The 56342-nt window shown below is 73.9% G+C and carries 51 protein-coding genes (1 of these 51 running past the window's edge); 29 read left to right on the top strand and 22 right to left on the bottom strand.

What is annotated here, in order from left to right:
- The 3 genes in view from ACFC1R_RS25200 to ACFC1R_RS25190 are tightly spaced (at most 8 nt apart) and all read left to right on the top strand, a layout consistent with a single transcriptional unit that may run on beyond the window.
- Positions 1-259, top strand: the end of a protein-coding gene (locus tag ACFC1R_RS25200) for an ABC transporter permease (RefSeq protein WP_375942207.1). Its footprint begins 464 nt before the window's first position; only the last 259 of its 723 coding nucleotides appear in the window; its start codon lies off the left edge, out of view; the stop codon is at positions 257-259.
- 8 nt (positions 260-267) lie between these two features.
- Complete coding sequence (locus tag ACFC1R_RS25195; protein ID WP_375942205.1) at positions 268-1521, top strand: sensor histidine kinase; 1254 nt, start codon at positions 268-270, stop codon at positions 1519-1521.
- A complete protein-coding gene (locus tag ACFC1R_RS25190; protein WP_375942203.1) occupies positions 1518-2123 on the top strand; it encodes a response regulator in 606 nt (201 codons plus the stop codon). The genes ACFC1R_RS25195 and ACFC1R_RS25190 overlap by 4 nt, the downstream gene beginning before the upstream one ends.
- A gap of 68 nt (positions 2124-2191) precedes the next feature.
- Here the strand turns inward: ACFC1R_RS25190 and ACFC1R_RS25185 are convergent, their stop codons facing one another.
- Positions 2192-3052 carry a transglutaminase family protein gene (locus ACFC1R_RS25185; protein ID WP_375942201.1) on the bottom strand — a complete coding sequence of 287 codons (861 nt, stop codon included), beginning with the start codon at positions 3050-3052 and terminating at the stop codon, positions 2192-2194.
- 47 nt (positions 3053-3099) lie between these two features.
- Positions 3100-4035, bottom strand: a complete 936-nt coding sequence (locus ACFC1R_RS25180; RefSeq protein WP_375942199.1) for a GNAT family N-acetyltransferase — start codon at positions 4033-4035, stop codon at positions 3100-3102.
- Between the two features lie 210 nt (positions 4036-4245).
- Here ACFC1R_RS25180 and fdxA point away from each other — a divergent pair, with 210 nt between their 5' ends.
- A complete protein-coding gene (gene fdxA, locus ACFC1R_RS25175; RefSeq protein WP_045298581.1) occupies positions 4246-4569 on the top strand; it encodes a ferredoxin in 324 nt (107 codons plus the stop codon).
- 11 nt (positions 4570-4580) lie between these two features.
- Complete coding sequence (dapC, locus tag ACFC1R_RS25170; RefSeq protein WP_375942196.1) at positions 4581-5726, top strand: succinyldiaminopimelate transaminase; 1146 nt, start codon at positions 4581-4583, stop codon at positions 5724-5726.
- Positions 5727-5822: 96 nt separating this feature from the next.
- Here the strand turns inward: dapC and ACFC1R_RS25165 are convergent, their stop codons facing one another.
- Together ACFC1R_RS25165 and ACFC1R_RS25160 are read right to left on the bottom strand one after the other, a co-directional pair.
- Positions 5823-6584, bottom strand: coding sequence for a hypothetical protein (locus ACFC1R_RS25165; protein ID WP_375942194.1), 762 nt, complete (start codon positions 6582-6584; stop codon positions 5823-5825).
- A 312-nt stretch (positions 6585-6896) separates the two neighbouring features.
- Positions 6897-7862, bottom strand: a complete 966-nt coding sequence (locus ACFC1R_RS25160) for a hypothetical protein (RefSeq protein ID WP_375942235.1) — start codon at positions 7860-7862, stop codon at positions 6897-6899.
- A gap of 209 nt (positions 7863-8071) precedes the next feature.
- Here ACFC1R_RS25160 and dapE point away from each other — a divergent pair, with 209 nt between their 5' ends.
- Positions 8072-9142: a succinyl-diaminopimelate desuccinylase gene (dapE, locus tag ACFC1R_RS25155; protein ID WP_375942192.1), complete on the top strand. Its 1071-nt coding sequence runs from the start codon at positions 8072-8074 to the stop codon at positions 9140-9142.
- Positions 9143-9246: 104 nt separating this feature from the next.
- Positions 9247-10056 carry a TIGR00730 family Rossman fold protein gene (locus ACFC1R_RS25150; RefSeq protein ID WP_375942190.1) on the top strand — a complete coding sequence of 270 codons (810 nt, stop codon included), beginning with the start codon at positions 9247-9249 and terminating at the stop codon, positions 10054-10056.
- A gap of 75 nt (positions 10057-10131) precedes the next feature.
- Here ACFC1R_RS25150 and folP read toward each other — a convergent pair whose 3' ends face one another.
- The gene (gene folP, locus ACFC1R_RS25145; RefSeq protein WP_375942233.1) at positions 10132-10944 is read right to left on the bottom strand and encodes a dihydropteroate synthase; all 813 of its coding nucleotides are present in this window, start codon (positions 10942-10944) and stop codon (positions 10132-10134) included.
- A gap of 110 nt (positions 10945-11054) precedes the next feature.
- Between folP and ACFC1R_RS25140 the strand changes: the two genes are divergently transcribed.
- Positions 11055-11591, top strand: coding sequence for a DivIVA domain-containing protein (locus ACFC1R_RS25140; RefSeq protein WP_375942188.1), 537 nt, complete (start codon positions 11055-11057; stop codon positions 11589-11591).
- Positions 11588-12163, top strand: a complete 576-nt coding sequence (locus ACFC1R_RS25135) for a DNA-3-methyladenine glycosylase I (RefSeq protein ID WP_375942186.1) — start codon at positions 11588-11590, stop codon at positions 12161-12163. Before ACFC1R_RS25140 ends, ACFC1R_RS25135 begins: the two co-directional genes overlap by 4 nt.
- Before the next feature lie 48 nt (positions 12164-12211).
- On the opposite strand, the gene ACFC1R_RS25130 is transcribed toward ACFC1R_RS25135, so the two are convergent.
- Positions 12212-13012, bottom strand: a complete 801-nt coding sequence (locus ACFC1R_RS25130; protein ID WP_375942184.1) for an enoyl-CoA hydratase/isomerase family protein — start codon at positions 13010-13012, stop codon at positions 12212-12214.
- A gap of 292 nt (positions 13013-13304) precedes the next feature.
- On the opposite strand from ACFC1R_RS25130, the gene ACFC1R_RS25125 reads away from it, so the two are divergent.
- A complete protein-coding gene (locus ACFC1R_RS25125) occupies positions 13305-13472 on the top strand; it encodes a DUF3117 domain-containing protein (RefSeq protein ID WP_014137929.1) in 168 nt (55 codons plus the stop codon).
- Between the two features lie 117 nt (positions 13473-13589).
- Here the strand turns inward: ACFC1R_RS25125 and ACFC1R_RS25120 are convergent, their stop codons facing one another.
- Positions 13590-14222 carry an O-methyltransferase gene (locus ACFC1R_RS25120; protein WP_045298592.1) on the bottom strand — a complete coding sequence of 211 codons (633 nt, stop codon included), beginning with the start codon at positions 14220-14222 and terminating at the stop codon, positions 13590-13592.
- A gap of 355 nt (positions 14223-14577) precedes the next feature.
- Between ACFC1R_RS25120 and sigE the strand changes: the two genes are divergently transcribed.
- The 4 genes from sigE to ACFC1R_RS25100 all read left to right on the top strand — a co-directional run bounded on the left by sigE (position 14578) and on the right by ACFC1R_RS25100 (position 17708).
- A complete protein-coding gene (sigE, locus tag ACFC1R_RS25115; RefSeq protein WP_375942230.1) occupies positions 14578-15240 on the top strand; it encodes an RNA polymerase sigma factor SigE in 663 nt (220 codons plus the stop codon).
- A complete protein-coding gene (locus ACFC1R_RS25110) occupies positions 15237-16223 on the top strand; it encodes a zf-HC2 domain-containing protein (protein ID WP_375942182.1) in 987 nt (328 codons plus the stop codon). The genes sigE and ACFC1R_RS25110 overlap by 4 nt, the downstream gene beginning before the upstream one ends.
- Positions 16224-16411: 188 nt before the next feature.
- Positions 16412-16840 (top strand): sec-independent translocase, encoded by a 429-nt coding sequence (locus ACFC1R_RS25105; RefSeq protein ID WP_375942180.1) that lies wholly within the window; start codon positions 16412-16414, stop codon positions 16838-16840.
- Positions 16841-17033: 193 nt separating this feature from the next.
- Positions 17034-17708, top strand: coding sequence for a hypothetical protein (locus ACFC1R_RS25100; RefSeq protein ID WP_375942178.1), 675 nt, complete (start codon positions 17034-17036; stop codon positions 17706-17708).
- A 109-nt stretch (positions 17709-17817) separates the two neighbouring features.
- Here ACFC1R_RS25100 and ACFC1R_RS25095 read toward each other — a convergent pair whose 3' ends face one another.
- The 4 genes from ACFC1R_RS25095 to ACFC1R_RS25080 form a co-directional block, all read right to left on the bottom strand.
- A complete protein-coding gene (locus tag ACFC1R_RS25095; RefSeq protein WP_375942176.1) occupies positions 17818-18978 on the bottom strand; it encodes an Mrp/NBP35 family ATP-binding protein in 1161 nt (386 codons plus the stop codon).
- A 56-nt stretch (positions 18979-19034) separates the two neighbouring features.
- Positions 19035-19694 carry a DUF1003 domain-containing protein gene (locus ACFC1R_RS25090; protein ID WP_375942174.1) on the bottom strand — a complete coding sequence of 220 codons (660 nt, stop codon included), beginning with the start codon at positions 19692-19694 and terminating at the stop codon, positions 19035-19037.
- Entirely contained in the window at positions 19660-20958 is a 1299-nt protein-coding gene (locus ACFC1R_RS25085; RefSeq protein WP_375942172.1) for a magnesium transporter MgtE N-terminal domain-containing protein, read from the bottom strand. The genes ACFC1R_RS25090 and ACFC1R_RS25085 overlap by 35 nt, the downstream gene beginning before the upstream one ends.
- A gap of 244 nt (positions 20959-21202) precedes the next feature.
- A complete protein-coding gene (locus ACFC1R_RS25080; protein WP_375942170.1) occupies positions 21203-21739 on the bottom strand; it encodes a hypothetical protein in 537 nt (178 codons plus the stop codon).
- A gap of 124 nt (positions 21740-21863) precedes the next feature.
- Here ACFC1R_RS25080 and ACFC1R_RS25075 point away from each other — a divergent pair, with 124 nt between their 5' ends.
- A complete protein-coding gene (locus tag ACFC1R_RS25075) occupies positions 21864-22805 on the top strand; it encodes a DMT family transporter (RefSeq protein WP_375942168.1) in 942 nt (313 codons plus the stop codon).
- A gap of 37 nt (positions 22806-22842) precedes the next feature.
- On the opposite strand, the gene corA is transcribed toward ACFC1R_RS25075, so the two are convergent.
- Positions 22843-23967, bottom strand: coding sequence for a magnesium/cobalt transporter CorA (corA, locus tag ACFC1R_RS25070; RefSeq protein ID WP_375942166.1), 1125 nt, complete (start codon positions 23965-23967; stop codon positions 22843-22845).
- 406 nt (positions 23968-24373) lie between these two features.
- Here corA and ACFC1R_RS25065 point away from each other — a divergent pair, with 406 nt between their 5' ends.
- Entirely contained in the window at positions 24374-25024 is a 651-nt protein-coding gene (locus ACFC1R_RS25065; RefSeq protein WP_375942164.1) for a suppressor of fused domain protein, read from the top strand.
- A gap of 33 nt (positions 25025-25057) precedes the next feature.
- On the opposite strand, the gene ACFC1R_RS25060 is transcribed toward ACFC1R_RS25065, so the two are convergent.
- The 5 genes from ACFC1R_RS25060 to ACFC1R_RS25040 all read right to left on the bottom strand — a co-directional run bounded on the left by ACFC1R_RS25060 (position 25058) and on the right by ACFC1R_RS25040 (position 30412).
- Positions 25058-25906, bottom strand: a complete 849-nt coding sequence (locus ACFC1R_RS25060; RefSeq protein WP_375942228.1) for a PHP domain-containing protein — start codon at positions 25904-25906, stop codon at positions 25058-25060.
- Between the two features lie 188 nt (positions 25907-26094).
- The gene (locus ACFC1R_RS25055) at positions 26095-26733 is read right to left on the bottom strand and encodes a DUF6758 family protein (RefSeq protein WP_375942162.1); all 639 of its coding nucleotides are present in this window, start codon (positions 26731-26733) and stop codon (positions 26095-26097) included.
- Between the two features lie 279 nt (positions 26734-27012).
- Positions 27013-27159 (bottom strand): hypothetical protein, encoded by a 147-nt coding sequence (locus ACFC1R_RS25050; protein ID WP_197084458.1) that lies wholly within the window; start codon positions 27157-27159, stop codon positions 27013-27015.
- 410 nt (positions 27160-27569) lie between these two features.
- A complete protein-coding gene (locus ACFC1R_RS25045; protein WP_375942160.1) occupies positions 27570-28439 on the bottom strand; it encodes an alpha/beta fold hydrolase in 870 nt (289 codons plus the stop codon).
- Positions 28440-28753: 314 nt separating this feature from the next.
- Entirely contained in the window at positions 28754-30412 is a 1659-nt protein-coding gene (locus ACFC1R_RS25040) for a DEAD/DEAH box helicase (RefSeq protein WP_375942158.1), read from the bottom strand.
- Positions 30413-31171: 759 nt separating this feature from the next.
- On the opposite strand from ACFC1R_RS25040, the gene ACFC1R_RS25035 reads away from it, so the two are divergent.
- Positions 31172-31900: a ferritin-like fold-containing protein gene (locus tag ACFC1R_RS25035; RefSeq protein WP_375942156.1), complete on the top strand. Its 729-nt coding sequence runs from the start codon at positions 31172-31174 to the stop codon at positions 31898-31900.
- A 75-nt stretch (positions 31901-31975) separates the two neighbouring features.
- Here ACFC1R_RS25035 and ACFC1R_RS25030 read toward each other — a convergent pair whose 3' ends face one another.
- The 3 genes from ACFC1R_RS25030 to ACFC1R_RS25020 form a co-directional block, all read right to left on the bottom strand.
- On the bottom strand, positions 31976-32251 hold the full coding sequence (locus ACFC1R_RS25030; RefSeq protein WP_375942154.1) for a hypothetical protein: 276 nt from the start codon (positions 32249-32251) through the stop codon (positions 31976-31978).
- Between the two features lie 171 nt (positions 32252-32422).
- The gene (locus ACFC1R_RS25025; protein ID WP_375942227.1) at positions 32423-32650 is read right to left on the bottom strand and encodes a DUF3107 domain-containing protein; all 228 of its coding nucleotides are present in this window, start codon (positions 32648-32650) and stop codon (positions 32423-32425) included.
- Positions 32651-32790: 140 nt separating this feature from the next.
- A complete protein-coding gene (locus tag ACFC1R_RS25020) occupies positions 32791-33447 on the bottom strand; it encodes a TetR/AcrR family transcriptional regulator (RefSeq protein ID WP_045298616.1) in 657 nt (218 codons plus the stop codon).
- 255 nt (positions 33448-33702) lie between these two features.
- On the opposite strand from ACFC1R_RS25020, the gene ACFC1R_RS25015 reads away from it, so the two are divergent.
- The 5 genes from ACFC1R_RS25015 (at position 33703) to moeZ (ending at position 40394) form a co-directional block, all read left to right on the top strand.
- Positions 33703-34611 (top strand): alpha/beta fold hydrolase, encoded by a 909-nt coding sequence (locus ACFC1R_RS25015; RefSeq protein ID WP_375942152.1) that lies wholly within the window; start codon positions 33703-33705, stop codon positions 34609-34611.
- 412 nt (positions 34612-35023) lie between these two features.
- Positions 35024-36661, top strand: a complete 1638-nt coding sequence (locus ACFC1R_RS25010) for a glycosyltransferase (RefSeq protein WP_375942150.1) — start codon at positions 35024-35026, stop codon at positions 36659-36661.
- On the top strand, positions 36661-37863 hold the full coding sequence (locus tag ACFC1R_RS25005) for a hypothetical protein (RefSeq protein ID WP_375942149.1): 1203 nt from the start codon (positions 36661-36663) through the stop codon (positions 37861-37863). The genes ACFC1R_RS25010 and ACFC1R_RS25005 overlap by 1 nt, the downstream gene beginning before the upstream one ends.
- Positions 37864-38033: 170 nt before the next feature.
- Positions 38034-38996 (top strand): NAD-dependent epimerase/dehydratase family protein, encoded by a 963-nt coding sequence (locus tag ACFC1R_RS25000; protein WP_375942147.1) that lies wholly within the window; start codon positions 38034-38036, stop codon positions 38994-38996.
- 219 nt (positions 38997-39215) lie between these two features.
- The gene (gene moeZ / locus ACFC1R_RS24995) at positions 39216-40394 is read left to right on the top strand and encodes an adenylyltransferase/sulfurtransferase MoeZ (protein WP_375942145.1); all 1179 of its coding nucleotides are present in this window, start codon (positions 39216-39218) and stop codon (positions 40392-40394) included.
- 183 nt (positions 40395-40577) lie between these two features.
- On the opposite strand, the gene ACFC1R_RS24990 is transcribed toward moeZ, so the two are convergent.
- Positions 40578-43214 carry a flippase-like domain-containing protein gene (locus ACFC1R_RS24990; RefSeq protein ID WP_375942143.1) on the bottom strand — a complete coding sequence of 879 codons (2637 nt, stop codon included), beginning with the start codon at positions 43212-43214 and terminating at the stop codon, positions 40578-40580.
- A gap of 143 nt (positions 43215-43357) precedes the next feature.
- On the opposite strand from ACFC1R_RS24990, the gene ACFC1R_RS24985 reads away from it, so the two are divergent.
- The 4 genes from ACFC1R_RS24985 (at position 43358) to ACFC1R_RS24970 (ending at position 52290) form a co-directional block, all read left to right on the top strand.
- A complete protein-coding gene (locus ACFC1R_RS24985; RefSeq protein WP_375942141.1) occupies positions 43358-43684 on the top strand; it encodes an MGMT family protein in 327 nt (108 codons plus the stop codon).
- A gap of 265 nt (positions 43685-43949) precedes the next feature.
- On the top strand, positions 43950-47444 hold the full coding sequence (locus ACFC1R_RS24980; RefSeq protein WP_375942140.1) for an ATP-dependent helicase: 3495 nt from the start codon (positions 43950-43952) through the stop codon (positions 47442-47444).
- A gap of 261 nt (positions 47445-47705) precedes the next feature.
- Positions 47706-50906, top strand: a complete 3201-nt coding sequence (locus ACFC1R_RS24975) for a UvrD-helicase domain-containing protein (protein WP_375942138.1) — start codon at positions 47706-47708, stop codon at positions 50904-50906.
- A gap of 190 nt (positions 50907-51096) precedes the next feature.
- Positions 51097-52290: a PP2C family protein-serine/threonine phosphatase gene (locus tag ACFC1R_RS24970; protein ID WP_375942136.1), complete on the top strand. Its 1194-nt coding sequence runs from the start codon at positions 51097-51099 to the stop codon at positions 52288-52290.
- An 89-nt stretch (positions 52291-52379) separates the two neighbouring features.
- On the opposite strand, the gene ACFC1R_RS24965 is transcribed toward ACFC1R_RS24970, so the two are convergent.
- A complete protein-coding gene (locus ACFC1R_RS24965; RefSeq protein WP_375942134.1) occupies positions 52380-53402 on the bottom strand; it encodes an endonuclease/exonuclease/phosphatase family protein in 1023 nt (340 codons plus the stop codon).
- Positions 53403-53463: 61 nt separating this feature from the next.
- On the opposite strand from ACFC1R_RS24965, the gene ACFC1R_RS24960 reads away from it, so the two are divergent.
- The 3 genes from ACFC1R_RS24960 to ACFC1R_RS24950 all read left to right on the top strand — a co-directional run.
- On the top strand, positions 53464-54069 hold the full coding sequence (locus ACFC1R_RS24960; RefSeq protein ID WP_375942132.1) for a PadR family transcriptional regulator: 606 nt from the start codon (positions 53464-53466) through the stop codon (positions 54067-54069).
- Between the two features lie 32 nt (positions 54070-54101).
- Positions 54102-54887, top strand: coding sequence for an ABC transporter ATP-binding protein (locus ACFC1R_RS24955; RefSeq protein ID WP_375942130.1), 786 nt, complete (start codon positions 54102-54104; stop codon positions 54885-54887).
- Positions 54884-56342: FtsX-like permease family protein (locus ACFC1R_RS24950; protein WP_375942128.1), on the top strand; the 1459-nt coding region annotated here is incomplete at its 3' end. The genes ACFC1R_RS24955 and ACFC1R_RS24950, both read left to right, overlap by 4 nt.

The raw sequence follows: 56342 nt of genomic DNA, 5'->3' as shown, positions 1-56342 counted from the left end.
GGCGCCGGACTCGGTGCAGCCGATCGTCATGATCACCTACATGCTGATGGCGGTCTTCGGCGGCACCTGGTTCCCGGTGAGCGGTTCGCTGGAGAACCTCGCCCGGTTCGACCCGGTGTACCTGTACAACCGGCTGGCCGGCTTCACCCAGCCGGGACACTCGCTCGACGTCACCGCCGTGGGCGGGCTGGCCGGCTTCCTGGTGGTCTTCGTCGCCGCCGCGGCCTACCTGTACCGCCAGGACACCAAGCAGGCATGATGTCCGCCATGTCCAAGATCCCGCCGCCCTCCCGCCCCGTCGAATCCGCGGAGGAGGGGCAGCGGGACTCGTACGGCAACGTCCCCGGCGCCCGGGTGGAGAACCGGCGCCAGCTGGTGGTCAAGCTGGCCTGGATGTCGCTGTGGATGATCTACCTGATCTACCCGGTCAAGGACCTGGTGAGCGGTCGGCACGGCACGGCGGCCGTGGTGGCCGGGGCGCTCGCCCTGGTGGCGTTCCTGGCCGCGTACGTCAGCCTGGTCGCCGTGCGTTCGACCCGCCCGGAGTCCTGGCGCGGCAGCTACCCGATCGTCGGGACCATGGTGCTGCTGGCCGTGGGCACCTCGTTCGGGCTCGGCCAGCCCTGGCTCACGCTGTTCACCTACTGCTCGGTCTGCGTGGCCACCGTGGTGCCGCCGAGGCTGGGACTCCCCGGGGTCGCCGGGACCACCGCACTGGCGCTGGCCGTCGCCCTGCTGGTGCGCGCGGACGCCGACACCCTGGCCTCGATCATCCTGCCGTGCTTCCTCGGCGGTCTGGCGATGACCGGCCTGCAGCGGCTGATCTCGACCATGCGGGAGCTGCGCGAGGCCCGGGCCACCGTGGCCCACCTGGCCGCCGCCGAGGAGCGGCTGCGCCTCGCCCGCGACCTGCACGACCTGCTCGGCCACTCGCTCTCGCTGATCACGCTGAAGAGCGAACTGGCCGGGCGCTTCATGGACTCCGACAAGCCGGAGGCGGCCCGGGCGCAGGTCGCCGACATCGAGAAGGTCGCCCGTCAGTCGCTGATCGACGTCCGGGAGGCCGTCGGCGGCTACCGCAGGCCCACCCTGCCGGTCGAACTGGCCGCCGCCCGTACCGCCCTGACCACCGCCCAGGTCACCCTGGAGGCCGCCCCCTCGGTCGCCGGGGAGCACCCCGGTCTCGGCACCGAGGAGGCCGGGGCCCTCGCCTGGGCCCTGCGCGAGGCCGTCACCAACATCATCAGGCACGGCACCGAGGCCACCACCTGCACCGTCACCATGGACGAGACCTGGGAGGGCGACGGCGACCGGTACGCCGTCCTGGAGATCACCGACAACGGGCGCGGTCCCGGCAAGTCGGCGCCGGGCAACGGCCTCTCCGGCCTCCAGGAACGCCTGGCCCAGGTCGGCGGCCGGCTGGAGAGCGGCCCGGGCCCGCGCGGAAAGGGCTTCCGGCTGCGGGCACTTGTACCGGTCCGCGCGGTCACCGGCCCCGCGGCCGATAGTGTGCACGAGTGATCAGAGTTCTGCTGGCCGAAGACCAGGGAATGGTCCGGGAGGCGCTTGCCGCGCTGCTCGGCCTCGAAGGGGACATCGACGTCGTCGCGCAGGTCGCGCGCGGGGACGAGGTCGTGGCCGCGGCCGAGGCGCACGACGTCGAGGTGGCCGTGCTGGACATCGAGATGCCCGGGATGACCGGGATCGACGCGGCGGCCGAGCTGCGACGGCACCGGCCCGGGACGAAGGTCGTGATCGCGACCACCTTCGGGCGGCCCGGTTACCTGCGGCGCGCCATGGAGGCCGGCGCGGACGCCTTCCTGGTGAAGGACGCGCCCGCGTCCGAACTGGCCGAGGCGATCCGGCGGGTGCTGCGCGGTGAGCGGGTGATCGACCCCGCGCTGGCGGCCGCCGCGCTGGCCGAGGGCGCCAACCCGCTGACCGCCCGCGAGCGGGACGTCCTCGCGGCGGCGGCCGACGGCGCGGTCAACGCGGACATCGCCAGGCGGCTGCACCTCTCGGAGGGCACCGTACGGAACTACCTGTCGATGGCGATCCAGAAGACCTCCGCGCGCAACCGCGCGGAGGCGGTCCGGGTGGCCAAGGACAAGGGCTGGCTCTAGCTCGCCCCCGCCGGGGCGACGGGTGATCCGTCCCCGGCGGCTCCCGCCTGCCCGGCGCGGGCGCGGGGTCAGTTGAGGCGGTGGCGGGCGGCCCGGGCCTCGTGGCGGACTCGGCCGGCGGACTCGGGGTCGAAGGCGTCCAGGATCTCGGCGTAGGCGTCCATCTCGGCCGCACCGGCCAGGAAGTGCCCGGTGCGGACCAGGAGTTCGGCCCGTTCCAGGCGCAGGCTGGCCGGGTGGCGGGGCAGCAGCAGGGCGAGTTCGGTGGCCCAGAGCTGGGTGCGGGCGTGCTCGGGGCGGTCGGAGGCCCAGCTGCGGATGTTGCCGAGTACCCGCAGCACGGTGTCCAACGGCTGTGCGGGGGTGAGGAGTTCCGGCGAGAAGGCGTGGCCGGTGGCCGCGACCAGCTGTTCGACGTCGTCCAGGTCGAGCAGCCGCCCGCCGTGGAAGGGGTCGGCCAGCACGTACTCGTCGCCCCCCTCCGGGCCGCCCACCGCGACGATGAAGTGGCCCGGCAGGGCCACCCCGCGGACGGTCAGCCCGGCGCGGGCGGCGACCGCGCACCAGACCAGCGAGAGCATGATCGGCAGCCCGCGCCGCCGTCGCAGGACGTCCGGCAGCAGTGAGGACTCCAGCCGCCGGTAGTCCGAGGGGCGGCCGTGGAAGCGCTCCCGTCCGCCGAGTACGGCGGCGAGCAGCGCGGCGGTCTCCTCCGGGGTGGCCGGGGCCCGCTCGGCCACCGCGCGCCGGACGGCCGCCGCGTGCCGGTCGAGCGCGACGTGGCAGGCCGTCAGCAGCTCGTCCAGGGTGGCGGGCTCGTCCGGGTCGGCCAGGGTGTGCTCGGCGGCGGCCAGCAGGCAGAGCAGCACCGGATCGGGGTGCTCTGCCCTGGCCTCGGCTCGGAAGCGTGATCTGCTCTGCTCGGTCAACAGAAGCCTTCGTCGGTCCGGGAGCGGTGCTGCCGCAGGGGTCGGTCCTACCGCTGGGGAAGCTGGGCGTAGTGGTAAGTGTGACTCGTCCGGAAGCCGAGCCGGTCGTAGAGGGCGATCGCGCCGGTGTTCTCCGCCTCCACCTGGAGGTACGCACCGCTCGCGCCCTCCTCGGCGGCCCGTGCGGCGAGCACCGCCATCACATCGGTGGCCAGTCCGGTGCGGCGCGCGTACGGGGTGACCTCGATCGCGCCGAAGCAGGCCCACGGCCCGTCGACCACGCAGCGGCCGATCGCCAGCGGGGCGTCGGGCCCGGGGGCGGTGGCGAACCAGACCGAGGGGCCGCCGTGCAGCACCAGGGCGGCCGCCCGCTCCAGCGCGGCGTCGTCGCCGACCCTGCGGTACTGCGCGAGCCACTCGGGCCCGGCGGTCCTGGAGAGCCGCACCCGGTCGTGGCCGCTGCCCAGCCGGGTGAGCGGAGCCAGCGGTGCGGTGCGGACCAGGGTGGGGGCGTAGCGGGCGCCGAGCCGGTCGAGTTCGGCGGTGAGGTCCTTCGGCGACCCCGGGTCGACCACCTCGACGTACGCGGGCAGGCCGCGTTCCCGGTACCAGTCGCGGACGGCGGTCAGCGCCTCGGGCAGCGGACGCCCGGGGTCGCCCAGCGCCTGGACCGAGTTGGCCCGCCGGGTGAACCCGGCCGAGGCCCGCAGCGTCCACTCGCCGAGCGCCTCCTGCTCCACCGCGGGCCAGCCCCGCGCGGCGATCCGCTGGAGTTCGACCGGATCGGCCTGGGGTGCCCGGGACGACAGGCGGGCCGGGAAGAGCGGTACGGCCTTGCCCGCGACCAGCAGTTTCTCAGGGAACGAGACCGGTTGGCCGGTACGTGGGACGACCGTCAGCCCGTGGTCGTCCCAGGATACGAGCACGCCGATCACATCGCGGAACACCGGACGGCCGTCCACGAACTCCGAAAGGCGCCGCACGGAGACCCGTCGTCCCACGTCAGAGCGGTCTATCCGGACCTCGGGACGGGACCCGATCGGATCTTGACCTGTCATCTGAGGCACCTCCTGTGCATTTGCGGGCTCTGACCCGCGATACTAGGGCGGGCATCGACGACGCCGCGCTCACCCGCGCACGCGAGCAAGAGCAAACAGTTTGGGGCGCCAGCCCTTCCGAGGAGGAACGAAAGCGTGACCTACGTCATCGCGCAGCCTTGTGTCGACGTCAAGGACAAGGCGTGCATCGAGGAGTGCCCGGTCGACTGCATTTACGAGGGCTCGCGCTCTCTGTACATCCACCCGGATGAGTGCGTCGACTGCGGTGCTTGTGAGCCGGTCTGCCCGGTCGAGGCGATCTTCTACGAGGACGACACTCCGGAGGAGTGGAAGGACTACTACAAGGCGAACGTCGAGTTCTTCGACGACCTCGGTTCGCCCGGTGGCGCCTCGAAGCTCGGTCTGATCGAGAAGGACCACCCGTTCATCGCGGCCCTCCCGCCGCAGGGCGAAGAGTGAGCAGCTGAGCTGTGAGCACGACTGACACTCCGCACGCGCCGCTCCCGGGTCACCCGGGGGCGGCGCGCCGCGTCTCCGACCTCCTGCCCGTCTTCCCCTGGGACAAGCTGGAGCCGTACAAGCGCACGGCCCTGGAACACCCCGGCGGGATCTGCGACTTCTCCGTCGGCACCCCGGTGGACCCGGTGCCCGAGGTGATCCGGAAGGCGCTGGCCGCCCACACCGACACCCCCGGCTACCCGACCGTCTGGGGCCCGCTGGAGCTGCGCCGGGCGATCGCCGGCTGGCTGCACCGCCGGGTCGGCGCCGAGATCGGGCCCGAGGCGGTCCTGCCGACCATCGGTTCCAAGGAACTGGTCGCCTGGCTGCCGACCCAGCTCGGCCTCGGCCCCGGCGACCAGGTGGCGTACCCGCGCCTCGCCTACCCGACCTACGAGGTCGGCGCCCGGCTGTGCGGCGCCGAGCCGGTCGAGTACGACGACGTGACCGAGCTCGACCCCGCGCGGGTCCGGCTGCTCTGGCTGAACTCGCCCTCCAACCCGACCGGCCGGGTGCTCTCGGTCGCCGAGCTCCGCCGCGCGGTGGAGTGGGCGCGCGCGCACCGGGTGCTGCTGGTCAGCGACGAGTGCTACCTGGAACTCGGCTGGGAGGCCGACCCGGCCTCGGTGCTGGGTCAGGAGGTGTGCGGGGGCGACCACGAGGGTCTGCTGGTGGTGCACTCGCTCTCCAAGCGCTCCAACCTGGCCGGGTACCGGGCCTCGTTCGTGGCCGGCGACCCGGTGGTGATCCGGGAGCTGCTGGAGATCCGCAAGCACGGCGGCATGATCGTGCCCGCGCCCGTGCAGGCGGCCACCGTCGCGGCCCTCGGGGACGACGTCCACGTGGCCGAGCAGAAGGCCCGCTACGCCGCCCGCCGCACCGCGCTGCGGACCGCCCTGGAGGCGTACGGCTTCCGGATCGAGCACTCCGAGGCGAGCCTGTACCTGTGGGCCACCCAGGGCCGGCCCTGCTGGGAGACCGTGGCCGAACTGGCCGAGCTGGGCATCCTGGTGGCACCGGGCGACTTCTACGGGCCGTCCGGCGACCGGTTCGTCCGGGTGGCCTTCACGGCCACCGACGAGCGGGTGCGGGCGGCCGTGGAGCGGCTCACCCGCTGAGACGGCGCAGGGGCGCGGGGAACCGCGCGACCGGCCCTCCACGGGGGTGCCGGGTCGCGCGCGGTTCCCCGCGCCCCTGAACGGTTCGCGGCCGGGTCAGCGGCCGAGACCGCCGAGCAGGTGGGTGACCTGGCCGGTGGGCAGGCCGAGCGAGTCCAGCGGGCTGTTGCCGAGGCCGGGCATGCCGCCGCCGAGACGGTGGTCGCCGCCGTGGTGGCCGGTCAGCTGGCCGAGCGTGTCGGCGAGCGGCAGCGACTTGGTGACGCCGCCGGGGACGGCGTCGGTCACGGCGTCGGTGTTCGGCACGCCGCCGGTGGGCAGCGCGCTGGCCACCGTGGTGCCACCGGGCACGGAGTGGGTGAGGTTCTCCAGTCCGGCGGTGGCGGAGGCGCTGCGGGTGCCGGGCAGGCTGTGGGTGCCGGGCAGCGTGGGCAGGGCCTTGGTGGCCTCCGGGGCGAGCCGCTCGGTCAGCGCCGGGGTGGCCTTGGCGGCCACGGTGGTGAGCGCGCCGGTGACGGCGGCGGCCTTGCTCGCCGGTCCGGCGAGCTTGCCGAGGGACTGGTCGGTGTCCGGCAGGGCGGTGGCGACCGTCTTGCCGGTGGCGTCGGCGGTGGCCGGGACGCCCGCCTGCACGGCGGCCGCGCCGGTGGTGCCGAGCGCCTCGCCGAACTCGTGGGTCGCTCCCTGCACCGTGGTGGCCGAGCTCGGGGTGTCCAGCTGGGTCAGCCCGGCCCCCAGGTCGGTCGACGAGGGCACCAGGTCGGCGGCGGAGGCGGACCCCGCCCCGAGCAGAGGTGCCGCACCGGCCGCGACGAGCAGTGCGGCCTGGGCGATCCGGCGCGTGAGGGGGAGAGACATGGTGCTCCTTAAGAGGTGAGTTCGTACCGTCCGGCGAACGCGACGACGTGAATACCGCTGGAGGAGCGAGAAGGTTTCGGGCCGTACGGGTCAAGCGTTTCCAAAGATCTGACGATCAGCTTTGGGGCAAACCGGACGGATCGGCCATCCGGCGGACGCCTGCGGAAACGTCACGCCCCTTGCCCCGCAAGGGCCCGCCGACCGCCTTCCGGGGCCCGCCCGCACCCGGTGTGCCGGGCGTCGGGCGTCCACCGGGCTTGACCGGAATCACCCGTCCGGCGGTAACCCGGCCATCTGTGCGTCAACCGGGCGTCAGCCCTTGCCCGGGGCGCCCAGGGTGACCAGCACCCGGTCCGTCGAAGGGGCGGTGGCACTCGCCTTCCAGCCGTCCGAGGGCCGGTCCACCCGCCAGACCTTGCCGTCGTACGCCACCGCGCCGATGCCCAGCTGCTGCGCCTCGGCCACCGACCACTGCGCCACCGCCCAGCCGCTCTGCCGCACCGCGTCCGGCCCGGAGTCGGTGCTCGCGGCCGGCTGCGGGGTGAGCGCGATCACCGTGCGCGGGTCCTTCTCGGCCTTGGCGGCGGGTGCCGAGGTGACGGTCTTGCCGAACTCCCGGCGGACCCGCGCGCCGACGTCCAGCGGCTGTCCCGAGGGGGTGGCCGAAGCGGCCGGCGAGGGGACGGTCAGGTCGTCCACCACGCAGGTGAGCGCGGCCGGCTCGCGGCCGGTCAGCACCGAGGAGACCAGCGTGGCGTTGTTCTCGTGCTTGGCGTACGCCTGCGGGTAGCCGCTGCGCTGCACCTGCTGGGCCGCGTCGGTGAGCGGCATCCGGGCGTAGCCGGGGACCTTCACCAGACCGTCGAGGAACTTGTTGGTGGCGTACACCGGGTCCATGATCTGGTCCACCGTGCCCCAGCCCTGGGACGGCCGCTGCTGGAACAGGCCGACCGAATCCCGGTCGCCACCGGAGATGTTGTGCAGCTTGGACTCCTGCATCGCCGTCGCCAGCGCGATGGTGACGGCCCGTTCGGGCAGGCCGCGGGAGATCGCCACCGAGGCGATGGTGGCGGCGTTGGCCGCCTGCGAGAGGTCGAGCGTGCCCTTCCCGGCCTGGGTGGTGACGGTGCAGCCCTCCGGCGGCGAGATCAGCCGGTCCCGGTTGAGGTAGACCACCACGCCCGCCAGCACGGCCAGCGCCAACAGACCGATCAGCACCCGACGTACCGGCCGTCGTCGGCGGCCGCCCGCCTCGCCGTCCTGCCCGTCCGCCGCCATGTCGGTCACCGCTTCCCCTTTCGCCCCGCACCCGTACCGTCGTCCCTGCGCTCGCACACCGTACCCACTCGGACGGCTGTGCGGGGACGCCGGTTGCGCAGGCCCCGCCGGAGGGACCCGCAGACCCGGCCCCCGGGGCACCCGGCAGCCCGGCCGGTACCGCGCCCGGCCATCGTCCGGCCGGACGCGCACGGCTACGCTAGGCGTCCATGAGCAGCCCACACACGCCTCTGGACCTGACACTCGACGGCGGCGCACTGACCGCCCGGCTCGTCGACTTCCCCTCCGTCAGCGGCGACGAACAGGCGCTCGCCGACGCGGTCGAGAGCGCACTGCGGGCCTACCCCCACCTCACCGTCGACCGGCACGGCAACAACGTCGTCGCCCGCACGAACCTGGGCCGGGCCGAACGGGTGCTGCTGGCGGGCCACTTGGACACCGTCCCGATCGCCGACAACCTGCCGTCGTACGTCGAGGGCGACCTGCTCTACGGCTGCGGCACCTCGGACATGAAGTCCGGCATCGCCGTCCAGCTGCGCCTGGCCGCCTCGCTCACCGAGGCGAACCACGACCTCACCTACGTCTTCTACGACTGCGAGGAGATCGAGGCCTCCCGCAACGGCCTCGGCCACCTGGCCAAGGAGCACCCCGAGTGGCTGAAGGCCGACTTCGCGGTGCTGATGGAGCCCAGCGGCGGCATGGTCGAGGGCGGCTGCCAGGGCACCCTGCGCGCCCAGGTCAGGCTCACCGGCACCCGGGCGCACTCCGCCCGCAGCTGGCTCGGCGACAACGCCATCCACCACGCCGCCGAGGTGCTCGGCCGGCTCGCCGGGTACCAGGCGCAGCGGGTGGAGATCGACGGCCTGGAGTACCGCGAGGGCCTCAACGCGGTGCGCATCGACGGCGGTGTGGCCGGCAACGTCATCCCCGACGAGTGCGTGGTGACCGTCAACTTCCGCTACGCGCCCAACCGCAGCCGGGAGGAGGCCGAGGCGCACGTCCACGAGGTCTTCGCCGGGTTCGAGGTCACCGTCACCGACCACGCCCCCGGTGCGCTCCCCGGTCTCTCCCAGCCCGCCGCGCAGGCGTTCCTGGCGGCGACCGGCGGCCAGGCCCGGGCCAAGTTCGGCTGGACCGACGTGGCCCGGTTCAGCGCACTCGGTGTACCCGCGGTCAACTACGGCCCCGGCGACCCGAATCTGGCCCACAAGCGCGAGGAGCACTGCTCGCTCAGCGCGATCGCCGAGTGCGAGGCCCGGCTGCGGGCCTGGCTCACCTGAGTCCGGCACCCGGGTCCGGCACCGCCGTCCCGTAGGCCCCGAAGGCATCCTGCGTTCTCCCGCCGTTCCCCGAAAAGGCGGAGCGGCGGGCGTAGGGTTTCGCCATGACAGGCACTGGCGAGGAAAAGCACTACGGCCACGGCCCCGAGCGGGCCGACGCACCCGAGCGGAAGAAGGCCTGGCCGGAGAAGCAGAAGGGCCCGGTGCTGCTGCGCCGCGACCAGGTCGGCACCAGTACGACGGACCAGCGGCTGCTGGACACCACCGGGCCGACCGACTGGCTGCACACCGATCCGTGGCGGGTCTGGCGGATCACCTCCGAGTTCGTCGAGGGCTTCGGCGCGCTGGCCGAACTCCCGGCCGCGATCAGCGTCTTCGGTTCGGCCCGCACCTCCGTCGACTCCCCCGAGTACGCGGAGGGCGTGGCGATCGGCCGTGCGCTGGCGCAGGCCGGGTACGCGGTGATCACCGGCGGCGGGCCCGGTGCGATGGAGGCCGCCAACCGGGGAGCCTCCGACGCGGGTGGCCTGAGCGTCGGCCTCGGCATCGAGCTGCCCTTCGAGCAGGGGCTCAACGAATTCGTCGACCTCGGGCTGAACTTCCGGTACTTCTTCGTCCGCAAGACGATGTTCGTCAAGTACGCCCAGGGGTTCGTGGTGCTGCCCGGCGGACTCGGCACGCTGGACGAGCTCTTCGAGGCCCTGACGCTGGTGCAGACCAAGAAGGTGACCCGGTTCCCGGTGATCCTCTTCGGCAGCGCCTACTGGGGCGGTCTGGTCGACTGGCTGAAGAACACCCTGGTCGCCGAGAAGAAGGCCTCCCCGCACGACCTGGAGCTGTTCCGCGTCACCGACGACGTGGACGAGGTGCTGGCGATCCTCGCCGAGAGCCGCCGCCCCAACGGCGACATCTGACCGTCCGGCCGGGCCGGGCCCGTCCGGGGGCGGGCAGGGCTCCGCACCCCGGGCGGTGCTTGTCCGGGGGGTGCGCTACGCCAGGCCGCGGCGGGCGACCGCCGGGGGACGGGTGCCCCGGATCGAGGCGACCATGTCCAGCACCTGCCGGGTCTGGGCGACCTGGTGGACCCGGTAGACCCGGGCGCCCAGCCAGGCCGAGACCGCGGTGGTCGCCAGGGTGCCCAGCAGCCGCTGGTCGACCGGCAGGTCCAGGGTCTCGCCGACGAAGTCCTTGTTGGAGAGCGAGACCAGCACCGGGAAGCCGGTCGCGGTCATCTCCGGCAGGCGGCGGGTGGCCTCCAGCGAGTGCCGGGTGTTCTTGCCGAAGTCGTGGCCGGGGTCGATGATCAGCCCGTCCTTGCGCACACCCAGCTCCAGGGCCCGCTCGGCCAGGCCGACGGTGACCCGCAGGATGTCCGCCATCACGTCCTCGTACCCGGTCCGGTGCGGCCTGGTGCGCGGCTCGACCCCGCCGGCGTGGGTGCAGACCAGGCCGACGCCGTACCTGGCGGCGACCTCGGCCAGCTTCGGATCGGCCCCGCCCCAGGCGTCGTTGAGCAGGTCGGCGCCGACCTCGCAGACCGCCTCGCCGACCTCGTGCCGCCAGGTGTCGACACTGATCACCGCCTCGGGGTGGCGCTTGCGCAGCTCCGCCACGAACGGGACGGTGCGGCGCAGTTCCTCCTCGACCGTGACCTCCTCGCCGGGGCCCGCCTTGACCCCGCCGATGTCCAGGATCGCCGCGCCCTCGGCCATCGCCCGGTCGGCGGCGGCGAAGGCGGCCTCGTCGCCGAAGGTGGCGCCGCGGTCGAAGAAGGAGTCCGGGGTGCGGTTGACGATCGCCATGATCACCAGCTCGTCCTCGCCGAACTCAACGGGGCCAAGGCGCAGTACCACCGGTGTCTCCTCCACAGCTCGCCCGGGTGCAATGATGGGCCCCGGCCTACTCCGGGACCATGATCCCACCTGTTTCCAAGGCCGGCTCGGAGACTGGAGGACAGCTCGTGTTCTGGGTGATCGTGGCGGCGATGGCCGTGGTGGTCGGCGGCGCTGCCCTGGTGGCGCTCGGCGGTGGCGGCAGTCTGCCGGAGGCGGTGCACGACCGGATCGCCGCCCGGCTGCCGCAGGACCGTCCGCTCAGCCGCCACGACGTGGACGAGATCCGGCTCCCGATGGCCCTGCGCGGCTACCGGATGGACGAGGTGGACGACGTGCTCGACCGCCTCGGCGCCGAACTCGCCCACCGGGACTCCCGGATCGCCGAACTGGAGGCCGCGGCAGCCGTGGCGTCCGCGGTGACGGCCACGACCCCGGAGGGCGAGGAACCGCTGCCCGGTCTCGAGGACTTCGCCAGGACGGTCGGCGCGGCCGGTGCCGCCGCGAAGGACGCCGCTGCGCAGGACGCCGCTGCGCAGGACGCCGACGTGCAGGACGCGGTCACGCAGGACACCGCCGCGCAGGACATCGTCACCGACGGGAAGGGCGAGAAGTGACCGGCGCCGTACCCGGCCCCGACGGCCTGTTGCGCTGCGGCTGGGGCCTGTCCGCCGAGGACTACGTCGAGTACCACGACACCGAGTGGGGCCGCCCGGTGCACGGCGACGACGCCCTGTTCGAACGGATCTCGCTGGAGGCGTTCCAGTCCGGGCTGTCCTGGATCACCATCCTGCGCCGCCGGGAGGGCTTCCGGGCGGCCTTCGCCGGGTTCCGCGCCGCCGAGGTGGCCGGGTTCGGCCCGGCCGACGTCGAGCGGCTGCTCCAGGACCAGGGCATCATCCGCAACCGCGCCAAGATCGAGGCGACCCTGGTCAACGCCCGTGCCGCACTGGCGCTCGGGGCGGGCGGGCTGGACGCGCTGGTCTGGCGCCACGCCGGTGACCCGGACCGGCCGGCCCCCCGCACGCTGGACGAGGTGCCGGCCGTCACGCCCGAGTCCACGGCGCTGGCCAAGGAGCTCAAGAAGAACGGCTTCCGCTTCGTGGGCCCGACCACCGCCTACGCCCTGATGCAGGCGTGCGGCCTGGTCAACGACCACCTGGCCGACTGCCACGCCCGCACCCGGTAGCCCCGCGCGGGGCGCTCGGCGGGTGTTCGGCGGGTGTTCGGCGGCCGCTCAGCGGCCGAGGTAGACCGGCTTCTCCTTGGCGAGGAAGGCGTCCACCGCGATCCGGTGGTCCGCGCTGGCCCCGGCCAGGGTCTGCAACTCGTCCTCCTTGTCGAGCAGTTCGCTCAGCGAGTGCGAAGCGCCGTACGCCAGCGACTCCTTGATCGCGCCGTACGCGACCGTCGGTCCCTCGGCCAGCCGCTTGGCGAACTCCCGCGCGGTGTCGGCGAGTTCCGCGGCCGGTACGACCTGGGTGGCCAGGCCGAGCCGGAGCGCCTCCTCGGCCTTCACCGTCCGCGGCAGCATCAGCAGCTCGGTGGCCCTGGCGTGCCCGACCAGCCGGGGCAGCGTCCAGGAGGCGCCCGAGTCCGCGGTGAGCGCGACCCCGGCGAAGGAGGTGTTGAACCCGGCGGTGTCGGCGACGATCCGGAAGTCGCAGGCGAAGGCCAGCGACGCGCCCGCGCCCGCCGCCACTCCGCCGACCGCCGCGACGGTCGGCTTGCGCATCCCGGCCAGCGCCCGGACCAGCGGGTTGTAGTGCTCGGCGACGGTGCGCAGGGCACCCTCGCCGGTCTCCTCCTGGTGCTTGAGCAGGCCCAGGTGCTCCTTGAGGTCCTGGCCGACGCAGAACGCCTTCCCGCCGGCGCCGGCGAGCAGGACCGCCCGTACCGCGCCGTCCTCGGCCGCGGCGGCCACGGTGTCGCGCAGCGCCGCCTTGGTGGGCACGTCCAGGGCGTTCATCGCGTCCGGGCGGTTGATGGTGATGACGGCGAGGCCGCCGTCGAGCTCGTACAGCACGGAGTCGGACATCGGCGAGGGCTCCCCGGGTCTCAGGTGGTGGGACGGTGTCAGCATGCCCGAGGGGGCGGCCCGCCGGGGAGTGTGAGGTGCGGCACCTTTTCGCGCCGGGTGGAGTACTGCCCTGATGAGGCTTCCGGCAGTCGGCGCACGGTTCGGACGGGTGCGGCCGGGCCTGCGGAGGCAGTGATGTTGGTCATCGGGTCGCCGTATGCGGGATAATGGCTTCCGATCAATGCGTTCGATACCGGTGGTGGACGGACTGCCGGTGCGTAGCTGAGCGGTTGCAGGAAGGGGAACGAGCATGGCGGCCATGAAGCCGCGGACGGGTGACGGCCCGCTCGAGGTCACCAAAGAGGGGCGAGGCATCATCATGCGAGTTCCGCTCGAAGGCGGCGGACGCCTCGTGGTGGAGCTCACGCCCGATGAGGCCGATGCCCTGGGCGAGGCCCTGAAGAAGGCCTGCGGCTGACGCAGCGGGTGCTCCCCTCATCTCCCGGAGATGATGCGCACAGAGCCCGGGTCCCGGACACACCGGACCCGGGTTCTGCGCTGTACGGGGGGACTTGGGACGGGCTCCGGGCGGGCGTCAGCGTTTGACGGCGCACAGCAGGCCGTCGCTCACCGGCAGCAGGGCGGGCAGCAGCCGGTCGCTCTCCCGGATGTCGCGGACCAGTTCGCGCACCGCGTCGGTCTGCGGGTCGCCGTGGTCGGGTTCGGCCAGCCGGCCCTCCTGGAACACACCCTCGAAGCAGACCATGCCGCCGGGTCTGAGCAGGCGCAGCGACTCCGCCAGGTACTCCTGCGACTCGGCCGGGTCGCCGTCGCAGAACACCAGGTCGTACTGGCCGTCGGCGAGCCGGGGCAGCACCTCCAGGGCCCGTCCGGGTATGAAGCGCGAGCGGTTGGAGGCGAAGCCCGCCGCGTGGTAGGCCTCCCGGGCGAGCTGCTGGCGGACCGGTTCGGCGTCCACCGTGGTGAGCACGCCGTCGCTGCGCATCCCGCGCAGCAGGTAGAGACCGGAGACGCCGGTGCCGGTGCCGATCTCGGCGACCGCCTTGGCGTCCAGCGCGGCCGCGAGCAGCCGCAGACAGGCGCCGCCGCTCGGTCCGATCGCGCGGATGCCGGTCCTGGCGGACTGGGCCCGGGCGTAGGTGAGCACCGCGTCCTCGCCGATGTAGGTATCGGCCAGAGCCGCGTGAGCGGGCCCGAACTCGCTGATGGCTGCCTCTTTCAGAGCGCCGGCTGTCGGCCTGGTGGCGGCCGGATGTCGATATTTCCTGCCACAGATTACTGGCCGCCCGGGAACCGCGTTCGATGACCGGCCGTTGATCCCTGAGGAACGGGCGGTCGGCCCGGGTACCGACCCGATCGAGCACTTTTATCCAGATCTGACGGGTGAGGTGGATATGGTGGTGGCCCTGCTGGGCAGAAGAGCCGACCGAGGAGGTGTGGCCGAGGGCGACGTCCCTGTGCGGCGGCACCTCCGCGGCACCACGTCGGCCCGTACGCCGAAGCCCGTGATGAACCAGTCTGCGCACTCCCCCCTGGACAAGTCGACGGCAGCCGACTCCGCGATGGCCGAGGCCCCCGCCGCGCTCGCGACCTTCGCCGAGGGCCCTGACGCGCAGACCTGGACGCCGCCCAGCTGGGAGGAGATCGTCGAGGCGCACAGCGCCCGGGTCTACCGGCTGGCCTACCGCCTGACGGGCAATCAGCACGACGCCGAGGACCTCACCCAGGAGGTCTTCGTCCGGGTCTTCCGCTCGCTCTCCACCTACAGCCCCGGCACCTTCGAGGGCTGGCTGCACCGGATCACCACCAACCTGTTCCTGGACATGGTGCGCCGCCGTCAGCGGATCCGCTTCGACGCACTCGGCGAGGACGCGGCCGAGCGCCTGGCCAGCCGTGAGCCGAGCCCGGCCCAGCACTTCAGCGACACCCACTTCGACGCGGACGTCCAGCAGGCGCTGGACACCCTGGCGCCCGAGTTCCGCGCCGCCGTGGTCCTCTGCGACATCGAGGGCCTCTCGTACGAGGAGATCGCGGCCACCCTCGGGGTGAAGCTGGGCACCGTGCGCAGCCGGATCCACCGCGGCCGTTCGCACCTGCGGGCCGCGCTGAAGCACCGTGCCCCCGGTTCCGCCCCCGGGCGCATCCGGCGCGGCGGCACGGCGGAGCCGGTCGCGGTCGGTGTCGAGTCGGGCCCGTCCGGCGGGAGTGAACGGGGGCGCTTGTGAGTGGCGCCAACCTTCCGGGCTCCGGCCGCTCCCCGGGAGCGGGGCCGGACGTCGCGGGCAGGCTGCGGCGCGGGGCCGGCTGGGCCCAGCGAGGCCGCCGCGGCGAGCCGGAGCGCCGTACCCCGGACGGCCCCGAGCTGCGGGCGGTCGCGGTCCGCACCGGCGAGCCGGCGGCCGAGGAACACCACCTGGGGGACCGGCTGACCGCCTTCCTGGACGGCGAGCTCGGCCATGACGCCCGCGAGCGGGTCCAGGCCCATCTGGCGACCTGCCCCGAGTGCCTGGCCGAGGTGGACGAGGGCCGCGCGGTCAAGCAGCTGCTGACCCGGACGGTCACCCCGGCGCCCTCCACGATGCTGATGTCCCGTCTGCTGGCGGTCGCCGCGCTGCCGGACGACGAGCCGGGCCCCGGTGCCGGGCCCGGGCCGCGTTCAGGTTCGGGTTCTGGTTCCGCCGAGGTCGCGACCGGGACGATAGGCGGCAGTCGGCTGACCGGCGGTTCGTTCGGGCGCGGGGCCGGTGCCTCGTTCGGCGGTGGGGCGCTGGGCGCCGACACCCCGCTGCCCGGAGTGGACCCGCGGGCCGGCCGCTCGGGCTTCCTGCGCCGTTCCCCGGCCGGCCCGGACAGGCCGGCGCAGCTGCCCGCACCCGCGCCGCTGGCGGCCCTGACGGGGCCGGTGGCGGCCCGTCCGGTGCGGGGGCGCAGGTTCGTCTTCGCGGCGGCCGCCGGGGCGTTCTCGGTGGCCGCGGTCACCCTCAGCGGAGTGGGCGGCCTCTCCGGCGGCGACGGCCGGCAGCACGGCAACACCGTCACCCCGGCCCGGGGCACGGGCGGCCAGCTGGTGCCGATGACGGTCCAGCAACCGGTGGACTTCCCGGTCTTCCCGGACCGGGCCCCCTTCGGGGCCGGGGCGGTCCCGCAGGCCCCGTACGGAGTCGGGACGCAGGTCGCTCCGTCACCTCGCCAGCACGAACTCCGTTAGCCCCTCGGACCCGGACCGCGCCCGTGCGGTCGGGGCTCCCGGCGGACTCTCGGCGGGTCGGCCATCGGCAGGTCTTCGCCACCGCTTCATCCTGCGGTGGGACACGGACCGGGCCGGTGGCCATTACGCTGTACTGACCGTTGTCCGCAGAGCTCATCGGGTTCGACCACCAGGAGCTGGGAGCTTACGTGTTCACAGACATAGGCCTACCTGAGGTCCTGACGCTGATCGTCATGGGCATCGTGATCTTCGGGCCGGACAAGCTCCCCAAGCTGATCCAGGACGTCACCGGCTTCATCCGCAAGGTGCGGACCTTCGCGGACGGTGCCAAGGAGGACATCCGCAACGAGCTGGGCCCGGAGTTCAAGGACTTCGAGTTCGAGGACCTGCACCCGAAGACCTTCGTCCGCAAGCAGCTGCTCGGCGGGAACGAGGACCCGCTGGGCCTGAAGGAGATCCGGGACGGCCTGGACATCAAGTCCGTGCTGAACGACGAACCGGCACCCGCCATGACCAGCGCAAAGGCGGATCTGACCAAGAGTGCCGCCCCGGCCGCCGGCGCCGGCGCCCCGCTGTCGGAGGGCGAGCGTCCCCCGTTCGACATCGACGCGACCTGACGGGTCGCCAGCACGCCCCGCCCGGCAGCGCAGCTGGGCGGGGCTTCGTCGTGTCCCCGGCTATGGTGTCGAGTGCCTCCGCTGTGCTGTGGCTCACGGCCCTTCCGGGCCCGAGTCGCCGGGCGGAGGTGCCGCCGTAGGCCACCATGGAGCGCGCTACGGCACGGAACGGTGCAGCGAGGAGGCCCCGGGGATGGATGCGACGAGTCAAGCGGTGGGAACGGCCGAGGCCGTGGTCGGTGCACAGGCCGGCCCGGTGGTCCCGGCCGACCCGCTGGCGCCGTACCTGGCGGCCGACTTCCCCTGGTACGGCCTGGACGACGGCTGGACCGGCCGCCGCTGGCTGATGCAGGCCGGCAGCGGCGGTGTACGGGCGGGTCAGCGCGGCGCCATCGACTACGGCACGCTCGGCCACGGCGAGGAACCGGCCCGGGCGTACGAGTCGAGGGAAATCCGGCGGTTCGCCGTGGTGGTCACGGTGGCCCGCCGGGACGTCCGCCGCAGTGCCGACAACACCGGCATGCTGGAGGCCACCTCCGCCTCCTCCGCAGCCTGGCTGGCCGGCTCGGGCCTGCTCGCCAACAGCTGGCCGGGCCAGCTGGACCGGGCGCTGCGCCAGGACTGGCTGGACCAGCAGAGCGCGCTGGCCTGGGACCTGGCGGACGACCTGGAGGGCTCCGGCTGGAGCTCGCTAACCCTGCCGGTGAACGGTCTGCCGCAGCCCTTCCGCTACCGCGAGTCCGAGTACGGCTGGGTGCTGGCCGGGGAGGCCCCGGGCGTCCTGCTCGGCGCGTACGGACGCGGGGTGAGCGCCTACGGGCTGGGCTTCTCCGCCGTCCCCGACCTGACGGCGTACACCCGGAGCTGACGGAGTACGGAGAACCGCTGCGCTCTTCGACGGCGGAGGGCGCCCACCGAAACGGTGGGCGCCCCCGGAGTGCGCGAGGTCTGGCGGGTGCGAGGTCGGCGGTGCGGGCTCAGAACTTGTTCTTGGGCGTGAGCCCCAGCGAGAGGCCGGAGAGGCCGCGCTGGCGGCCGCCCAGCTTGCCCGCGACGGCGCGCAGCGCGGCGCCGGCGGGGGAGTCGGGAGCGGCGAGCACGACCGGGCGGCCGTCGTCGCCGCCCTCGCGCAGCCGGACGTCGATCGGGATCGAGCCGAGCACCGGGACGGTCGCGCCGACCGAGCGGGTGAGCGCGTCGGCGACGGTCTGACCGCCGCCGGTGCCGAAGACGTCGATCATCTCGTCGCAGTGCGGGCAGGGCATGCCCGACATGTTCTCGATCACGCCGACGATCTTCTGGTGGGTCTGCAGCGCGATCGTCCCGGCCCGCTCGGCCACCTCGGCGGCGGCCATCTGCGGGGTGGTGACGATCAGGATCTCGGCGTTCGGGACCAGCTGGGCGACCGAGATGGCGATGTCACCGGTGCCGGGCGGCAGGTCGAGCAGCAGCACGTCCAGGTCGCCCCAGTACACGTCGGCGAGGAACTGCTGGAGCGCGCGGTGCAGCATCGGGCCGCGCCAGACCACCGGGGCGTTGCCCGGGGTGAACATGCCGATCGAGATGACCTTCACGCCGTTCGCCGACGGCGGCATGATCATGTCCTGGACCTGGGTCGGGCGGCCCTCGACGCCCAGCATCCGGGGCACGCTGTGGCCGTAGATGTCGGCGTCCACCACGGCGACCTTCAGCCCGTCGGCGGCCATCGCGGCGGCCAGGTTGACGGTGACCGAGGACTTGCCGACGCCGCCCTTGCCGGAGGCGACCGCGTACACCCGGGTCAGCGTGCCCGGCTTGGCGAACGGGATCTCCCGCTCGGGGGCACCGCCGCGCAGCAGCTGGGAGAGCTCCTTGCGCTGCTCGTCGCTCATCACGTCGAGCTCGACCTCGACACCGGAGACACCCGGCACCTTGGTGACCGCGTCGGTCACCCGGTTGACGATGGTCTCGCGCATCGGGCAGCCGGAGACGGTCAGGTAGACCGCGACCCGGACGACGCCGCCCTCGGCGATCTCGATCGATTTCACCATGCCGATCTCGGTGATCGGGCGGTTGATCTCCGGGTCGTGGACGGTCGCCAGGGCCTTGCGTACGGATTCCTCCGTCACGCCGGGGGCAACCTCTGTCTCGTTGGCCATGCCTTGATGGTACGGCGAACGTCGAAGTAGTTGACGCCCCAGTAGCGTGCTGCCGATCACAACAGCTCGGAGGACTCCCGCTGACCGTCCAGTTCCTTGAGCAGCGACTGGAGTTCGGAGCGGATGAAGTCGCGGGTGGCGACCTCGCCGAGGCCCTGTCGGAGCGCGGCGACCTCACGGGTCAGGTACTCGGTGTCGGCGATGTTCCGGTCGCTGCGGGCCCGGTCCTGCTCCATGTTGACCCGGTCCCGGTCGTCCTGGCGGTTCTGCGCCAGCAGGATCAGCGGCGCCGCGTAGGAGGCCTGGAGCGAGAGCACCAGGGTCAGGAAGATGAACGGGTACTCGTCGAAGCGGACGTTCGGCGGCAGCATGGTGTTCCAGACGACCCAGGCGATGATCACCACCGTCATCCAGACGATGAACCGCCCGGTGCCCAGGAACCGCGCGATCCGCTCGGAGAGCTTGCCGAAGGCCTCCGGGTCGTAGCTGGGCAGCGTGATCAGACCGGGCCGGCCGGTGCGCGGCTGGTCCAGCCGGGTGCGGGCGGCGCCGCTGCCCGTGCTCTCGGGCCTGGACGAGCGCTGGCTGCCCTCCCTGACGCGCAGTTCGCGCAGCTGGCGCAGCTCCCGCAACTCGCCCTGGAGTCGCTGGCTGGGACCGTCGTCCCGCCTGCCCTTGCGGTCAGCGTCCACCGGCGGCCTCGCTCTCGTGCTCATGGTCCACGGTCTCGCCGCCGTGCAGGGCCGCCTCGCGCCAGTCGTCCGGCAGCAGGTGGTCCAGCACGTCGTCGACGGTGACCGCGCCCAGCAGGTGGTCGGCCTCGTCGACCACCGGGGCGGCCACCAGGTTGTAGGCGGCGAGGTAACTGGTGATCAGCGGCAGCGGGGTGTCCGGCGGCAGCGGGTCGAGGTCGTCGTCCACGATCGAGCCGACCAGGACGTACGGGGGCTCGCGCAGCAGCCGCTGGAAGTGCACCGTACCCAGGTACTTGCCGGTCGGGGTCTCGGTCGGCGGGCGGCAGACGTACACCTGGGCGGCCAGGGCGGGCTTGTTGTCCGAGATCCGGACCCGGGCCAGTGCCTCGGCCACCGTGGCGTCCGGCTCCAGGACGATCGGCTCGGTGGTCATCAGACCGCCGGCGGTGTCCTCCTCGTAGGAGAGCAGCCGGCGCACCGAGGCGGCGTCCTCCGGCTCCATCAGGCGCAGCAGCCGCTCGGCGTCCTCCTCGGGGAGGTCGGAGAGCAGGTCGGCCGCGTCGTCCGGGTCCATCGCCTCCAGGACGTCGGCGGCGCGCTCCTCCTTGAGCTTGCCGATGATCTCGACCTGGTCGTCCTCGGGCAGCTCCTCCAGGACGTCGGCCAGCCGGTCGTCGTCCAGCGCGGCGGCCACCTCGGCGCGGCGCTTGGCGGAGAGGTGGTGCATCACGTTGGCCAGGTCGGCCGGACGCAGCTGCTCGAAGGTGGCCAGCAGGTTGGCCGCGCCCTGCCCCTCCTCGGCGAGCGAGAAGCCGGTCACCGCCGACCAGTCCAGGGTGAGCGTCTCGCCCTTGGCCTTGCGCAGCCGGGTCATCTTGCCGGTCTGCACGAAGACCTTGCTGATCTCCCACTCGCGCACCCGGCTCTGCACCATCGCGACGTCGAGCACGGTGACCGGCTCGTGGGTCTTGGTCCGGGTCACCGTACGGTCCAGCAGTTCGGCGAGGACCAGGGTCTCGGACGGGCGCTGCTCGAACCGCCGCATGTTGATCACGCCGGTGGTCAGCACCTGGCCGGACTCCAGGCTGGTCACCCTCGTCATCGGCAGGAAGATCCGGCGCCGGCCGATCACCTCGACCACCAGCCCCAGCACCCGGGGCGGACGACCGCCGATCCGCAGCGACACCACCACGTCACGGACCCGGCCGACCTGGTCACCGTTCGGGTCGAAGACCGCGACCCCGGAAAGGTGCGAGATGAAGACCCGGCTGCCTGGCCCTGCCATGGACTCCCTCTCTTTTCGGCTGCGCTCCGCACGCACGTAGCGCGCTGCTCCGCGCATAGGCTACCGGTGCCGCCAGCCCGTGGCCCGCCGACCGGCATCGGCTCCCGGCGCCCGCCCGCAGGGCCGTTCGGGGGTGCCGGGAACCGTGTGCGGAACCCGGCGCCTGCGTCGTGTACGAGCCACCCGCCCGCCGGGCAGCCCCCGCCCCCGGCGGGCGGGCCGCCTCCCGGTGCGCCCGGGCGGCTCAGCCCTTGCGGCGCTTGAGCAGCAGCTTCGGCAGTCCGGCAGGGATCGGCTTGCGGGTGGTCGCGGACGACGGCATCGGGGCCGCGGAGTGCGAGCCCTCCGGCATCGCTCCCGGCTGCTCGGTGAGCGGCCCGGACGGCTCCAGCCGGAGCACCCGGCACTCGCGGGCCCAGCGCTCGCCGATCGCGTCGGTGTCGGGCGCGTTCAGCCGCTTGCCCTTGAGCTCCTCGACCGCGCCCGTCCAGGCCTCGCTCCCCGGCGCCAGCTCGCCGACCCGGGCCGTCCAGCCGACCAGCCGCCCCCACTTGTCCTTGCTGCGCACCGTCACGGCGGCGGTGGACCGGTCGGTGAGGCCGTGCAACGGCTGCTCGGCGCCGTCGCCGACCACCACCACCGCACCGTCGTGCCAGGCGTGCCAGAGTGCCCGGCTGTGCGGCTGCCCCTCGGCCTGCACCCAGAGCAGGCCGGACTTCTTCGCGGCCTCCTCCAGCAGCGCACGGTCGAGGAAGGCGTCGGCGGTGGTCGTAGGCTCCATGCCGGACAGCGTACGACCTGGGTGTCCGAGGGGTGTCTCACCGGTCAGAACGACAGTTACGTCAGTCAGGTGGAGGCCTTACCGTGGGGACCGATTCGTCCGCCTCCGTTCGCCGAGGAGAGCTGTGCCCGCCGCCAGGCCCGACACCGCCGTGTCCACCGCCGCCCCGAGCCCCGGCGCCGCCGCTCCGCACCCGCTGCCCAAGCTGGACCTGGTCCTGCTCGCGGTCTCCATCGGAGGGATCTCGCTCTCCGCCCCGCTGATCAGCGCCACCGCCGCGCCCGCGCTGGCGATCGCCCTCTGGCGCAACGCCATGTCGGTCGGCGTGCTCGGCCCGTACGCGCTGCTGCGGCACCGTGCCGAGCTGCGCGGGATCGGCCGACGGCCGCTGCTGCTGGCGATGGCGGCGGGTGCGCTGCTCGCGGCGCACTTCGCGCTCTGGATGCCCAGCCTGCGGATGACCTCGGTGGCCTCGTCGACCGCACTGGTCACCACCACCCCGCTCTGGACGATCCTGCTGCTGCGGCTGGCCGGCCGCCGGGCGCCGAGGCTGGTCTGGCTCGGCATGGCGGTGGCGTTCGCCGGGGTGCTGGTGCTGACCGGCGTGGACCTGTCGCTCTCGCCGCGGGCCCTGCTCGGCGATGCGCTGGCGCTCGGCGCCGGGCTGGCCGCCGCAGGGTACGTGCTGCTGGGCGCCGAGGTACGGCGGACCGTCAGCACCACGGCGTACACGCTGGTCTGCTACGCGACCACCTCGGTCGTCCTGCTCGGCGTCTGCCTGGCGGCGGGTGTCCCGCTCGCCGGCTGGCCGGCCGGGGTGTGGTGGCAGATCGCCCTGCTGATGGTGGCCGCACAGCTGCTCGGCCACTCGTTGAGCAACCGGGTGGTCCGCTCCTTGGGCCCGTCGGTCACCTCGACGGCGATCCTGCTGGAGACCCCGGGCGCGGCCCTGATCGCGGCCCTGTGGCTGGGCCAGTGGCCGCCGGCGGCCGCGTACCCGGCCGTGGCCCTGATCCTGCTCGGCCTGGTCCTGGTGGCCCGTGGCGGCCGCGGCGCCCCCGCGTGAGCCGTGGCCGTGGCGCCCGGGGCGGGTGCTGCGGGTGCTACAGCCAGCCGTTGCGGCGGAAACCCCGGTACATGCCGATACAGATGAGCACGATGCCGCCGAGCACCACCGGGTACCCGTACGGGCTCTTCAGCTCGGGCATGTAGTCGAAGTTCATGCCGTAGACGCCGGTGATCATGGTGGGCACGGCGAAGATCGCCGCCCAGGCGGTGATCTTGCGCATGTCCTCGTTCTGCGCCACCGAGACCTGCGCCAGGTTGGCCTGGAGCAGCGAGTTGAGCAGTTCGTCGAAGCCGTGCACCTGCTCGGTGACCCGGGCCAGGTGGTCGGCGACGTCCCGGAAGTACTTCTGGATGTTCGGGTCCACCAGGCGCTGCACCGGCTCGGAGAGCTGCTGCATCGGCCGCAGCAGCGGCGTCACCGCGCGCTTGAACTCCAGCACCTCGCGCTTGAGCTGGTACACCCGGCCGACGTCGCCGCCCCGGCCGCCCTTGTTGGCGAAGACCTCGTACTCGATCTCGTCGACGTCGTTCTGCAGCCGGTCGGCGACCAGCAGGTAGTTGTCCACCACCTGGTCCGCGATCGCGTGCAGCACGGCGGACGGCCCCCGCCCGAGCAGTCCCGCGCCGTCCTGGTCGGCCTCCAGCCGGTGGCGCAGGTCCGTCAGCGAGCTGTGCCCGCCGTGCCGGACGGTGATCACGAAGTCCGGGCCGACGAAGACCATCAGCTCGCCGGTCTCGACCACCTCGCTGGTCGGCGTCAGCTGGTCGTGCTCGACGTAGCGGATGGTCTTGAAGACGGCGAACAGCACGTCGTCGTAGCGCTCGACCTTGGGCCGTTGGTGGGCGTGGACCGCGTCCTCGACGGCCAGCGGGTGCAGCCCGAAGCGCTGCGCGATGCCCTCGAACTCGGCCTCGGTCGGCTCGTGCAGCCCGATCCAGCTGAACGATCCTGCGTCCGTCTCCCTGGCCTGCCTGACCCGTTGCACGGCCTCGCGCGGGCTGCAGCTCTCGCCGTGCCGCTTGCCGTCCCGGTAGACCGCGCAGTCCACCACGGCCGAGGTGACGTCCCCGACGTGCAGGGCGTCGAACCCGTCGGCGTCGGCGTCGACGCGGCGTCGGTGCGGGCGGACGGCGGCGCGCAGGTTGTTGATCATCGACATGGCAGGCTCCTCGGGCAGGAACCGTCGCACGGCAGGCGCTGGGACGCTGGGTGGGACGGCGGAAGAAACACCAGGTGATTCCGGGCCTGCGGCCGGTCCAGCTGCCTTGCTGGGGCACGGTGAGGACTGCGCGGGCTCCGGGGAAGGTGCTCGCCGGACCGGAGGTGACGGCGCCTCAACTGCCGGATCGGGAAGGGATCAACGGCACGTACGGTGAAGGCGACGCGGCGGCCGGGCAGAGCTGCCGGTACTGCATGGTCGGCTGGTATCCACCGCAACCACCTCCTTCATGCCGCTGCCCCGGAGAGAGGATCCCCAGTGGCCAGCTGCCCACACTAACAGTTGACGGCCGGCCAACGACGGGGGGTCGGAGGAGGGCCCGGCGGCCGGGCGTTAGGGTCTGGCCATGGCGCACGACTTCCCGCTCTTCGGCGACCCCACCGACCCTTCGGGCAGCGGCTCCGACGAGCTCTCCCGCGAGGCGGTGCTGGCGGCCGTCGAGGCCCGTCTGCTGGCAACTCTCGGCGAATCCAGCGGCCGGGCGGCCGTCACCTTCCTCGGCGCGGACCGGATCGAGGTCCTGCGCTTCGGCCCCGACGCGGACGGCCTGGTGAGGTACGTCACGCTCGGCATGTCGGCTGCGCCGATGGCCGACCCGACCGCGGTGGTCGCCGACCCGGTGCGCGGGCCCCGGGTCGAGTTGGTGCTCACCGTCCGTGGGGGGCGCGACGACGTGCTCCGCACGCTGGCCACCTTCGCCGCCACCCCGCAGGTCGAGGGTCTGGTCCTGGCTCCGGGCGGCTCGCTGGACCTCGGCTCCCCGCTCTGGGAGGGGGCCCCCTTCACCTCCGTCCTCGCCGCCGAGCCCGGCGGTCTGGTCCCGGACCTCGAACTCGCCGACCCGGCCGAGCCCGTGCGCTTCCTGCCGCTGCTGCCGATGACGCCCAACGAGGCCGCGTTCAAGCGGGTGCAGGGTGCCGAAGCGCTCCAGGAGCGCTGGCTGCGGCACGGCACCGACCTGCGCGACCCCCGGCGCCGGGGCGTACCGCTCGACTGAGCCGCCGTCAGCAGGACCGGCCCCGCAGGGGCGTCAGCCGGTGACCGGGCGGGCCCCGGTCGCCTGGGCCACCAGGGCCTCGTACACGCCGGGGTCGGTGGTGCACTCGCCGAGGCGGACGGTCTTGCGGCTGCCGTGGTAGTCGCTGGATCCGGTCGTCAGCAGGCCGAGCTCGGCCGCCAGGCCGCGCAGGTGCTCGCGGGTCTCCTCGTCGTGGTCCAGGTGGTCCACCTCCAGCGCGGCCAGCCCGGCCGCCGCCAGATCGGCGATCACCTGGTCGGAGACCGTGCGGCCGCGCTTGACCGCCCCGGGGTGCGCGAACACCGGCACCCCGCCGGCCGCCCTGACCAGCCGGACGGCCGTGGCCGGGTCCGTCTCGTGCTTGCGGACGTCCGCCCGGCCGCCGTTGGCCAGCCAGTCCCGGGTGAAGGCGTCCGACACGGTCGCCACGACGCCCGCTTCGACCAGTGCGCTGGCGATGTGCGGACGGCCCACCGACCCCGCGCCCGCGATCCGCTCCACCTGCTCCCAGCTGATCGGTGCGCCCAGCTCCCGGCAGCGTTCCACGATCGCCCGCCCGCGCCGGAACCGGTCGGTGCGGACCAGCTCGCGCTCGGCGGCGAACTCCGGCTCGGCCGGGTCGAAGAGGTACGCCAGCAGGTGCATGCTGATGCCGTCCACCTGGCAGGACAGCTCGGCTCCCGGGATCAGGGTCAGCCCGGTGCCCCGGACGGCGGCCGCCGCCTCGGCGTGCCCGGCCACCGTGTCGTGGTCGGTCAGCGCGACCACGTCGAGCCCGGCCGCCAGCGCCGAGGCGATCAGCTCGGTGGGGGAGTCGGTGCCGTCGGAGGCGTTGCTGTGGGCGTGCAGGTCGATGAGCACGGTCTTCGGCACTCCAGGAAGCGGGCGGGCAGGTGCGCCCCAGGATAGTCAGCAGCGGTTGACGGCCGAGGGCGTTCCGGACAGCCCGTCCGCCTCCTGGCCGCCCGTCTTCCTGCCCGTCCGTGCGCTCCCGGCTGTCGGCCTGTCCGTCCGCTCCCCGGGCGCCCGTCCGGCCGCTCGCGTCCCGCTCAGCCGAGCAGGCGCGGGGAGAGCGCCCCGCAGGGCAGCAGTTCGAGCTCCGCGCCCGCGTCCCGCAGATCGGTGAGCACCAGTTCGTCGTACATCATCAGCGCCGACGTCTCGGGCCAGACGATCGCCCAGAGCCACAGCCCGCGCGCCTCGCCGACGAAGACGGCCCGGTCGGTGGGGGCGTCCGGCACGTGGAACATCGGGGTCGGGCGGCCGGCGGCGAGCAGCTTGGCGTCGGCGGGCTTGTAGAGCGACACCGAGTCGCCCGGGTCGGGCCCCGGCAGGCCCGCGTACCTGGCGCCGAGGCCGACGCCCAGCTCCTCGGCCACCAGGACCAGCTCGCCGAAGCCGCCCAGCGGCGCCGGCCCCGAGCAGGCCACCGCGGTGGCCCGGGCACCCGAGACGTCGTCCCCGGCGTGGGCGATGCCGGTGAACAGCCAGCCGACCGGGAGCGGCCAGGGCAGCCAGACCGGGACCTGCGAGCGGGCCACCGCCACGCTCAGCGCTTCCACACTCGGAGGCAGCACCGGCTGCATCGGATGTACGGCGCCGTGCTGGTCGCACTGCCAGGTGTCGGAGAAGAGGCCGGGGGCGCGGACCCGACCGGCGCACCTCGGGCAGCTTGGCTCGCCCCTCATAGCGGACAACGCTCCTCCCTCCGGAGCGCCGCGTCAAGGACGATCACCCGTACGGAGTGCGCCACGTTGCTCCCCCGGGGTGACCGTGCGGGCAGCTGCCCCCGGGGTGGATGTCCGGTGGCGGGCGGCGGCAAACGTCCGCCCGGGGAACGGGCGGGACCGGAACGCACTGACGCCCCGCCGACGATCCGCTCTCGGATCGGAGGGTGACGGGGCGTCAGTTCGGTATCGGAACGTCGGACGCGGCCTCGGCTGGGGCCTCGGTCGGTCCGGCGTGGGTCAGGCCGCCTTGCACGGGCGGATGTAGAGGCGCTCCCCGGTGCGGGCGGCTGCCTCGACGAACTCGCGGACGGTGTCCGCGTCGGCGATCAGGCGGTCGGTGACGGCGCCCTGGGCGTCGTCCAGTCGGAGGATCTCGAAACGCATGGGCCTCTCCCTTCCCTGCCCCGCTGGCTTGGGGGCGATTCGGCTCGGTCGTCGTGCGTGTGCCGTTCCCGGCATGTGGTCCACGGTGTCGCGGCGCTGCTTCCGGGCGGTTGCCCGTCCGTAAAGTCCTGGTTTCGGCGAACTGTCGCCATCGAGGTCAACGGGTCGGCAGGGCGCGATGATTCCCGGACAGAATCAAATATTACCCGAGCTAACGAAATTTGTCGCCCGGGTTTCCCAACCCCCGGCGAGCCCGGGCGGACGATGTCAGGTCGGGGCAGGACGCGCCAGGCCGGATGTGCGGCGGGCGCGGGCGGACGAGGGCGGGTCCCGGTCGGGGCGGGGATCGCTTCGGGTGGCAGCGGCGAGCGCGGGCCGGCGCGGGCGGGTCCGGGCGGTGCGGCTGGGGGTCAGCCCGCCCAGAACTCGGTGAGTGCGGCGGCCGTCGCGCCCGGCTGCTCGGCGTTGGGGGAGTGTCCGGCACCGGGGACCACCACCCGGCGGGCGGCCAGCCGCTCGGCCATGTGGGACTGCTCCTCGACCGGCCAGGCGTAGTCCTGCTCCCCGGAGAGCACCAGCTTGGGCAGGGCGACGGCGGCCAGGTCCGCGACCCGGTCCGGGGCGGTGACCAGATGGGTGCCTGCGGCGATCAGCGCCTGCGGGACGTTCGACAGCCAGCGGCGGTGCAGGAAGTCCGCGATCTCGGCACGCGGGGCCGGTACGCCCTTGCTCTCGTCCAGCTGGCGCATGACCTGCCAGATCGACTCCAGGTCCATCGTCCCCAGGGCGTCGATCAGCAGCTTGGTCCGGCCCGCCTCGCCCGGCGCGATCGCACCGGGGCCGGTGGCGAGCAGGGTGAGCGAGTGCCACGGCAGCGCCGGCCCCTCGGCCGCCGCGGCGAGTACGGCCTGGCGGACCACCTGGCCGCCGAAGGAGTGGCCGAGCAGGTGCAGCGGGCCGCCGTCGGCGAGCTCCGCGGAGAGCGCGAGGACGTCGCGGGCCAGCTCGTCGATCGCGTAGGCGGCCGGATCGGCCGGGCCGCCGCTCTCGTGCTGGCCGCGCTGGTCCACCGCGAGCACCCGGTAGCCGGCCGCGGCGAGCGGCTCCAGCAGCGCGATGAAGTCCTCCTTGCTGCCGGTGAACCCCGGCACCAGCAGCGCCGTCCCGCGCACCGCCCCTCCCCGGGGCACCGCCTCCAGCGCGGCGAAGTCGCCCCGGGCGGTCCCCACCCGCAGTGCCCGCGCACAGCCGGGAAGTGTCAGAAACGGCGGCGTGCTCATCGGCCCTACTCCTCGGTAGCCAGAACTCTTCCCCGAGCTTAGCCAGCCGGCGCCCCCGGGAGGGCGAGGGAAGCGCCCGCGGCGCGCTGGGCGGGCCGTCCGGCGGTCGTGCCGCTCCCCGCGGCCCGGGTGCGTCGTCCGGCGCGCGGGGCGTGCGGGAGTGCGGCGGGAGGGCTGCCAGGGGGCACCGAACCGGGTGACCGGGTTCAGCGCGGGCGGGCCTTCGGCAGTCCGGCGGCCGGGCGGCCTCCCGGGCGGGAGAACGCCGACGGGCGGGCCGATCGACGACGATCGGCCCGCCCGTTCGGGGTGGCTCAGCTCTCCGGAGTGGCCTCGGGGGCCGCAGCGGAGCGGCGGGTGCGGGTACGGGTACGGCTGCGACGAGCCTCGCCGCCCTCCGCCTCGCCGCCCTCGCCCTTCGCCGCCACGGTGCTCGCGGCGGCGGCCTCGGCGGGAGCCGGCACGGTCTCGGCGGCGGCCTCACCGCTCGCGGTGCTGCGCGGACGACGACGGCGCCGACGCGGAGCCTCGGCCTCGCCCTCGCCCGCAGTCGCGTCCGGGGCGACCGCGGCCAGAGCGGCGGCCGCAACCGCGGCACCGGTGTCGGCCGAGGTCTCGACGCCTCCGGCGGCCTCCGGGCTCACACCGCCACGGGTACGGCGGCGCTGCCGCGGCGTACGCGCGGGGCGCTCGGTCTCGGCGGTCTCGGCGGCGACGGTGGTCTCGGCGGCGGCGCCACCGCGTCCGCCCCGCGCGCGGCCGGCGCGCGAACCGCGTCCGCCGGTCTCGCCGAGGTCCTCGACCTCTTCGGCGCCGAGGCCCGCCCTGGTCCGCTCGGCGCGCGGCAGCACGCCGGTCGTCCCGGGGGTGATCTTCAGCAGCTCGTACAGGTGGGCGGAGGTGGAGTAGGTCTCCTCCGGCTCGTTGAACGGCAGGTCGAGCGCCTTGTTGATCAGCTGCCAGCGCGGGATGTCGTCCCAGTCCACCAGCGTGACGGCGGTGCCCGAGGCCCCGGCGCGGCCGGTGCGGCCGATCCGGTGCAGGTAGGTCTTCTCGTCCTCGGGGCACTGGTAGTTGATGACGTGGGTGACGCCCTCGACATCGATGCCGCGGGCCGCGACGTCGGTGCAGACCAGGACGTCGACCTTGCCGTTGCGGAAGGCCCGCAGGGCCTGCTCGCGCGCGCCCTGGCCGAGGTCGCCGTGGACCGCGCCGGCCGCGAAGCCGCGCTTGGTCAGCTGCTCGGAGACGTCGGCGGCGGTCCGCTTGGTGCGGCAGAAGATCATCGCCAGGCCGCGGCCGTCGGCCTGCAGGATGCGCGAGACCATCTCGACCTTGTCGAGCGAGTGGGCACGGAAGATGTGCTGCTCGATGTTGGCCACGGTGGTGCCGGTGTCGTCCGGTGCGGCGGCCCGGATGTGGGTCGGCTGGCTCATGTAGCGGCGGGCGAGGCTGATCACCTGGCCCGGCATGGTGGCCGAGAAGAGCAGGGTCTGCCGCTTGGCGGGCAGCATGGTGATGATCTTCTCGACGTCCGGCAGGAAGCCCAGGTCGAGCATCTCGTCGGCCTCGTCGAGGACCAGCGAGCGGACCTTCGACAGGTCCAGCTTGCGCTGGCCCGCCAGGTCGAGCAGGCGGCCCGGGGTGCCGACCACGATGTCGACGCCCTTCTTGAGCGCCTCCACCTGCGGCTCGTACGCCCGGCCGCCGTAGACCGCGAGGACGCGGACGTTGCGGACCTTGCCGGCCGTCTGCAGGTCGTTGGTGACCTGGGTGCAGAGCTCGCGGGTCGGAACGATGATCAGCGCCTGCGGGCTCTCGGAGAGCTGCTCCTCGGTGGCGCGGCCGGCGTCCACGTCGGCGCGGACGATGGCGCGCTCGATCAGCGGGAGGCCGAAACCGAGGGTCTTGCCGGTGCCGGTCTTGGCCTGGCCGATGACGTCGTGGCCGGTCAGTGCGACCGGCAGGGTCATCTCCTGGATGGGGAAGGGGTGGACGATGCCGACGGCCTCCAGGGCCTCGGCGGTCTCCGGGAGGATCCCCAGGTCCCGGAACGTGGTCTTGTCGGGTTCAACGGTGGTGGACAGGGTGCTGCCTCTTCCATGTGGTGGGGCCGAGAGCGAGAGGCGGGGCGGGCAGTCACACGGCTGCTCGCGGGCCTGCCAGGCCCTGCCACAGCTGCGGGACGCACAACCGCGCCTGCCCCTGCGGCCTGCCGGCTCGAGCGGCCCGAAGGGCGGGCGCGTCGTCCGGCGGCGCGGGGGAGGGTTCCCGTGAGGGGCCAGGCGCGGGACCTCCGCCGTTCGGCGCGGTCCGCAACGGCCCTCGCTCGGCCACTGATGCGGTGCCAAGGCTTGAAGTCCAAGCCAAGGTCGGAGCCGATCGGCTCTCCGACCGGGCATCCGCGTACGTGAGCACCCGGTGTCCGTACGGAGCACGTATGCGCGGCCCGCCGTGGGGTGGCCGGCCGCGCGAATACACCAAGCCTCGCCACCAACCATACAGTCCGGCGACGACTCGAACACGTGACGCGGCTAACGCGGGAGCTCCGGAGACCGGCGGTGTCCGACCCGGGGCCCGGGCCGGTCTAGGGTGGCGAGCCGTGACTCTGCCCCCACGAGGGCCGGGTGCTTCCCGCTCGCCTGCGGACGCAGGCCATGGCGGTCCGGCCCGGACCGCCGCGCTGTGGCAGAGTCCCGACTGTACAACGGGGCATCGAAAAGCGAGGACTGATGGAGACTCAGGAATCCGGCGGCGAGCACCCGATCGGTTCGATCGGGGACTGGACGACCTGCGCGGCGGACCCGGGCTACCGGGCGGCCGTGCTCGACCTGCTCGGCGCGCTCGCGTACGGCGAGCTGAGCGCCTTCGAGCGGCTCGCCGAGGACGCCAAGTTCGCCCCCGGCCTGGCCGACAAGGCCGCGCTGGCCAGGATGGCCTCCGCGGAGTTCCAGCACTACCAGCTGCTGCACGACCGGCTGGTGGAGGTCGGCGCGGACCCGACCGAGGTGATGGGCCCCTTCGTCGAGCCGCTGGAGTCCTTCCACCGCCTGACGGCGCCCTCGGACTGGCTGGAGGGCCTGGTCAAGGCGTACGTCGGCGACTCGATCGCCACCGACTTCTACCGCGAGGTGGCGGTCCGGCTGGACGACGACACCCGCGACCTGGTGCTCCGGGTGATGGCGGACACCGGGTACGCGCAGTTCGCCGTGGACCGGGTGCGGCAGGCGATCGAGGCCGAGAGCCGGGTCGGCGGACGCCTGGCGCTCTGGGGCCGGCGACTGATGGGCGAGGCGCTCAGCCAGGCGCAGCGCGTGGTCGCCGAGCGGGACGCGCTCTCCAACCTGCTGGTCGGTGGCGCCCAGGTGCAGGGCTTCGACCTGGTCGAGGTCGGCAAGATGTTCAACCGGATCACCGAGGCGCACACCCGGCGGATGGCCGCCCTGGGCCTGGCCTCCTGACCCTGCCGGGAAACACCGGGGACAACGCCGGGGACGGCGCGGGCGGCTCCTGCGGAGGCCGCCGCTCCGCGCCCCTCAGGCGTGCCGGTGCCGGCCGTGCCGGGCGGCGTGCTCGGGGCGGGCGAGGACCGAGACCAGCAGCGCGGAGCCGACCGCGGAGATCGCCAGCGAGACGCCGGGCAGCTGGGCGGCGAGCGTGTAGCGGGAGATCCACCCCGCGAGCAGGGCCGCCACCACCGCGGTGCCGACGGTCAGGCTGCGCACCGCCGGGAAGTACTCGGGCAGCAGGGTCACCGCTCCGGCCCCGACGGCCAGTCCGATGAGCACGAAGGCGAACGACTCGACGAGCACGGGCTGCCTCCCGGGACCGATCGGGTGTGCGGCCGAACGGCCCGCACGGGTTCCGGTTCGGCCATACCCGGCCGCCGCCGGTGGTACGCGTGCCCGACGAAAACGGCGTTGCCCCGTCCCTCCCGGGGAGGAACGGGGCAACGCCGTAGAGCCCGTGGCGCTGATGGCGCCTCAGACGGTGCCGAAGCCCACCTTGCGCGCGGCCGGCTCGCCGATCTCGACGTAGGCCAGGCGCTCGGCCGGGACGATGATGCGGCGGCCGTGCTCGTCGGTCAGCGAGAAGAGCTTCGAGGTGCCCTCCAGTGCCTTGGCGACCGCGTTCTCGACCTCATCGGCAGACTGCGAGATCTCGAGAACGATCTCGCGGGGTGCGTTCTGCACGCCGATCTTGACCTCCACGGCTTCCTTCCCTCCGGGGTTGCAGCCATCCATGCGCGGGCTCCTCGAACGCGTGTTCGCGGTGATCGCGCCGTACGGCTTCACCTTAGAGCACGGGCACCGCCCCGAGGAGGAGGTCCGGTGATCGCTCCGGTGACCGCTCAGTCCGCGGCGGGGCCCTGCCCCGGCTCGGCCGGGTGCATCGGGAATCCCTTCAGACCGCGCCAGGCCAGGCTGGCGACCAGGCGGACGGCCTCGTCGCGGGGGATCTCCAGCCCCTGCGAGAGCCAGTAGCGGGCGGTGATCTGGGCCAGGCCGCAGACCCCGGCGGCGAGCAGCTTGGACTCCGCCTCCGGCAGGTCGGTGTCCTCCGCGATGACCTTGCTGACCAGCGTCGCGCTGGCGTCCGAGGCCCGCTCGACCCGCTCGCGCACGGCCGGCTCGTTCGTCAGGTCGGACTCGAAGACCAGCCGGAACGCGCCGGACTCGCTGGAGACGTAGTTGAAGTACGCCTCCATGGTCGCGGCCACGCGCTGCTTGTTGTCGGTGGTCGCGGAGAGCGCGTTGCGGGTGGCGTCCACCAGGGCCTCGCAGTGCTTGTCGAGCAGTGCGAGGTAGAGCTCCAGCTTCCCCGGGAAGTGCTGGTACAGCACCGGCTTGCTGACCCCGGCGCGGTCGGCGATGTCGTCCATGGCCGCGGCGTGGTAGCCCTGGGCGACGAACACCTCCTGTGCGGCACCGAGCAGTTGTTCGCGTCGGGCGCTTCGCGGCAGGCGGGCACCGCGTGGGCGCTCCTGCGCCTCCTGGATGGCCGTCACGGGCGCTCCTCACTTGACGGTCTGCGGCAGTGCGCCGACGGGGTGGACGGCGTGCCGGGTATAGCTGGCAAGGTCACTGATTCTACTTTTGAGTAATGGGATCTGCGCCTGGTGCAGACGAGAAAAGCGCAGGAACGCCTTGTCGGGAGCCCACAATACGGCGCGGGGCCGCACTGTCCAGGGGGTGAGATCGAACAGTTCGGCGGGGCGGGGGGTCCGGGGTCCGCGGAACCGGTCCCCCTACCATCGTCCTCCATGAGCGCTGAGCAGCAGGTCGGGCCCGAGGCCGAGCCGGTCCGCACCGTCGCCGTGCCCGGGGCGGTCCTCGCGGTGAGCGGCCCCTCGTCCGACAGCGCCGGGCTGCCGCCCGCGCTCTTCGTCCACGGCCTCGGCGGCTCCGGCGACAACTGGACCGAACTGATGGCAGCCCTCGCCGACCGGGTCCGCGGTGAGGCCCTGGACCTGCCGGGCTTCGGCCACTCGGCGCCGCCGTCGGACGGCAACCTGTCCGTCTCCGGCCACGTCCGGGCGGTGATCGGCTACCTGGAGGCCTCCGGGCGCGGGCCGGTGCACCTGTTCGGCAACTCGCTCGGGGGCGCGGTGGCCGTCCGGCTCGCCGCCCTCCGCCCCGACCTGGTGCGCACCCTCACCCTGATCTCGCCCGCCCTGCCGGAGCTGCCGCCGCAGCCCTCCGCCTGGCCGACCGGTCTGCTCGCCGTCCCGGGTGTGCCGACGCTGCTCCGGCGCGGCCCGGTCGGCCGCCGCAGCCCCGAGGAGGCCACCGAGGGCTTCCTGGACCTGGTCTACGGCGACCTGGCCGCCGTCCCGGCCGAGCGCCGGGAGCGGGCGGTGAACGAGTACCGCCGGCGGCTCGGCGTCCCGCACGCGATGCAGGCGATGGTCGGCTCGGCGCGCGGGATCGTCTCCGCCTACACCGAGCGCGGCGACCAGGCGCTGTGGCGGCAGGCCGAGCAGGTGAAGGCGCCGGTGCTGCTGGTGTACGGGCTGAAGGACAAGCTGGTCTCGTACCGGTCGGCGCGGCGGGCCTGCGCGGCCTTCGCGGACGCGCGGCTGCTGGTGCTGCCGGAGTCCGGGCACGTCGCGATGATGGAGCACCCCGCACAGGTGGCACGGGCCGTCCGGGAGCTGCTGGCGGAGGTCTGACCGCGCTCCCCCGGCGTGCCCCGAGGGCGTTGAAACGCGGCGCACCGGTGGATGTCACGCGCGTTCACTCGTTCAGGTGGCAACCGGGCGGCTGACCGAGGCGGGGCCGGGGTCTCGTTCTACCTTCGTGGTGTCGGACCGAACAGGTGTGGGGGAGTGGCAGCCGTCGGTGCCCCGTGGGGCGGCTGCCCGGACCGCCGGGCGATCTCGCCGGGCCCGTAGCGGGTGCTGCCCTTACCCGGGGGTCGCGGTTCCGCCGAGTGCCGGGCCGCCGGGTTCCGGGTCTCGCGGTGCGCCGGGCTGGACCGCGTTCCGGTTCGGCCCGCCGTTGACCGCCGTACCGGACCCGACAGCCGGACCCGACCGCCGTACCGGACCACCCTGCCCCGATCGCCCAGCTCTGGAGGTTGTCGTGCGCGTTGCCCTGCTCACCGAGGGCGCTACCGGGAGCGCCGGGCCGGCCACGAGGCGTTCCGGGGGCGGCTGGTGCGACCGGCTGATGGACGGACTGGCCGAGCACGAGTTCAGGCTCCACCTGCTGGCCCCGCCCGGGTGTGCGGTCGAGACCAGACCGGGCCGCCCGGCGGCGGTGCACGAGTTTCCGACGGGGGGCCGCCGCCCGCCGGGGCGCGGCCCCGCGCCGCACCGGCGGCGCCGGTACGTCCGTGCGTACCGGGACCTGGTGCGGGCCCTGGTCCTGCCCGCCGAGCGCGGCTCGTTCGGGGCCGGCCTGTACCGGCTCGCCGAACTGGCCCGCGAGGACGGCGCACTGCCCGGGTTCCTCGTCTCCGGACCCGCCCAGCGCACCCTGGAGGCGATCTGGCGCTCGCCCGGCGCGGACACCGAGGCCGGACGGCCGCAGGTCGGCGATCTGCTGGTCGCCGGCGACCTGCTGGAACAGTGCCTGCGACCGCTCTCCGCGCCCTGGTACGGCACCGGAGCGGGCGGACTCGGCGGGGCCGACCTCTGCCACGTCGTCGGCGGCGGCCCCGCCGCGCTGCCCGCGCTGGTGGCCAGGGCGCTGCACGGCGTGCCGTTCGTGCTCACCGAGCACGACCCGCAGCTGCGGGAGCAGTACCGCAGCGACCGGTACGCGCAGTACCGGTGGCCGGTCCGGGCGCTGCTGCTCGGTTTCTCCCGTCTGCTGGCTGAGGAAACGTACCGGCAGGCCGCCGTCCTCACCACGGGCAGCGAGTACGGCCGGCAGTGGCAGCAGCGCTGCGGCGCCGCGCCCGACCGGATCCGGGTGGTGTACGAGGGCGCGGCGGCGGTCGACCGGGCGCCCGCCGGGCCGGAACCCGAGCTGCCGACGCTCCTGTGGGCGGGTGCCCTGGAGCCGGGGCACGACCCCGAACTGGTGCTGCACGCCTTCGCCCGGGTACGGGCCGACCTGCCCACGGCCCGGCTGCGGATGTACGGCGAGGAGGGCGCGCCCGGCCCGGCGGCGCACTGCCGGGCGGTCGCCGACCGGCTCGGGCTCGGCGACGCGGTCTCCTTCGAGGACGGCCGGGGCGGCCCCGCCTGGGAGACGGGTGGTGTGCTGGTCCTCTGCGCACGCACGCAGAGCAGTCCCCGGCTGCTGGTGGACGCGATGCTGAGCGGGCGGGCCGTGGTCACCACCGAGGCCGGGGTGGCCAGGGAAGTGGTCGGGCCGGCCGGGCTGCTGGTGCCCCCGCGCAGTCCGCAGGCACTGGCCGGGGCCTGCCTCGCGCTGCTCGGCGACGGTGAGCGGCGGGTCAGGCTGGGGCGGGCCGGGCGGCAGCGGGCGCGGGAGCGGTTCGCGGTCGAGCCGGTGACGACGGCCTTCCGGGAGATCTACCTGGAGCTGGTGTCGAGTCGGCCCGCGTTCCCGGCCGCCGCCTCCGGCACCCGTGGTCGGCCGCACCGGGCGCAGCCCTTCGCCCGGCCCGCCGAGTACTGGGTCGCGGGCGGTGCGGAATCCGTGGGCGGTGGACCGCCGGAGCCCGGCGAAGGCGACGGGGGCCGGGCGGGTGGCGGCCGGGTGCCGACGGGTCCGGCGGAGCCGGGAGCGCTGGCGGAGGCGGTCTGATGGGCCGCCGCGAGGAGTCGTTACCGCCGACGGCACCGGCACCGGCACCGGCACCGGCGCGGGCATCGGCACCGGCACCGGCGCGGGCCGGGGCGCCCGCGCTGCCCGGCGGCCGGGAGCAGGAGTACCCGTCCGCCCCGGTGTCGTCGGTCGACCCGGTACGGGAGCTGGTGGAGCGCCACCGAGCGCTCTGCGAACAGGCCGTCGACCCGCTGGACATCGCGGTCGGCCTGGAGGAGGCCGGGCTCGGTCGGATCGAGGCCGGGCGGTACCGGCAGGCGGACGTCTTCGAGCTCGCCGACGAGCTGTACGCGAGGGTGCCGCGCCGTCCCGCCGTCGCCGCGCCCGAACCACCCGCCCCGTCCTGGCGGAGCCGTACGGGGCGGGCGCTGGGCAGTGCCGTCCGGTACGGGCTGCCGTCCGCCGTCCCCGTCGCGCTGCGGGCGGCGACTCCGGTGGTGGGCGTGCCCCTGCTGGCACTGGCGCTGGCGGTCTCCGGTGCCCGTCCGGCCGGCGCGGCCCTGCGGCGGTGGTCGGACTCCCGCTCCGGAGCCGGCGCACCTGGCGCGGGCGGTGGGAGCCCGGTGGCCGCCCGGCTCTGGTACGGCCTCGGGGCGGGGGTCCTGCTGGGCGTTCCGGTGCTGACCGCAGGACCGGCCGGGGCCGCGCTCGGCCTGGCGGCCGCACTCTGCATGGGGTCGGTGGAGTGGTCGGCCGACTGGCTGCGGCACGCCGCCGGTCTGGGTCTCGGCTCGGCGGGGACGCTGTCCGCCTTCCGCGCCCGGATGCGACCCGTTCTGCCGGTCGCGCTCGGCCTGCACCTGGCGCTGCTGGCGCTGTTCTCCTTCGCCGCGCTCGCCGTGCTGACCGCGCTCGACCCTGGACCCGGGACGGGATCCGGGGCGGGGGCCGGGCTGCTGACCGCTGCGGCGCGCCGGGCGTCGGGGCTGCAGTGGGCGGCCCAGGCGGCGCTGGGACTGCTGCTGGTGCCCGCCGCCGCCCTGCTGCGCACCGGCCGGTCGCGGTCCGCGGCCGCCGCGGTGCCGACGGCCGGACTGGGCTCCGCCGTGTGCACGGCGGTCCGGGCGCCGGAGACCGCCCAACTGCTCTGCTGCGGCACGGCGGCCGCGCTGCTGCTGCCGTACGCCTGGACCGTTCTCGGCCGTCCCGGCGCCTACCGGCTGGACGGGCCGCCGGCCTGAATCCATCCACGATCAGACGAATTCACCCGAACCAGCTCCGAACTCGCACCAACTGGCACCAACTCGCTCCAACCCGTGCCAACTTGTACCGATCCATCTGAACTCGTCCATTCGAACACCCGTAACCTGCCGTGCCCGCAAGGGGCGGCGTCGTGGAAGGACACCCCCCGATGAGGGTGCTGCTGCTGGGAGCCGACGGTTTCATCGGCCGTCGCGTCGCGGACCGTCTGATGACCGACGACGAACTCCAGGTGACCGTGCTCGGCCGCCGTGACTCGGCCGACATCCGCTTCGATCTGACGGCGGGCAGTCCCGGAGCGCTGGCCAGGTTCCTGGACGCGGTGGCCCCGCAGGTCGTGATCAACTGCGCCGGTGCGACCTACGGTTCGTCGCGGACCCTGATCAGGTCGAACACCCTCGCGGTGGCCACCGTGTGCGAGGCGATCCGGCGCAGCCGGGAGCCGGCCAGGCTGGTGCACGTCGGGTCGGCGGCCGAGTACGGTCCGGTGCCGTCGGGCGCGCCGATCCCGGAGAGCGCCGAGCCGAGGCCGGTCGGCCCGTACGGGGTGTCGAAGCTGGCGGGGACGGAGCTGGTGACCTCCTCCGGCCTGGACGCGGCGGTGCTGCGGGTCTTCGACGTGGTCGGCCCGGGTTCGCCGACGGCCTCGCTGTTCGGGCGGCTCGCCGAGGCGCTGCGCCGGGCGCTGGAGCAGGACGAGCGGCAGGTGCGGATGCCGGACCTGTCCGGATTCCGGGATTTCGTCGATGTCAGGGACGTCGCCAGGGCGATCCAGGCGGCGGCGGTCTCGGCCGCCACCGGGGTGATCAACATCGGCAGCGGCCACGCCGTGCGGGCCCGGGACGCGGCCCAACTGCTGGTCCGGACGGCCGGTTTCGAGGGCTCCATCAGCGAGGACGCCCGTCAGGTGCTGGTGCCCAGCCAGAGCGTGGCCGAGCACGGACACCGGGGCGTCGAGGCGTACCGGGCCCCGGAGGCCCGTCCGGTGCTGGAGTCGGTGCAGTGGCGGCAGGCCGACGTCCGCACGGCCAGGGACCGTCTCGGATGGCGGGCAGTGGTGCCGCTGGAGGAGTCCCTGGGCGACATCTGGCTGGAGACCGCCTGCCGGGTCTGACCGGGGTCCGGCCGGGTCCGTCCCGCACAGCAGCCGTGCCGGGCAAGGCCGGTGGCGCCGGACGCCCTCCGGCGGCCGGTCCCACGATCCGGCGGCGCCTGTCTCGCCAGTCGGACATGCTGTCTCGGAATAGGTACCCGGCATGACACTGTTGGCGTAGCTGCGTATCGAAAGCTGTCACCGAACGCTGTAACCGAACTGACGACCATCGGAGTCCACGTGTCGCTGCCACCCCTGGTCGAGCCGGCCGCCGAGCTCACCGTAGACGAGGTCCGCCGGTACTCCCGCCACCTGATCATTCCGGATGTGGGGATGGCGGGGCAGAAGCGGCTGAAGAACGCCAAGGTACTGTGCGTCGGCGCCGGCGGTCTCGGCTCGCCGGCCCTGATGTACCTGGCCGCAGCGGGTGTCGGCACGCTCGGCATCGTCGAGTTCGACGTCGTCGACGAGTCCAACCTCCAGCGCCAGATCATCCACGGCCAGTCCGACATCGGCCGCTCCAAGGGCGAGTCCGCGCGGGACTCGGTCAAGGAGATCAACCCGTACGTCAACGTGGTCCTCCACGACGAGCGTCTCGACAACGACAACGTCATGGAGATCTTCTCCGGCTACGACCTGATCGTGGACGGCACCGACAACTTCGCCACCCGCTACCTGGTGAACGACGCGGCGGTGCTGCTCGGCAAGCCCTACGTGTGGGGTTCGATCTACCGCTTCGACGGCCAGGCCAGCGTCTTCTGGGCCGAGCACGGCCCCTGCTACCGCTGCCTCTACCCGGAGGCCCCGCCGCCGGGCATGGTCCCGTCCTGCGCCGAGGGCGGCGTGCTGGGCGTGCTCTGCGCGTCCATCGGTTCGATCCAGGTCACCGAGGCGATCAAGCTGCTCGCCGGCGTCGGCGACCCGCTGGTCGGCCGTCTGATGATCTACGACGCCCTGGAGATGACCTACCGCCAGGTCAAGGTCCGCAAGGACCCGAACTGCGCGCTCTGCGGCGAGAACCCGACCGTCACCGAGTTGATCGACTACGAGTCGTTCTGCGGCGTCGTCTCGGAGGAGGCCCAGGAGGCCACGCTCGGCTCGACGATCACTCCCAAGCAGCTCAAGGAGTGGATCGACGGCGGCGAGAACATCGAGATCATCGATGTCCGCGAGATCAACGAGTACGAGATCGTCAGCATCCCGGGCGCCAAGCTGATCCCGAAGGGCGAGTTCCTGATGGGCGCCGCTCTGGAGACGCTGCCGCAGGACAAGAAGATCGTGCTGCACTGCAAGACCGGCGTCCGCTCGGCCGAGGTGCTGGCCGTGCTGAAGGCGGCGGGCTTCTCCGACGCCGTCCACCTGGGCGGCGGCGTGATCGGCTGGGTCAACCAGATCGAGCCGCACAAGCCGACCTACTAGGCCGCGCAGGCCGTCAGGGGCGCGGGGAACGCGCGGGCGACCGCCCTCCACACGGGTGCACGGTCGTCCGCGGGGCTCCCCGCGCCCCTTCGCGTCGCCGTCGGCGAGCGGCCGGAGGTCGCGGTCCCCACCGAGCCGGAAGGCCCTCACGCGTTCGAGCGCCCGCCGCGCGTGACGACACGGCTAGAGCGCGCCCTTGCGCTGGAGGACGTTGTACGAGATCCAGCCGGGCAGGACGGGCAGCCAGAAGGTCAGCAGGCGGTAGAGGAAGACGGCCGGGGTGGCGACGGTCGGCGGCACGCCGGCCACCGTCAGGGCGCCGATCAGCGCGATCTCGACCGGGCCGATGCCGCCCGGGGTCGGGATCGCGGACCCGGCCGCGTTGGCGGTCAGGAAGACCACGGCCACCGCCGAGAAGCTCAGCGTCCCGCCGAAGGCCTGGATCGAGGCGTCCAGGCAGGCGGTGAAGCTCAGGGTGAGCAGCAGGATGCCGCCGAAGCCGGTGACCAGCTTGCTGGGCGTCTGCATCAGGTCGAGCATCCGGGGCACCACGCCGAAGAACAGCGAGCGGACCCGGGTCACCACGAACCGCCGCAGCGGGCCCACGGCCGCGACCACCAGCGCCAGCACGGCGGCCGTCAGCACTCCGATGATCACCGCCCGGGAGGCGCCGAGGTCCCCGTTGGTCTGGGTGCCGGTGATCAGGCCGAAGCTGAACAGCAGCAGCAGGTGTCCACCGAGCCCGGCCAGCTGGGAGGCACCGACGCTGGCCACCGCCTGCCCCGAGCGGATGCCCGCCTTCTGCAGGTAGCGGGTGTTCAGCGCGATGCCGCCGATCGCGGCGGGCGCCACCAGCTTGACGAACGACCCGGCCAGCTGGGCGGCCATGGTCCGCCGGAACGGCAGCCGCTCGGGTACGAAGCCGGTCAGGCTCATCGCCGCGGCGCCGTAACTGGCGGCGGCGGCGGCCAGTGCCACCGCTGCCCAGGCCCAGTTCATGTGGGAGAGCTTGAGCTGTGCGGGCTGGATGGTGGTCAGCGCCAGGTACGCGGCGAAGGTCAGCGCGATGACCATGATCAGGGTCTTCGGCCTGAGCCGTTCCAGCTTCGCCGGGGCCATCGGGGCCTCGGGGGCGATCTGCAGGATCTGGCCGCGGATCCGGCTCAGCAGGTCCTCGCTCGCCGCCGCGATGTCCTCCTCGGCCTGCTGCTGGGTCCGCTCGCCGGCCGCGACCTGGGTCAGGGCCAGTTCCTGGGCGGCGGCCTTGCGCTCCTTGTTGAGCTGGGCCAGGTCGACCCTGGTGGAGCGGCTCATCCCGACCGGCTGGAGCAGCGGCAGCGCGGCCGCGACCCGCTCGGCACCGATCACCCGGTTGGCGACGGCCACCGCGCGCTCCGGGCCGACCCGCAGCGCGAAGGTGGTGACCAGCTGGGCGACGTCGATCCGCAGCGTCAGGTCGCTGGCGGCGATGTCCCCGCCGGAGAGGTTGACCAGGCAGCCGGTCTTCCCGTCCGTCACCAGCATCGACTCGCCGGTGAGCCTGCGGTGGGCGATCCGCCGTTCGTGCAGCGCGCCGACCGACCGCCAGAGCGAGCCCATCACCTGGTCGGTGATCTCCTCGTCCGTCAGCTCGTCCAGGGTCGGTCCCGACACCTTCTCGTACACCAGGATCGCGGCGTCCGGACCGAGCTCGGAGGTGGCCACCAGCTGCGGCGCGACCGCCCCGGAGGCGGCCGCCGCGTACGCGATCAGGGCCTCCTGCTCCAGTGCCTGGCGCAGTGACTGCGGGCTGCGCCGGACGGCCACCGAGCGCAGCCGCAGCCGCCGCCAGGCCCGGTAGAAGAAGCCGGAGGCCTGCTGCTCGCGGTCGATGATGTGGACGTCCAGCTCCGGGCCGTCCTGCTGCTCGACGTAGTAGCGGCGGGTGCCGCCGGGGGCGTCCGGTGCGCGGACCGCGCCCGCCGGGGCGAAGCCCACCTTCCGCAGGCCGATCAGCAGGTGCTGGCCGGTCGGGCGGATGTTCGGCGAGCCGATCGCGTACAGCGTGCCGTACGCCACCGACCAGCCGATCAGTACGGTCAGGATCAGCGAGAGCAGCGTGGTGTAGCCGCTGACCAGTTCGGTCAGGCCGCTGAGGATCACCACCACCCAGAGCGCCACCCGCCAGCGCGGGCGGCTCGACATGCCGACCGCCGTCATGTAGGCGATCACCGGGGCCAGATAGCCGTGCACCGGGTCGGTCAGGGTCTGGCCGCCGCCCGGCGGCAGCTGGGTGAGGGCGTCCCGGATCGCGTTCGGGGCGCCGGCCGCGACCCACCAGTCCACGCCGAGGGAGACCCCGTACGCCAGGACCGAGGCGAGCACGCCGTCGGCGACCCGCAGGCCGTCGCGTTTGATCAGCCGCTCCACCGCGAAGGCGAGCGGTACGGCCAGCACCGCCACGCTGGAGACCAGGGCGGCGATCGTACTCATGACGCTCGGGACCCGGTGGGCGTTGACGGAGATGTCGTTCTCCAGGCCCGTGGTGGTCGAGATGGCGAACCGGGCCACCAGGAAGAGCGCCACGATGCCGGCGAGCCCGGCCAGGAACCGGATCAGGTCGGACGGCCGGTGCGCGCGGGCCGCGAGCAGCGGCTCGTCCACGGCGAGCACGCCGCCGCCCTCCGGCCCGCCCTCCCGCACGTGCTTCTCCCCCTTGATCAACGAGACTCGTCGGTGCGGTGCAGGCCGACGCGGAGGGACCTTCCCCGAATCTGCGGAGCGGTCGGTGGTGGGCTCCTCCGAGCCCTCGTCCACATCCACGCCTGCCGTCCCGGTCATCTGGTCTTGTCCTCGTATCACCACTCACCGCCCCGAAGATGGTGGCATGCCCGAAGGGGTACTGCTGGACAGGGGCGGTATCGGGCGCGGCGAATCCCCCGCACGTGGTCCTCCGGCACACCGGATGGGGAAGAATCACCCTGATGACGGAGAGTACGAACGCGGGCGCCCTGCCGCCCTTCGCCGAGTCGGTCCTCGACCTCACCGAGCGCATCCCGGCCGGCCGGGTGATGACCTACGGCGACGTCGCCGAGTACCTCGGCCAGGGCGGTCCCCGCCAGGTCGGCCGGGTGATGGCGCTGTACGGCGGGGCGGTGCCCTGGTGGCGGGTGATCCGCGCCGACGGGCGGCCGCTGCCCGGACACGAGCACCGCGCGCTGGGCCACTACCGCGAGGAGGGCACCCCGCTGCGCAGCGTCGGCGACGAACCCAGGGTCGACCTGCGGCGCGCCCGCTGGGACGGAAAGTAGCGGACCCCTTCGCGGGTGCGCCCCTCCGTGCGGAGAAGCCCCAGGGGGCGCGGGGAGCCGCGTGAGCAACCGGCTGCCGGGGTGCGCGCCCGGGGTGCGGGGGGAGGTCCACGCACGGTTGCGCAGGTCTTCGAGCCCTCGGGGGCGGTGTGCGGGCCTTCGGCGGGTGCGGGCCCTCGGGCCGTTGCACGGCGGCCGGCTGCGGGACCGTAGGCTCGGTGGGTACGGGTCCGGCGCGGCCCGCCCGATCCCCGAACTGCCCAGGATGTCCGTGACCTCCCCTTTCCGCTTGGTGCGCAGCCCGTTGGCCCAGCCCGCCCCGCCCGTGCTGGACGAGTACCAGCAGGCGGTGGCCGAGCACGCGGGCGGTCCGCTGCTGGTGCTGGCCGGCCCCGGAACGGGCAAGACCACCACACTGGTCGAGGCGGTGGCCCGGCGGATCGAGCGCGGCACCGACCCTGAGAGGATCCTGGTCCTCACCTTCAGCCGCAAGGCCGCGATGGAGCTGCGCGACCGGATGACCGCCAGGCTCGGCAGCGGCCGCCCGGCCCCGCAGGCGGCCGGCCCCGGGGCGCCGCAGGCAACTGCCCCCGGAGCGCCGCAGGCGTCTGTGTTCCGGTCGCCGCAGGCGACCACGTTCCACTCCTTCTGCTACGCCCTGCTCCGCTCCCACCAGACCCCGGAGGCCTACGCCGAGCCGCTGCGGCTGCTCTCCGGGCCCGAGCAGGACGTGATGGTCCGCGAACTGCTCGCCGGTGACGCCGAGGACGCCGGGCTCGGCGTCGGCCGGATCCGCTGGCCGCTCGACCTTCGGGCCTGCCTCACTACCAGGGGCTTCGCCGACGAGGTCCGTGCGGTGCTCGCCCGCAGCCGCGAACTCGGCCTCGGCGAGGACGAGTTGAGCCGCTTCGCGGACGGCGTCCAGCGCCCGGACTGGGCCGCCGCCGCCCACTTCCTCGCCGACTACCTGGACGTCCTCGACCTGCGCGGCGTCCTCGACTACGCCGAGCTGGTGCACCGCGCGGTCCTGCTCGCCGAGCGGCCCGAGGTACGGGCGGCACTGCGCGAGCAGTACGAGGTCGTCTTCGTGGACGAGTACCAGGACACCGACCCCTCGCAGGTCCGGCTGCTGCGGCAGCTGGCGGGCGACGGGCGCGACCTGGTCGCGGTGGGTGACCCGGACCAGTCGATCTACGCCTTCCGGGGCGCCGACATCAACGGCATCCTCGACTTCCCGGAGTCCTTCCCGCAGGCCGACGGCCGGCCCGCGGAGGTCCGGGTCCTGCGGGTCTCCCGCCGCTCGGGCGCGGTCCTGCTCGCCGCCACCCGGGAGCTGGCCCGGCGGATGCCGATGGGCCGCCTGCCCGCCGGCAAGCTCGCCCAGCACCGCGCACTGCTGCCCTCGCACGAGGGCGGCCGGGTCGAGGTCTACACCTACCCGACCCCGGGGACGGAACTGGACAGCATCGCCGACCTGCTCCGCCGCGCCCATCTGGAGGACGGCGTCCCGTGGGGCGAGATGGCGGTACTGGTCCGCGCCGGGGCGCGCTCCATACCCGGCGTACGGCGGGCGCTCGGCGCGGCCGGCGTGCCGCTGGAGATCGACGGCGACGACCTGCCGCTGCGCGACGAACCGGCCGTGGCACCGCTGCTGCTGGCCCTGCGGGTCTGCGCCCGCCCGGCGGCGGAGTGCACCGCCGAGACCGCCCACACCCTGCTGACCGGCCCGCTCGGCGGCCTGGACGGCTCCGACCTGCGCCGCCTCGGGCGCGCGCTGCGGGAGGAGGAGCGGCAGGTGCTGCGGGCCTCCGGCACGGGCCCCGGGACCTTCGACGTCCCGGCCCAGGAGCCGGACGAGCCGGGGGCCGGCGGGACGATCGGAGCGGACCGGGCCGAAGGGGCGGTGCCCCCCGGTGCCGTGCCGTCCGCGGCCGTACAACCCGGTGCCGTGCCGTCCGCGGCCGTACGGTCCGCCGAGGAGCTGATCCGGGAGGCGCTCGCCGAGCCGGAGCGGCTGGTCGCGATGGATCCCGCCCACGCGCGGCGGGCCCGCGACCTGGGGATGCTGCTGCGCAAGGTGCGCGAGCTGCTGGCCGGCGGCGGCAGCGCCGAGGAGGCGCTCTGGGAGCTGTGGGACGGCGCCCGCCGCTGGCGCGAGCGGCTGGAGCGCGCCGCACTGCGGGGCGGCGCGGCGGGCCGCAACGCCGACCGGGACCTGGACGCCCTGTGCGCCCTGTTCGAGAGCGCCGCCCGCGCCGAGGAGCAGGTCACCGGGCACCGGGGCGCGCTGGACTTCCTGGCCGAGCTCGAAGCCCAGGACATCGCCGCCGACACCCTCACGGTGCGGACCGTGCGCCCCGACGCGGTCCGGCTGATGACCGCGCACCGCTCCAAGGGCCTGGAGTGGCGCCTGGTCGTGGTGGCCGGGGTCCAGGACGGCCTCTGGCCCGACCTGCGCCGCCGGGGTTCCCTGCTGGAGGCCGACCGGATCGGCCGGGACGGTCTCGCCGAACCGCTCTCCCCGGCCGCCCTGCTCGGCGAGGAGCGCAGGCTCTTCTACGTCGCCGCGACCCGGGCGAAGCAGCGGCTGATCGTCACCGCCGTCAAGGCGCCCGCCGAGGACGGCGACGAGCCCTCCCGCTTCCTGCGCGAGCTGTACCGCGAGGAGATCGACCCCAGGACCGGGCGGGTGCGCGGCCGTACCCCGCAGGTCACCGTCGAGGACGTCACCCACCGCCCGCGCCGCCCGCTGTCGGTGCCCGCACTGGTCGCCGAGCTGCGGGCGGTCACCGTCGACCCGGCGCAGGAGCCGGGGCTGCGCCGGGCCGCCGCCGAGCGGCTGGCCGTGCTGGCCGCCGCCGCGGACGAGGACGGGATGCCGCTGGTGCCGGCCGCCCACCCGGACCGCTGGTGGGGCCTGGTGGACCGGACGGAGTCCGCCGAGCCGCTGCGGGTCCCGACGGAGCCGGTCGGGCTCTCCGGCAGCGGGCTCGAACAGCTGGAGAGCTGCGCGCTCCAGTGGTTCCTGGACAAGGACGTCAAGGCCGCCGGGACCACCACGGCCGCCCAGGGCTTCGGCAACGTGGTGCACGCCCTGGCCGACGAGGTCGGCTCCGGACGCACCCCGGCCGACCTGGCGGTGCTGATGGAGCGCCTGGACACGGTCTGGGACGCGCTGGCCTTCGACGCGCCGTGGAAGTCCCAGCAGGAGAAGGAGCAGGCCAGGGCCGCGCTGGAACGCTTCCTGCACTGGCACGTGCTGGAGCGCGACCGCACCACCGTGGCCACCGAGCACGGCTTCGACCTCACCCTGCCGGTCGGCGGGATCGACGTACGGATCCGCGGCTCGATGGACCGGGTCGAGCGGGACGCGGTCGGCCGCGCGTACGTGGTGGACTTCAAGACCGGCAAGCAGATCCCCACCGAGAAGTCGCTGCCCGAGCACAAGCAGCTGGCCGTCTACCAGCTCGCCGTGCGCAGCGGTGCGCTGGACGGCCTGCCGGGCTTCGAGTCCGGCGCCACCTCGGGCGGGGCCGAACTGGTGCACCTGCGGGAGCCGGCGAAGGGCGCACCCCAGGCCCCCAAGGTCCAGCAGCAGGGCCCGCCGGACGGCGAACCGTGGATCGAGAACCTGCTCGCGGACGCGGCGGGACGGGTGCTCGCGGAACGCTTCGTGCCCACGGCGAGCGACAGCTGCACCCGCTGCGCCTTCCGCAGCAGCTGCTCGGCCCAGCGCGACGGGCGCCAACTGATCGACTAGCTGCGGAGAGCAGCACCCCGGGATGCGGGGAGCCGTGCGGACCGGAAGGCCCCCGCGGCTGGTCGGGCCCGGTGGACCACCCGCACCCCGAGGGCCCCGCCGGGCGGTGCGACCCGTGGCGCGCAAGGGCGGGTACCGGCCGGTGCCCGCCGGTTCGCCCGTCCCCCGCGCCCCCGTCCGCCCGCCCCTGCCGCTGAAACCCGCCCTCGCCGCCGAAAGGGGTGTGCGGGTCTGTCCGCGGCACCGGTTAGGTTTGACGGCGTGCGTGCCGTGCTCAGTGACCCCGAACAGCTCAAGGAGCTGCTTGGCATCCCCTTCAACCGGGAGCAGATGGCAGCGATCGGCGCGCCGCTGGAGCCTGCCGTGATCGTGGCCGGGGCCGGGTCGGGGAAGACCACGGTGATGGCCGCCCGCGTGGTGTGGCTGGTCGGTTCCGGCGCGGTCGCTCCCGAGGAGGTGCTGGGGCTCACCTTCACCAACAAGGCGGCCGGCGAACTGGCCGAGCGCGTCCGGGACGCATTGCGCCGGGCCCGGGTGCTGGACGCCGACGAGGACGCGCTCGGCGAACCGGAGATCTCCACCTACCACGCCTTCGCCGGCCGGCTGCTGAAGGAGCACGGCCTGCGGATCGGCATCGAGCCGGACGTCCGGCTGCTCGCCGACGCCACCCGCTTCCAGCTCGCCGCCAAGGTGCTGCGCTCCGCGCGCGGCCCCTACCCGGCGCTGACCGGCGCCTTCTCCGGGCTGGTCGCCGACCTGATCGCGCTCGACGGCGAGCTGGCCGAGCACCTGGTCGAGCCGGCCGGGCTGCGCGAGTTCGACCAGGATCTGCTGGACGAGCTGGTCACCGTCAGGCTCAGCAACGACGATCTGCGCGCCGTCCCGGTGACGGCCAGGGCACGGCTCGAACTGCTGCAGCTGGTCGAGGAGTACCGCCGCCGCAAGCGGGCCGCCGGGCTGATGGACTTCGGCGACCAGATCGCCGCCTCCGCCCGCCTCGCCCAGCAGCGCCCCGAGGTCGGCGAGCTGCTCCGCGCCCAGTACAAGGTGGTGCTGCTGGACGAGTACCAGGACACCTCCGTCGCCCAGCGCCTGATGCTCTCCGGCCTCTTCGGCAGGTCCCGCACGGCCTCCGGGCACCCCGTCACTGCCGTCGGCGACCCGTGCCAGGCGATCTACGGCTGGCGCGGTGCCTCGGTCGCCAACCTGGACGACTTCCCCGCGCACTTCCCGCGCCGCGACGGCAGCCCCGCCACCCGGTACGCGCTCAGCGAGAACCGCCGCAGCGGCGGGCGCCTGCTCGCCTTCGCCAACCGGCTGGCCGAGCCGCTGCGCGCCATGCACCAGGGCGTCGAGGCGCTGCGCCCGGCGCCGGGGGAGGAGCAGAGCGGGTTCGTGCGCTGCGCCCTGCTCCCGACCCACGCCGAGGAGATCGACTGGCTGGCGGACTCGATCGCCCACCTGGTCGGCACGGGCACCGCCCCCGGCCGGATCGCGGTGCTCTGCCGGGGCGGCGCGTCCTTCGCGGACATCCACGCGGCGCTGGTGGCCCGCGAGGTGCCGGTCGAGGTGGTGGGGCTCGGCGGGCTGCTCCAGCTGCCCGAGGTGGCCGACCTGGTCGCGGTCTGCGAGGTGCTGCAGGATCCGACGGCCAACGCGGCGCTGGTGCGGCTGCTGATCGGCCCGCGGTGGCGGATCGGCCCGCGCGACCTGGCCCTGCTCGGCCGCCGGGCCGCCGACCTGGTCCGCACTGCCCGTCCGGACGGCGTGGACGTGCTGACCGCGGCCGTGGCCGAGACCGACCCGACCGAGGTGGTCTCGCTCGCCGACGCGCTGGAGACCTTCCTGGAGGCCGAGCAGCCGGACGCACTGCCGTTCTCCGCCGAGGCCAGGGTGCGGTTCGCCCGGCTCGCGCAGGAGGTCAGGGAGCTGCGCCGGTCGCTCGCCGAGCCGCTGATGGACGTCCTGCACCGGGTCCTCGCGGTGACCGGGCTCGAGGTGGAGCTCGCCGCCTCCCCGCACGCCCTGGCCGCCCGCCGCCGGGAGACCCTGCACGGCTTCCTGGACGTGGCCGCCTCCTTCGCGGACCTGGACGGCGACCCGGGGCTCTCCGCCTTCCTGGCCTTCCTGCGGGCCTCCCAGGAGTACGAACGCGGTCTGGACAGCAGCCTGCCCGGCGGCGAGGACACCGTGAAGGTGCTCACCGCGCACAAGTCCAAGGGCCTGGAGTGGGACGTGGTCGCCGTCCCCGGGCTGGTGAAGGACGCGTTCCCGAGCAGCAAGGGGCGCGAGCGCTGGACCAGCACCAAGAGGGTGCTCCCGCACGCCCTGCGCGGTGACGCGGCCACCCTGCCGCCGATCGGGGCGTGGGCGCCCAAGGAGATCGGGATCTTCAAGAAGGCGATGGCCGAGCACGCCAGGGTCGAGGAACTGCGGCTGGGGTACGTCGCGTTCACCCGTCCCCGTACGCTGCTGCTCGCCTCGGGGCACTGGTGGGGGCCGAGCCAGAAGCGGCGGCGGGGCCCGTCCGACTTCCTGCTGGAGCTGCGGGCCCACAGCGGGCAGCCGGGCTGCGGCGAGGTCGAGCGGTGGGCCGAGCCGCCGCTGCCGGAGGCGGAGAACCCGGTGCTCACCACCTCCGTGGAGACCCCCTGGCCGCTGCCGCTGGACCCGGCCGCGCAGGCCGCCCGCCGCCGGGTGGCCGAGGTGGTGCACCGCCGCCTGGCCGGTGAACCCGCCCCCGAGCCCGAGCAGCTGGGGGCGGAGGCCGAGCGCCAGGTGGCCTCCTGGGACCGTGATCTCACCGCCCTGCTGGGGGAGTTGGAGCGTTCCCGGCGGGCGGTGCGCGAGGTGCCGCTGCCGGCCTCGATGTCGGCCTCCCAGCTGATGCGGCTGGCCGCGGATCCGGACGGCTTCGCCCGCGAGCTGGCCCGCCCGATGCCGCGCCCGCCGGCGCCCGCCGCCCGGCGCGGCACCCGGTTCCACGCCTGGGTGCAGTCCCGGATCGAGCCGCTGATGCTGATCGAACCGGGTGCGCTGCCCGGCGCGGACGAGGACGGGATCGAGGACGAGCGGGACCTGGAGCGGCTCAAGGAGGCCTTCCTGCGCAGCCCGTACGCGGACCGGACGCCGTACCGGGTCGAGGCGCCGTTCCAACTGGTGCTGGCGGGACGGGTGGTGCGCGGCCGGATCGACGCGGTGTACCGGGAGCGTGACGGTGGCTCAGGGTCACCGCACGTGTCACGGTACGAGGTGGTGGACTGGAAGACCCACCGGGACGAAACCGCGGACCCGCTGCAACTCGCCATCTACCGGGTGGCCTGGGCGGAACAGGCGGGTGTCGATCTGGAGCAGGTCACGGCTTCGTTCCTCTACGTCCGCAGCGGTCGCGTCGTAAGACCGTCAGGACTTCCTGACCGAAAAGAGTTGACCAGGCTCCTGATCGGGAATAGTGAAGAATGAGTCACGCAGAGCATCCAAGCCGTCACAGGATTGCGCGAAACCTGTGCGCTGTGCACGTTTCGCGCCTATTGTGGGGTCGGTAACCGGTCAACCGCAGTACTCCGGCCGCCGACGAGGACGAAGTCCCTGACCCTCTGTCATCACCGCAGGTGCCCTTGGCGCCGGCCACCTTCTGCTGGAGAGACCGAAGTTGAGCGCGACCGGATGGATCAGAGAGCGGCTGGCGGGGCCGGTCCCGGGAGCCGTTCCAGGTGCCGTCACCGGCACCTGGCCGAAGACCGCCCTGGCACTGCCGTTCATCGGCATGGTGCTGGTGGTCTCCCTCGACTACTTCAGCAACTCCTCGGTGACGGTCGAGCCGGCCATCACCGCGGTGCCCGCGCTGGCGGCCGTGGTCAGCAGACGTACCTGGTACCCGCTGGTGATCGGCCTGTTCACCGAGCTCGCGGCCTTCCTGATGGCGATCTACAACAATGTGCTCGGCCAGTCCGTGCACAGCGCCACCGTGTTCGCCATCGCCCTGGTCGCCGGCATCGGCTGGGTCAGTGCGACGCTGCGGCTGCGGCAGGAGAAGGCCCTCGCCGACGCCCAGTTGGTCGCCGAGATCGCCAGGCGTGTCCTGCTCCGCTCCGTCCCGGACCGGGTGGGCAGCGTGCGGGCCGCCGTCCACTACGCGGCCGCGGCGGCCCACGCGCGGATCGGCGGCGACCTCTACGAGGTGGTCAACACCCGGCACGGGGTGCGGGCCGTGGTCGGCGACGTCCGGGGCAAGGGGCTCAACGCCGTGGAGACGGCGGCCGCCGTGCTCGGCGCGTTCCGCGAGGCCGCCCACCAGGAGCCCGAACTCGCCAAGGTGGCCGGCTGGCTGGCGGTCAGCCTGGACCGCGCCCTGCACGAGAACGACCACCCCGGGGTGGAGGAGGAGTTCGTCACCCTCGTCCTGATCGGGGTCGGTGCGGACGGCGTCGCGGAGATCGTCAACTGCGGGCACCCGGCGCCGCTGCTGATGCGGTCCGGCGAGCCGGTGCGGGCGCTGGAGCTGGCGGAGACGGTGCCGCCGCTCGGTGTCCTCGACCCGGCCGACGTCCGGCCGCCGGTGCACCGGGTGCGGGTCCAGCCCGGCGACCGGGTGCTGCTCTTCACCGACGGCGTGATCGAGGCCAGGGACCACCGGGGTGCCTTCTACCCGCTGGCCGAACGCCTTCCGCACGTCGCCACCGGCAGCCCGGTCGAGGTGCTGGGCCGGATCCACGACGACGTCGTCCGCCACGTCGGCCGCCAGCTCGGCGACGACGCGGCCATGCTCCTCCTCCAGTACGAGCCCACCACCCACCGGCTGCCCCAGCAGCCGGGCCCGACGGGGCAGCTCCGGGGGCGGGGGTGAACCCCCGCCGCACGGGGCGGCGGTCCGGGTGCCCGGCTCCCCGGGTCCGGCCGCCGCTCCCGCGCCCCCGTTCCCGGGGGTGACGCGCCCTAGAGGGTGACCTCGACGACCAGGGGGCGGTGGTCGGAGACCGCCGTGCGGGGGGCCGAGGCCGGCCCCACCGCGGTGCGGGGGACGCCGATGGCCAGGACGTGGTCGAACTGGACGGCCGGGTGGTGCGAGGGGTACGTCGGGGTCTTCGCCAGGTCGTACCAGCCCTGCATGCGCGGCCGCGGCTCCCTGACCCGACGCCGCCGGACCCCTGCCTGCGCGGCCTGGGCGGCCCGCATCCGCCGGGCCGCCCGCAGGTCCCGTCGCCGCAGCCGCTCCGACCGGCGCTCGCGGACGGTCTCCGGGTCGAGCGCGGTGGCGCTGCCGAGCACCGTCCGGGGCATCGCGCCGATCAGGTTGAAGTCGCCGAGCACCAGGTACGGCTTCGGCAGGTCGGCGATCCACCGGCGGATGCCCGCGAGTTGGGCCATGTTCCAGCCGGGGACGAAGGAGAGGTGGGTGGCGACCACCGTGAACGGCCCCCGTTCGCCCTCCAGGACGGCGGCCAGTGCGGCGCGCGGCTCGTCCGGTACGGGGGTCAGCCCGCGCCGCCCGGCGACCCGCAGCGGCAGCCCGAACGGCGCCGGGGCGAACCTGCGGGCCCGCCAGTGCCGCACCGGCAGCCGGGTCAGCAGGGCGGTGCCGTACGAGGGCGGTTCGGTGGCGGCGTCGACCTCGCCGGGCCCGTAGACCTGGAGGCCGGGGACGGCGGGGTCGGGCACCCAGCCGGCCACCGGGGCCGGGCGTCCGTGCAGCGCGGCGGCGAAACGCCAGTCGGTGGCGCCCATCGCCTTGGCGGCTGCGGCGGCCTGGTCCACCAGGCCGGAGCGCGGCTGGTAGCGGTCGACCTCCTGGAGCGCGAGCACGTCCGCGTCCAGCCCGGCGACGGCCTCGATCAGCGGGTCGGCGGCCTGGGGGCACTCCCGGCCCGCGGCGGGGGGCGGGAAGGGCAGCGGGCTGCCGTCGGCGGCCAGGGGCTGACCGTGCAACAGGTTGAAGGTGGCGATGCGCAGCTGGCTCACACCGTACGACGGTACCGGCTGCGCTTGAGTGGGAAGGGCATACCGGGTATACATACCGAGTATGTCGATCCGTCACGGCCTGCTCGCCCTGCTCGACCAGGGCCCGCGCTACGGCTACCAGCTCCGCGTCGAGTTCGAGTCCCGCACGGGCGCCACCTGGCCGCTCAACGTCGGCCAGGTCTACACCACCCTGGGCCGCCTGGAGCGCGACGGGCTGGTCGCGCCGCACGGGGAGGACGAGGAGGGGCACCTGTTCTACGCCGTCACCGAGGCCGGGCGCGCCGAGCTGCGCAACTGGTTCGAGACGCCGGTGCCCAGGAACAGCCCGCCGCGCGACGAGCTGGCGATCAAGCTGGCGATGGCGGTGACCGTGCCGGGGGTCGATGTCGCGGCCGTCGTCCAGTCGCAGCGCCGCCACAGCATGAAGGCGCTCCAGGACTACACCCGGCTCAAGGGCCAGGCGCTCAACGGCGATGCGGGTCGCCAGGAGGACCTGGCCTGGCTGCTGGTGCTGGAGCAGCTGATCTTCCAGACCGAGGCCGAGATCCGCTGGCTGGACCACTGCGAGACCAGGCTGGCGCAGCACCGTCCGCCGGCCCCGGGTGCCGAGCCGTCGCAGGCCGCCGAGATCCGGCCGGGCCGGCCGAAGCGCCGCAGCCGGATCTGATCCATACCGAACAAGCCATTGCAGGGGGAGAGTTGAGTACTACTCAGTTGACCGGCGGGCAGCCCGGCGGTGTGGAGAGGGAGCCGGTCCTGCACCTCGCGGAGGTCACCCGGGTGCACGGCCAGGGTGCCGCCGAGGTGCAGGCCCTGCGCGGGATCGACCTGCGGGTGTACCCGGGGGAACTGGTCGCGGTGATGGGCCCGTCGGGCTCCGGGAAGTCCACCCTGCTGACCCTGGCGGGCGGACTGGACGCGCCGAGCACGGGTGAGGTGCTGGTCGAGGGCGTCGCACTCGGCGGGCTGTCCCGCAAGCGGCTGGCCCAGGTGCGCCGCCGCTCGATCGGCTACGTCTTCCAGGACTACAACCTGATACCGGCGCTGACCGCCGCGGAGAACATCGCGCTGCCCCGCGAACTCGACGGCGCCTCCAGCCGTTCCGCCCGCAGCCAGGCGCTGGCGGCGCTGGACGAGATGGGGATCGCCGAGCTGGCGGACCGGTTCCCCGACGACATGTCGGGCGGCCAGCAGCAGCGGGTCGCCATCGCCCGGGCCCTGATCGGTGACCGCCGCCTGGTCCTCGCCGACGAGCCGACCGGAGCGCTGGACTCCACCACCGGGGAGTCGGTGCTCGCCGTCCTGCGGGCGCGCTGCGACGCGGGTGCGGCCGGGGTGATGGTGACCCACGAGGCCAGGCACGCGGCCTGGGCGGACCGCGTGGTCTTCCTGCGGGACGGCCGGATGGTCGACCAGACCACCAGCCGGGACGCCGCCAGCCTGCTGGTCGCCTCCGCCACCAACAGCGCGAGGGGTACCGAGTGAAGCTCAGTTCCTGGCGGGCCGCCCTGCGGATCGCCCGCCGCGACGCCCTGCGCGCCAAGGGCCGCAGCGCACTGGTGGTCGCCATGATCGCGCTGCCGGTGCTCGGAGTGGCCGGCGCCGACGTGGTCTTCCGCAGCACCGGACTGGAGCCCGGGGAGAGGGCCGTCCGGCTGCTGGGCCAGTCGGACGCGCTGCTGACGTCGTACGGGCGCGGGATGACCGTCATGCAGCCGCCGATAGCCGGCGAGGGCGGCAGCGCCTCGATGCCGAAGGACGGTGAGAAACCCACCCCCGAGCAGCAGAAGAGCCTGCAGACCGATCCCGGGGTGCTGGCCCTGGAGCTCCTGCCGAAGGGCTCGGTGCTGACCCCGGTGCTGACGGGCCACGACACGACCGCGGGCAGCCGGGACGGCCGGCTGCGCACCAGGACCGCCGAAGCCGACCTGACCGACCCGATCTGGCACGGGAAGCTCGACATCGTGCAGGGCCGTGCCCCGGGAGCCCCGCAGGAGCTGGCCGCCACCCGGGCCTTTCTCGACCAGGCCGGCCTCGAGGTCGGCAGCACCACCACCGTGCGCGGCCTGGAGGACAGGCCGTACACCATCACCGCGGCCGTCGAGGACCCGGGAAGCCTGGACACCGTCGAGCTGATCGGCCGCCCCGGTGCGCTGATCGAGCCGCAGGACAAGGCCCTCGGCCAGGTCCCGCGCGGCGGGCGGGGCGGGGTGTCCGGCGGCGGTAGCTGGCTGGTGAAGCTCCCGGCCGGCGCCGTGCTGGACTGGCCGAAGGTGCTGGAGCTCAACAAGTACGGTCTGGTGGCCACCTCGCGCACCGTGGTGCTCGACCCGCCGCCGCGCTCCCAGGTGCCGTACTACGTCGACCAGGACCGGCGCGGCGGCGCCGGTTCCGGGGTCGACCGGACCGCCGTGATCATGCTCGCGACGGTGGCCGGGATGGCGCTGCTGGAGATCGTCCTGCTCGCGGGCCCCGCCTTCGCCGTCGGGGCCAGGCGCTCCCGGCGGCAGCTCGGCCTGCTCGCCGCGGGCGGTGGTGACCGTTCGCACGTCCGGGCCGTGGTGCTCGGTGGCGGGGCGGTGCTCGGCCTGGCCGGCGCCGCCGCCGGCGTGGTGTCCGCGATCCTGCTGACCGCCGCCACCCGGCCGTGGCTGGAGGAGACGGCCGGGCGCCGCTTCGGCCATCTCGACCTGCGGCCGCTCGACCTGCTCGGGATCGCCGCCCTCGGCCTGGTCACCGGTCTGCTGGCGGCGGTCGTGCCGGCCGTCCAGGCCTCCAGGCAGAACGTGGTCGAGGCACTCACCGGCCGGGGCGCGCTCCGGCCGCCCAGCCGCAGGCCGGCGCTGCTGGGGCTGCTGATGCTGGCCGGTGGTGCGGCGCTGGCCCTGCTCGGCGCGGTCGGCGGCCAGGGCACCCTCGCGGTGCTCGGCGGCTCGGTGG

The organism is Kitasatospora sp. NPDC056138 (assembly GCF_042264695.1).
In the GTDB taxonomy this organism is placed as follows: Bacteria; Actinomycetota; Actinomycetes; order Streptomycetales; family Streptomycetaceae; genus Kitasatospora.
This window is presented reverse-complemented; position numbering and strand designations above follow the sequence as displayed.

Excerpts from the sequence above, each read along its gene's own strand:
- ACFC1R_RS25165 (WP_375942194.1), bottom strand. The coding sequence starts at position 6,584 with ATGTCTCTCCCCCTCACGCGCCGGATCGCCCAGGCCGCACTGCTCGTC.
- ACFC1R_RS25160 (WP_375942235.1), bottom strand. The coding sequence starts at position 7,862 with ATGGCGGCGGACGGGCAGGACGGCGAGGCGGGCGGCCGCCGACGACGG.
- ACFC1R_RS25035 (WP_375942156.1), top strand. The coding sequence starts at position 31,172 with ATGGAGACTCAGGAATCCGGCGGCGAGCACCCGATCGGTTCGATCGGG.
- ACFC1R_RS25130 (WP_375942184.1), bottom strand. The coding sequence starts at position 13,012 with ATGTCCGACTCCGTGCTGTACGAGCTCGACGGCGGCCTCGCCGTCATC.
- ACFC1R_RS24980 (WP_375942140.1), top strand. The coding sequence starts at position 43,950 with ATGTCCGTGACCTCCCCTTTCCGCTTGGTGCGCAGCCCGTTGGCCCAG.
- ACFC1R_RS25065 (WP_375942164.1), top strand. The coding sequence starts at position 24,374 with ATGGCGCACGACTTCCCGCTCTTCGGCGACCCCACCGACCCTTCGGGC.
- ACFC1R_RS24960 (WP_375942132.1), top strand. The coding sequence starts at position 53,464 with ATGTCGATCCGTCACGGCCTGCTCGCCCTGCTCGACCAGGGCCCGCGC.
- ACFC1R_RS25100 (WP_375942178.1), top strand. The coding sequence starts at position 17,034 with ATGGATGCGACGAGTCAAGCGGTGGGAACGGCCGAGGCCGTGGTCGGT.
- ACFC1R_RS25090 (WP_375942174.1), bottom strand. The coding sequence starts at position 19,694 with ATGAGCACGAGAGCGAGGCCGCCGGTGGACGCTGACCGCAAGGGCAGG.
- ACFC1R_RS25095 (WP_375942176.1), bottom strand. The coding sequence starts at position 18,978 with ATGGCCAACGAGACAGAGGTTGCCCCCGGCGTGACGGAGGAATCCGTA.
- sigE (WP_375942230.1), top strand. The coding sequence starts at position 14,578 with ATGGCCGAGGCCCCCGCCGCGCTCGCGACCTTCGCCGAGGGCCCTGAC.
- ACFC1R_RS25040 (WP_375942158.1), bottom strand. The coding sequence starts at position 30,412 with ATGACCCTGCCGGTCGCACTGACCGGCCACGACGTCATCGGCCAGGCC.
- ACFC1R_RS25015 (WP_375942152.1), top strand. The coding sequence starts at position 33,703 with ATGAGCGCTGAGCAGCAGGTCGGGCCCGAGGCCGAGCCGGTCCGCACC.
- ACFC1R_RS25050 (WP_197084458.1), bottom strand. The coding sequence starts at position 27,159 with ATGCGTTTCGAGATCCTCCGACTGGACGACGCCCAGGGCGCCGTCACC.
- ACFC1R_RS25045 (WP_375942160.1), bottom strand. The coding sequence starts at position 28,439 with ATGAGCACGCCGCCGTTTCTGACACTTCCCGGCTGTGCGCGGGCACTG.
- ACFC1R_RS25080 (WP_375942170.1), bottom strand. The coding sequence starts at position 21,739 with ATGGAGCCTACGACCACCGCCGACGCCTTCCTCGACCGTGCGCTGCTG.
- ACFC1R_RS25085 (WP_375942172.1), bottom strand. The coding sequence starts at position 20,958 with ATGGCAGGGCCAGGCAGCCGGGTCTTCATCTCGCACCTTTCCGGGGTC.
- ACFC1R_RS25195 (WP_375942205.1), top strand. The coding sequence starts at position 268 with ATGTCCAAGATCCCGCCGCCCTCCCGCCCCGTCGAATCCGCGGAGGAG.
- ACFC1R_RS25055 (WP_375942162.1), bottom strand. The coding sequence starts at position 26,733 with ATGAGGGGCGAGCCAAGCTGCCCGAGGTGCGCCGGTCGGGTCCGCGCC.
- ACFC1R_RS24990 (WP_375942143.1), bottom strand. The coding sequence starts at position 43,214 with ATGACCGGGACGGCAGGCGTGGATGTGGACGAGGGCTCGGAGGAGCCC.
- dapE (WP_375942192.1), top strand. The coding sequence starts at position 8,072 with ATGAGCAGCCCACACACGCCTCTGGACCTGACACTCGACGGCGGCGCA.
- ACFC1R_RS25125 (WP_014137929.1), top strand. The coding sequence starts at position 13,305 with ATGGCGGCCATGAAGCCGCGGACGGGTGACGGCCCGCTCGAGGTCACC.
- ACFC1R_RS25150 (WP_375942190.1), top strand. The coding sequence starts at position 9,247 with ATGACAGGCACTGGCGAGGAAAAGCACTACGGCCACGGCCCCGAGCGG.
- corA (WP_375942166.1), bottom strand. The coding sequence starts at position 23,967 with ATGTCGATGATCAACAACCTGCGCGCCGCCGTCCGCCCGCACCGACGC.
- ACFC1R_RS25000 (WP_375942147.1), top strand. The coding sequence starts at position 38,034 with ATGAGGGTGCTGCTGCTGGGAGCCGACGGTTTCATCGGCCGTCGCGTC.
- ACFC1R_RS25140 (WP_375942188.1), top strand. The coding sequence starts at position 11,055 with ATGATCCCACCTGTTTCCAAGGCCGGCTCGGAGACTGGAGGACAGCTC.
- ACFC1R_RS25005 (WP_375942149.1), top strand. The coding sequence starts at position 36,661 with ATGGGCCGCCGCGAGGAGTCGTTACCGCCGACGGCACCGGCACCGGCA.
- ACFC1R_RS24985 (WP_375942141.1), top strand. The coding sequence starts at position 43,358 with ATGACGGAGAGTACGAACGCGGGCGCCCTGCCGCCCTTCGCCGAGTCG.
- folP (WP_375942233.1), bottom strand. The coding sequence starts at position 10,944 with ATGGCGATCGTCAACCGCACCCCGGACTCCTTCTTCGACCGCGGCGCC.